At 70.2% G+C, this 41,609-nt stretch carries 39 protein-coding genes; 8 read left to right on the top strand and 31 right to left on the bottom strand.

The features are described 5' to 3' along the window. Window positions 1-1,900: primosomal protein N' (locus tag JHN45_RS22595; RefSeq protein ID WP_236583963.1), on the bottom strand; the 1,900-nt coding region annotated here is incomplete at its 3' end. Between the two features lie 139 nt (window positions 1,901-2,039). Further along, on the bottom strand, window positions 2,040-2,570 hold the full coding sequence (locus JHN45_RS22600; RefSeq protein ID WP_307783164.1) for a TetR/AcrR family transcriptional regulator C-terminal domain-containing protein: 531 nt from the start codon (window positions 2,568-2,570) through the stop codon (window positions 2,040-2,042). Between the two features lie 68 nt (window positions 2,571-2,638). Between JHN45_RS22600 and JHN45_RS22605 the strand changes: the two genes are divergently transcribed. Both JHN45_RS22605 and JHN45_RS22610 read left to right on the top strand, forming a co-directional pair. Further along, the gene (locus JHN45_RS22605; RefSeq protein WP_201050349.1) at window positions 2,639-3,553 is read left to right on the top strand and encodes an ABC transporter ATP-binding protein; all 915 of its coding nucleotides are present in this window, start codon (window positions 2,639-2,641) and stop codon (window positions 3,551-3,553) included. Next, on the top strand, window positions 3,543-4,295 hold the full coding sequence (locus JHN45_RS22610) for an ABC transporter permease (RefSeq protein WP_201050351.1): 753 nt from the start codon (window positions 3,543-3,545) through the stop codon (window positions 4,293-4,295). Before JHN45_RS22605 ends, JHN45_RS22610 begins: the two co-directional genes overlap by 11 nt. Window positions 4,296-4,364: 69 nt before the next feature. Here the strand turns inward: JHN45_RS22610 and metK are convergent, their stop codons facing one another. From metK to pyrR, 13 genes are all read right to left on the bottom strand, one after another. Further along, on the bottom strand, window positions 4,365-5,588 hold the full coding sequence (metK, locus tag JHN45_RS22615) for a methionine adenosyltransferase (RefSeq protein WP_201050352.1): 1,224 nt from the start codon (window positions 5,586-5,588) through the stop codon (window positions 4,365-4,367). Window positions 5,589-5,827: 239 nt separating this feature from the next. Beyond that, on the bottom strand, window positions 5,828-7,030 hold the full coding sequence (gene coaBC, locus JHN45_RS22620; RefSeq protein ID WP_200712606.1) for a bifunctional phosphopantothenoylcysteine decarboxylase/phosphopantothenate--cysteine ligase CoaBC: 1,203 nt from the start codon (window positions 7,028-7,030) through the stop codon (window positions 5,828-5,830). Between the two features lie 134 nt (window positions 7,031-7,164). Further along, window positions 7,165-7,437: a DNA-directed RNA polymerase subunit omega gene (rpoZ, locus tag JHN45_RS22625; RefSeq protein WP_019059732.1), complete on the bottom strand. Its 273-nt coding sequence runs from the start codon at window positions 7,435-7,437 to the stop codon at window positions 7,165-7,167. A 40-nt stretch (window positions 7,438-7,477) separates the two neighbouring features. Then, window positions 7,478-8,035 carry a guanylate kinase gene (gene gmk / locus JHN45_RS22630; RefSeq protein ID WP_200712607.1) on the bottom strand — a complete coding sequence of 186 codons (558 nt, stop codon included), beginning with the start codon at window positions 8,033-8,035 and terminating at the stop codon, window positions 7,478-7,480. A 37-nt stretch (window positions 8,036-8,072) separates the two neighbouring features. Further along, entirely contained in the window at window positions 8,073-8,396 is a 324-nt protein-coding gene (locus JHN45_RS22635) for an integration host factor (protein WP_019059734.1), read from the bottom strand. Between the two features lie 289 nt (window positions 8,397-8,685). Then, a complete protein-coding gene (gene pyrF / locus JHN45_RS22640) occupies window positions 8,686-9,531 on the bottom strand; it encodes an orotidine-5'-phosphate decarboxylase (protein WP_200712608.1) in 846 nt (281 codons plus the stop codon). Further along, window positions 9,528-10,634 (bottom strand): quinone-dependent dihydroorotate dehydrogenase, encoded by a 1,107-nt coding sequence (locus JHN45_RS22645; protein WP_200712609.1) that lies wholly within the window; start codon window positions 10,632-10,634, stop codon window positions 9,528-9,530. Before JHN45_RS22645 ends, pyrF begins: the two co-directional genes overlap by 4 nt. 51 nt (window positions 10,635-10,685) lie before the next feature. Further along, complete coding sequence (gene carB / locus JHN45_RS22650) at window positions 10,686-13,994, bottom strand: carbamoyl-phosphate synthase large subunit (RefSeq protein ID WP_200712610.1); 3,309 nt, start codon at window positions 13,992-13,994, stop codon at window positions 10,686-10,688. Then, a complete protein-coding gene (carA, locus tag JHN45_RS22655) occupies window positions 13,987-15,129 on the bottom strand; it encodes a glutamine-hydrolyzing carbamoyl-phosphate synthase small subunit (protein WP_200712611.1) in 1,143 nt (380 codons plus the stop codon). The genes carB and carA overlap by 8 nt, the downstream gene beginning before the upstream one ends. Continuing rightward, window positions 15,126-15,710, bottom strand: a complete 585-nt coding sequence (locus tag JHN45_RS22660; RefSeq protein ID WP_200712612.1) for a hypothetical protein — start codon at window positions 15,708-15,710, stop codon at window positions 15,126-15,128. Before JHN45_RS22660 ends, carA begins: the two co-directional genes overlap by 4 nt. Beyond that, complete coding sequence (locus JHN45_RS22665) at window positions 15,707-16,993, bottom strand: dihydroorotase (protein WP_201050353.1); 1,287 nt, start codon at window positions 16,991-16,993, stop codon at window positions 15,707-15,709. Before JHN45_RS22665 ends, JHN45_RS22660 begins: the two co-directional genes overlap by 4 nt. A gap of 5 nt (window positions 16,994-16,998) precedes the next feature. Further along, window positions 16,999-17,976 (bottom strand): aspartate carbamoyltransferase catalytic subunit, encoded by a 978-nt coding sequence (locus tag JHN45_RS22670; RefSeq protein WP_200712614.1) that lies wholly within the window; start codon window positions 17,974-17,976, stop codon window positions 16,999-17,001. An 86-nt stretch (window positions 17,977-18,062) separates the two neighbouring features. Beyond that, on the bottom strand, window positions 18,063-18,626 hold the full coding sequence (gene pyrR, locus JHN45_RS22675; protein WP_200712615.1) for a bifunctional pyr operon transcriptional regulator/uracil phosphoribosyltransferase PyrR: 564 nt from the start codon (window positions 18,624-18,626) through the stop codon (window positions 18,063-18,065). 253 nt (window positions 18,627-18,879) lie between these two features. Between pyrR and bldD the strand changes: the two genes are divergently transcribed. Further along, entirely contained in the window at window positions 18,880-19,380 is a 501-nt protein-coding gene (bldD, locus tag JHN45_RS22680) for a transcriptional regulator BldD (protein ID WP_019059743.1), read from the top strand. A gap of 163 nt (window positions 19,381-19,543) precedes the next feature. Here bldD and nusB read toward each other — a convergent pair whose 3' ends face one another. The 13 genes from nusB to JHN45_RS22745 form a co-directional block, all read right to left on the bottom strand. Then, on the bottom strand, window positions 19,544-19,978 hold the full coding sequence (nusB, locus tag JHN45_RS22685) for a transcription antitermination factor NusB (protein ID WP_200712616.1): 435 nt from the start codon (window positions 19,976-19,978) through the stop codon (window positions 19,544-19,546). 2 nt (window positions 19,979-19,980) lie between these two features. Next, window positions 19,981-20,547: an elongation factor P gene (efp, locus tag JHN45_RS22690; protein WP_043683951.1), complete on the bottom strand. Its 567-nt coding sequence runs from the start codon at window positions 20,545-20,547 to the stop codon at window positions 19,981-19,983. 60 nt (window positions 20,548-20,607) lie between these two features. Further along, the gene (locus JHN45_RS22695) at window positions 20,608-21,720 is read right to left on the bottom strand and encodes an aminopeptidase P family protein (RefSeq protein ID WP_201050355.1); all 1,113 of its coding nucleotides are present in this window, start codon (window positions 21,718-21,720) and stop codon (window positions 20,608-20,610) included. A gap of 165 nt (window positions 21,721-21,885) precedes the next feature. Then, window positions 21,886-22,695 carry a Pro-rich N-terminal domain-containing protein gene (locus tag JHN45_RS22700; protein WP_200712618.1) on the bottom strand — a complete coding sequence of 270 codons (810 nt, stop codon included), beginning with the start codon at window positions 22,693-22,695 and terminating at the stop codon, window positions 21,886-21,888. Window positions 22,696-22,860: 165 nt separating this feature from the next. Further along, on the bottom strand, window positions 22,861-23,952 hold the full coding sequence (aroB, locus tag JHN45_RS22705; protein ID WP_200712619.1) for a 3-dehydroquinate synthase: 1,092 nt from the start codon (window positions 23,950-23,952) through the stop codon (window positions 22,861-22,863). Beyond that, window positions 23,949-24,467, bottom strand: coding sequence for a shikimate kinase (locus JHN45_RS22710; RefSeq protein ID WP_200712620.1), 519 nt, complete (start codon window positions 24,465-24,467; stop codon window positions 23,949-23,951). Before JHN45_RS22710 ends, aroB begins: the two co-directional genes overlap by 4 nt. Continuing rightward, window positions 24,464-25,648, bottom strand: coding sequence for a chorismate synthase (gene aroC / locus JHN45_RS22715; protein ID WP_200712621.1), 1,185 nt, complete (start codon window positions 25,646-25,648; stop codon window positions 24,464-24,466). The genes JHN45_RS22710 and aroC overlap by 4 nt, the downstream gene beginning before the upstream one ends. A gap of 249 nt (window positions 25,649-25,897) precedes the next feature. Further along, a complete protein-coding gene (locus tag JHN45_RS22720; RefSeq protein WP_201050357.1) occupies window positions 25,898-26,737 on the bottom strand; it encodes a shikimate dehydrogenase in 840 nt (279 codons plus the stop codon). Next, window positions 26,718-28,484 (bottom strand): endolytic transglycosylase MltG, encoded by a 1,767-nt coding sequence (gene mltG, locus JHN45_RS22725; protein ID WP_200712623.1) that lies wholly within the window; start codon window positions 28,482-28,484, stop codon window positions 26,718-26,720. The genes JHN45_RS22720 and mltG overlap by 20 nt, the downstream gene beginning before the upstream one ends. A 122-nt stretch (window positions 28,485-28,606) precedes the next feature. Further along, a complete protein-coding gene (ruvX, locus tag JHN45_RS22730; protein ID WP_200712624.1) occupies window positions 28,607-29,071 on the bottom strand; it encodes a Holliday junction resolvase RuvX in 465 nt (154 codons plus the stop codon). 15 nt (window positions 29,072-29,086) lie between these two features. Continuing rightward, on the bottom strand, window positions 29,087-31,759 hold the full coding sequence (gene alaS / locus JHN45_RS22735; protein WP_200712625.1) for an alanine--tRNA ligase: 2,673 nt from the start codon (window positions 31,757-31,759) through the stop codon (window positions 29,087-29,089). Then, the gene (locus tag JHN45_RS22740) at window positions 31,759-32,118 is read right to left on the bottom strand and encodes a hypothetical protein (RefSeq protein ID WP_200712626.1); all 360 of its coding nucleotides are present in this window, start codon (window positions 32,116-32,118) and stop codon (window positions 31,759-31,761) included. The genes alaS and JHN45_RS22740 overlap by 1 nt, the downstream gene beginning before the upstream one ends. A gap of 7 nt (window positions 32,119-32,125) precedes the next feature. Beyond that, window positions 32,126-32,572, bottom strand: coding sequence for a DUF948 domain-containing protein (locus JHN45_RS22745; protein ID WP_063744453.1), 447 nt, complete (start codon window positions 32,570-32,572; stop codon window positions 32,126-32,128). 152 nt (window positions 32,573-32,724) lie between these two features. Here JHN45_RS22745 and JHN45_RS22750 point away from each other — a divergent pair, with 152 nt between their 5' ends. Continuing rightward, the gene (locus JHN45_RS22750) at window positions 32,725-34,887 is read left to right on the top strand and encodes an AAA family ATPase (protein ID WP_201050359.1); all 2,163 of its coding nucleotides are present in this window, start codon (window positions 32,725-32,727) and stop codon (window positions 34,885-34,887) included. Between the two features lie 33 nt (window positions 34,888-34,920). Here JHN45_RS22750 and rpsD read toward each other — a convergent pair whose 3' ends face one another. The 3 genes from rpsD to JHN45_RS22765 all read right to left on the bottom strand — a co-directional run bounded on the left by rpsD (window position 34,921) and on the right by JHN45_RS22765 (window position 37,900). Then, a complete protein-coding gene (gene rpsD, locus JHN45_RS22755; protein ID WP_019066381.1) occupies window positions 34,921-35,535 on the bottom strand; it encodes a 30S ribosomal protein S4 in 615 nt (204 codons plus the stop codon). A 305-nt stretch (window positions 35,536-35,840) separates the two neighbouring features. Then, entirely contained in the window at window positions 35,841-37,196 is a 1,356-nt protein-coding gene (locus tag JHN45_RS22760; protein WP_200712628.1) for a replication-associated recombination protein A, read from the bottom strand. Window positions 37,197-37,243: 47 nt separating this feature from the next. After that, on the bottom strand, window positions 37,244-37,900 hold the full coding sequence (locus tag JHN45_RS22765; protein WP_201050361.1) for a vitamin K epoxide reductase family protein: 657 nt from the start codon (window positions 37,898-37,900) through the stop codon (window positions 37,244-37,246). A gap of 142 nt (window positions 37,901-38,042) precedes the next feature. Between JHN45_RS22765 and JHN45_RS22770 the strand changes: the two genes are divergently transcribed. The 4 genes from JHN45_RS22770 to JHN45_RS22785 are packed head-to-tail and all read left to right on the top strand — an operon-like array spanning window position 38,043 to window position 41,585. Continuing rightward, entirely contained in the window at window positions 38,043-38,909 is an 867-nt protein-coding gene (locus tag JHN45_RS22770) for an ABC transporter ATP-binding protein (protein ID WP_201050363.1), read from the top strand. Beyond that, on the top strand, window positions 38,906-39,751 hold the full coding sequence (locus JHN45_RS22775; RefSeq protein ID WP_200712631.1) for an ABC transporter permease: 846 nt from the start codon (window positions 38,906-38,908) through the stop codon (window positions 39,749-39,751). The genes JHN45_RS22770 and JHN45_RS22775 overlap by 4 nt, the downstream gene beginning before the upstream one ends. After that, window positions 39,748-40,965: a sensor histidine kinase gene (locus JHN45_RS22780; protein WP_201050365.1), complete on the top strand. Its 1,218-nt coding sequence runs from the start codon at window positions 39,748-39,750 to the stop codon at window positions 40,963-40,965. The genes JHN45_RS22775 and JHN45_RS22780 overlap by 4 nt, the downstream gene beginning before the upstream one ends. Then, window positions 40,962-41,585, top strand: a complete 624-nt coding sequence (locus JHN45_RS22785; RefSeq protein WP_200712633.1) for a response regulator transcription factor — start codon at window positions 40,962-40,964, stop codon at window positions 41,583-41,585. Before JHN45_RS22780 ends, JHN45_RS22785 begins: the two co-directional genes overlap by 4 nt. Window positions 41,586-41,609 lie beyond the last annotated feature (24 nt).

Raw genomic sequence — 41,609 nt, forward strand, 5'->3', positions numbered from 1 at the left:
GCCGAGGCCCTCCCGCCATCACGACCGGCACGGGCACCGGCCCCAACACCTCCGCATCCGTGGGCAGTTCGACAGCCGCGAGGAACTCCGCGACCGCCTCCCCCACCCCCGCCACCGCAGCCATCCGCGACACCGGCGGAAACCCCAACTCCGCCCGCTCGGCAAGCTCCCGCACCGCATGCCCCACGGGATCCCATCGCACCAGCGCCTGCACAGGCCGCAAGGTGGGTTCGGCCACGACGACCACCGTCCCCCCAGCCCCCTGCGGCCGTACCAGCGAACTCGCCGCGATCCACCGCCGCAACGCGTCCTCCCCGGCGCGCAGATCGGGCCGCCCGAGCATCGCCCAGCCGTCCAGCAGCAGAGCCGCCGCATACCCGCCCTCGGCGACCGGCTCGGCTCCGGGCGTACTGACGACCAGTGCGGGAGTCCCCGGCACGGTGTCGAGCACCTGCTCCCGCCCGGACGTCCGCACCGGCACCGCCGGAAACGCCCGCCCCAACTCCTCCGCGGTCCGCCGCGCCCCCACGACCTGGGCCCGCAACCGGAACCCCCCGCACTCGGGACAGTGCCAGGAGTTCTCCTCGACCCCGCACCACGCGCACCGCAGCACGCCCGCGTCCTGCGCCTCCAACGGCCCGGCGCAGTGCCGACAGCGCGCCGCGGCACGGCACTGCGCGCACGCCATCCGCGGCACGTACCCCCGCCGGGGCACCTGCACCAGCACAGGCCCGTGCTTCAACCCCTCCCGCACCGCCTGCCAGGCGAGCGTCGGCAACCGGGCGGCCCGCGCGGCCTCGTCCCGCGCGAGGTCCCCGTCCCCCACGGTCCGTACCAGCGGAGCGGCCACCCGCACCTGATCGCGCGAGGCGACCAACGGCCGCGCCCACCCGCTCTCCACCAGCTGCGCGGCCTCCACCGTGCAGCTCCAACTCCCCAACAGGAACCCGCACTTGTCGAGCGCGGCGCGCAGCAGCAGCACCTCCCGCGCATGCGGCTGCGGCGCGTGCAGCTCGCTGTGGCTGTCGTCCCCGTCGTCCCAGATCACGACGAGCCCCAGGTCCTGAACCGGCGCGAACATGGCGGCCCGGGTCCCGACGACAGCCCGTACAGCCCCCCGTCGCACGGCCAGCCACTGCCGGTACCGCTTCTCCGGCCCGGCGTCCGCGGTGAGCAGCGCATGCCGCCCCTCACCCAGCAGAGCCGTCAACGCGGCGTCGACCCGCCCGGCGGCCCGCCCGTCCGGTACGACGACGAGCGCCCCGCGCCCGGAGGCGAGCGTAGCGGCGACGGCCCGCGCGATCTCGTCGCTCCATTCGGGCCCCGGCAAGGCGTTCCACACCGCGCGCGGCGCACCCCCCGAGGCCAGCGCCTCCAGAAACCCGGCCCCGCGCTCGTACCGCCCCCAGGACCCCACACCCGGAACCCCCGGCGGCGGCAACGGCGCGGGCGACGGCTTCTGTTCGGCCCGCGCGCTGCGCGGCGGCACGGCCAGCTGCAGCACATCGGCGAGACTCCCCGCGTACCGGTCGGCGACGGCCCGTGCCAGCCCGAGCAGTTCCTCGCTCAGCACCGGCTCCGGCGAGACGACCTGCGCCAGCGCGGCGAGCGGCCCGGAGTAGTCGGACTCGGCGAGCCGCTCGACGAGGAACCCGTCGATGAGCCCCCCGCCTTCTCTCCGCCCGTCCCGCACCCGGTGCCGCCCGGCCCCGAACCGCACCCGCACCCGCACCCCGGGCTGCGCGTCGGCGTCGAGCTCGGCAGGCACGGCGTAGTCGAAGTACCGGTCGAGATGCAGCACTCCCTTGTCGACCAGCACCCGCGCGACGGGCAGCTCCCCGGCCAGCGCGGCCCCCCGCCATGTCCGCGGCTTCGCCTTGGGCCCCTTCGCCTGCCGCATACTCTCCCGAATCAGCGCAAGCTGCTCGGGCGGCGCACCCTCCGCCCCGCCGTCCCGTTCCCCGTCCGCGCTGCTCACGCCTGCATTCTTACCAAACGCGACTGACAACGGCCGCCGACCGCCGTCCACACCAGGCCGTCTAGACCTCGGCGAGAAGCCGCACGACGAGCCGCTCGGCGTAGGCCATGTCCTCGTCGGGATCGCCGTCCCGGAAGCGTCCGCCCGCCTCCGAGGCGGCGAACCCGAGCATGAACGTCGACAGCAGCCGCTCGGTCCGCGGAATCCGCTCCTCCTGGAGACCGGCGGCGCGCAGGGCGCCGTAGACCGCGTTGCGCGGCCCGACGGCCGCCGGGGTCACGGCCGGGCGCTGGAAGAGGAGCAGGAACAGGTCGGGGTGACGTCGGGCGGTGGCCCGCATGCTGTGGCCGAGCAGCCGCAGTTGCTCGCGCCAGTCGAGTCCGGGACCCGGCACCTCGATCTCCAGCAGCAGCCGCTCGACCAGGCCGTCGAGGAGTCCCTGTTTGTCGCCGACGTGCCGGTAGAGCGTCATCGGATTGACGTCGAGTTCCTGCGCGACGGCCCGCATGGTGACGGCCGGCAGTCCCTTCCGGGTCGCCAACTCCCATGTCACGTCGAGCACTTGATCACGACTGATCCGCCGTGGCGTCACTTGACATCCTCCCTCGAAGCTACGTATACACAGTATACGTATACGTTGTATATATCGAGGGAGTGACCATGCTGACCGTCAGCGGCCTGCGCAAACGGTGGGGTCCCGTCCAGGCCCTGGACGGCTTCGACCTGGATATCGAGCCCGGCGAGATCTGCGGCCTGATCGGCCACAACGGCGCGGGCAAGACGACCTTCGCCCGCGTCGTTGCCGGCCTGGAACGCCCCGACGCGGGCTCGGTCCTCGTAGCGGGAACAGACCTCGCCACGGCCCCACGCGCCGCCCGAAGTCTGATCGGCCTGGCACCCCAGGAGTTGGCCCTCTACCCCACCGCGACCCTGCGCCAGAACCTCCGCCTCTACGGCGGCCTGGCCGGCCTGCGCCGGACCGAACTCCGCGCCGAACTGGCCGCCGTAGCAGAGGAGTTGGCCCTCACCGACGTACTCGACCGACCGATCGCGACGCTCTCCGGCGGCCAGCAGCGCCGCGCCCAGGCGGCCACGGTCCTGCTGCCCCGCCCCCGCGTGCTGCTCCTCGACGAACCCACCGTCGGCGCCGACCCCACCACCCGCGAAGCGCTGCTACGACTCGTCAGGACCCGCGCCGACGAAGGCGCCGCCATCTGCTACACCACGCACTACCTACCGGAGTTGGAGCAGCTCGGCGCCACGCTCGCGGTCGCCGCGGCCGGCCGGGTGATCGCCCGCGGCGACCGCGCCGACCTCCTGGACGGCCTGCCCGGCGAGGTGACGGTGACCTTCACCGGCCCCGTACCCGAACACCTCGCCCAGACCTCAACCACCCCTGGGGAACTGCGTTTCAGCACCACGGACCCGGCCCGGTCCCTGGCCCGTCTCCTCCGCGACCTCGGCCCCGACACCACCCGGGTCCGCTCGGCCGCGGTCCGCGAACCCTCCCTCGACGACCTCTACCGAAGCCTGGCCGCCGACCGACTCCCCACGGAGACCCACCATGCGGCCTGAACCCGCCCCGACCACGGCCCGCCGCACCTGGGCCATGACCCGCCACACCCTCGTCCTGCTGGTCCGCGACCCGGGAACCCCGCTCGCCTACACGGTCATGTCCCTGGTCCTCCTGAGCGTGCTCCACCCGGTGTACGACCGCCTGGCCACCCCCGGCACACCGGGCGTCGTACAGGCCGCTCCCGGCATCGCGGTGATGTTCACCCTGCTCGCCCTGGACGTGGCCGGCCAACTCCTGCTCTCCGAACGCACCTGGCGCACCTGGGACCGCCTGCGCTCAAGCCCTGCGACCCCCACGACGATCCTGACCGGCAAGGCCCTGCCGCCGCTGGCGCTGTTCCTCGCCCAACAGGCCGTGCTCTTCCTCTTCGCGACCGCGACCTTCGGCTTCCCTCTCACCGCCGGCACCTGGCGCCTGCCGCTGCTGGCCCTCCTCTGGGCGGCCTGCGTGACCGCCTGCGGCCTCGCGCTCGGCGTCCACGCCCGCAGCCAGGGCCAGTTGGCCGCCGCCTCCGACATCGGCGCCCTCACGATCACCTGCCTCAGCGGCTGCCTGGTCCCCCTCACGGTCCTCCCCCACTGGGTCTCCACGGTGGCCCCGGCAACCCCGGGCTACTGGGCCCTCCACGGTTTCCAGGCCGCGGTCACCGGCGACTCCCGGGCCTACGCACACGCGGCAGCGGTGATCGCGGCGATCACGACGGCAGCCCTTTTGGTGGCCGTCCGGGGGACCCGGCGCTGACCCCGTCGTCGGGAAACGCCGAGGCCCGGCTCCCCAAAGGAAACCGGGCCCCGCAACAGCCATCGGGAACTACAGCCCCGCAGCCTTCCGCAGCGCGTCCACGCGGTCCGTGCGCTCCCACGTGAAGTCGGGGATCTCGCGGCCGAAGTGGCCGTACGCGGCGGTCTGGGCGTAGATCGGGCGGAGCAGGTCGAGGTCGCGGATGATGGCGGCCGGGCGGAGGTCGAAGACCTCGTCGATCGCCTTCTCGATGCGGTCGGTCTCGACCTTGGCGGTGCCGAAGGTCTCGACGAAGAGGCCCACGGGCTCGGCCTTGCCGATCGCGTACGCGACCTGGACCTCGCAGCGCGAGGCGAGGCCCGCGGCGACGACGTTCTTCGCGACCCAGCGCATCGCGTACGCGGCGGAGCGGTCGACCTTGGACGGGTCCTTGCCGGAGAAGGCACCGCCGCCGTGGCGGGCCATGCCGCCGTACGTGTCGATGATGATCTTGCGACCGGTCAGGCCGGCGTCGCCCATCGGGCCGCCGATCTCGAAGCGGCCGGTGGGGTTCACGAGCAGGCGGTAGCCGTCGGTGTCGAGCTTGATGCCCTCGTCCAGGAGCGCCTTCAGCTCGGCCTCGACCACGAACTCGCGGATGTCGGGGGCGAGCAGCGACTCCAGGTCGATGTCGGAGGCGTGCTGCGAGGAGACGACTACCGTGTCGAGGCGGACGGCCTTGTCGCCGTCGTACTCGATGGTGACCTGGGTCTTGCCGTCGGGGCGCAGGTACGGGATGGTCCCGTTCTTGCGGACCTCCGAGAGGCGCTTGGCGAGGCGGTGCGCCAGGAAGATCGGGAGCGGCATCAGCGTCGGCGTCTCGTCCGTCGCGTAGCCGAACATCAGGCCCTGGTCGCCCGCGCCCTGCTTGTCGAGCTCGTCCCCTTCTCCACCTGCGGCGGCACCCTCGACACGGTTCTCGTACGCCGTGTCGACACCCTGCGCGATGTCCGGGGACTGCGCGCCGATGGACACCGAGACACCGCAGGAGGCGCCGTCGAAGCCCTTCTTGGAGGAGTCGTAGCCGATCTCCAGGATCTTGTCGCGGACGAGCTGCGCGATGGGCGCGTAGGTCTTGGTGGTGACCTCACCGGCCACGTGCACCAGGCCGGTCGTGATCAGCGTCTCGACGGCGACCCGGGAGGTCGGGTCCTCCCGCAGAAGCGCATCGAGAATGGTGTCGCTGATCTGGTCAGCGATCTTGTCGGGGTGACCTTCGGTCACGGACTCCGAGGTGAAAAGACGACGGGACACAACGCTCCCTGAGGTTGCAGCGGCTGCTGGCTGATCATTGGCGGACGGGACGGGAGCTGCGCCCGACGTCGTCCGAGAACAGTTTATCGGTCGCGGTCGACAGACGGTCCCCCTGTCTCGACTCTCGGGAAGCGCTGTGACCTGCGGCACGCGCATTTTGCCGAATGCCGAGTGCCGTTGGCCAGAGTCGCCACGCACGAATGTCAGGTTTCGGCGAACTGTCAGACGGCTGAAACAAATCAGGAGAGACGGTGTGCGACCAGGTCCCACACGGTCTCGGCCAGGGCTTCCTTGGGACCGTACGGCACCGCGGTCTCGCTGCCGTCGGCACCCAGCACGACCGCCTCGTTCTCCTCGGAACCGAAGGTCTTGCGCTCCCCCACCTCGTTCACCACCAGCAAATCGCAGCCCTTGCGCACCAGTTTGGTACGTCCGTTGGCGAGGACGTCGTCCGTCTCGGCGGCGAACCCGACGACCACCTGTCCCGGTCGGGCCCGGTCGGCGGAGATCTCCGCGAGGATGTCCGGATTTCGCACCAGGACGACGGGCTCGGGGTCCTTGTCGTCCTTCTTCTTGATCTTCCCGGTCGCGTACTCGGCGGGCCGGAAGTCGGCGACCGCTGCGGCCATGACGACCGCGTCCGCGTCCGCGGCGGCCTTCAGCACCGCCTCCCGCAGCTGTACGGCGGTCCCGACCTGGACGACGTCGACGCCGGCCGGGTCCGGCAGTCCCGTGTTCGCCGCGAGCAGGGTGACCCGGGCGCCCCGGGCGGCGGCGGTGCGGGCGAGGGCGTAGCCCTGCTTGCCGGAGGAGCGGTTGCCGAGGAAGCGGACGGGGTCGAGGGGCTCGCGGGTGCCGCCGGCGCTGACGACGACGTGCCGGCCCTTGAGGTCGGGTTCGGTGACGCCCCGCGCGAGCACTCGGCGGCAGACCTCGAAGATCTCGGTGGGGTCGGGCAGCCGGCCCTTGCCGGTGTCGACGCCGGTGAGCCGGCCGACGGCCGGTTCGATGACGACGGCGCCTCGGCGGCGCAGTGTCGCCACGTTCTCCTGGGTGGCCGGGTGTTCCCACATCTCCGTGTGCATCGCGGGCGCGAAGACGACCGGACAGCGGGCGGTGAGGAGGGTGTTGGTGAGGAGGTCGTCGGCCAGGCCGTGGGCCGCCTTCGCGAGCATGTCCGCCGTGGCGGGGGCTACGACCACCAGGTCGGCGCTCTGGCCGATGCGCACGTGCGGGACCTCGTGGACGTCGTCCCACACCTCGGTGGAGACGGGGTGCCCGGAGAGCGCGGACCAGGTGGCGGCGCCGACGAAGTGCAGGGCGGAGGCGGTCGGGACGACCCGGACGTCATGCCCGGACTCCGTCAGTCTGCGCAGCAGCTCGCACGCCTTGTACGCGGCGATACCACCACTGACTCCCAGAACGACCTTGGGCTTGTCCACGTCTCTCCCCGAGTTCGGCACCGTGCGACCCGTACGACTCCATGCTGCGTCACAGCGGGGGACGACCCCCGCACCCCCGAGCAGACCACAGGCCCGACAGTCGCTGCCGGGCCTGTGGACAAAGCTGCTGCGACTCAGGTCGCGGGGCCCTCGACGGCCTCGGAGGTGAGCAGACCCGCGTTGATCTCGCGCAGGGCGATGGAGAGCGGCTTCTCGTGGACGTGGGTGTCGACGAGCGGACCGACGTACTCCAGCAGGCCCTCGCCGAGCTGCGAGTAGTACGCGTTGATCTGACGGGCACGCTTGGCGGCGTAGATCACGAGGCTGTACTTCGAGTCGGTGGCCTCGAGGAGCTCGTCGATCGGAGGGTTGATGATGCCCTCGGGAGCGGTGATGGAAGAGGACACGCTCTGCCTTCCGAAAGATGGGATGAGATCGGAAAAACGATCACACAACTTCCATCAAGGCTAGCAGCTCGCGCGCTACGTCCTCGACGGAGGTGTTGACCAGGGTCGCGTCGAACTCGGGTTCCGCCGCCAGTTCGATCTTCGCCGCGTCCAGGCGGCGCTCGATCACCTCGGGCGGTTCGGTGCCCCGTCCGGTGAGCCTGCGCACCAGCTCCTCCCAGGAGGGAGGAGCGAGGAACACCGAGTGGGCCTCGGACATGGAGTCGCGGACCTGCCGGGCGCCCTGGAGGTCGATCTCCAGCAGCACCGGCACACCGGACTCCAGGTGCTCCAGCACGGCCGTACGCGGTGTGCCGTAGCGGTTGCCGGCGAACTCCGCCCACTCCAGCAGCTCGCCGTTGGCGATCAGCTTGTCCATCTCATCGTCACTGACGAAGAAGTAGTGGACCCCGTGCTTCTCACCGGGGCGGGGCTTGCGGGTCGTCGCCGACACCGAGAGCCAGACCTCGGGGTGTTCCTTGCGCATATGGGCGACGACCGTGCTCTTGCCGACCCCTGAGGGGCCGGAGAGCACGGTCAGCCGCGGACGTTCACTCATGCAGCGATTATTCCAGCAATCCCGGGGTGCCCGGGACTCACGAGCCGGTGCTGCCGAACTCACGCTCCAGGGACGCGATCTGGTTGGAGCCGAGGCCACGTACTCGGCGGCTCTCGGAGATGCCGAGTCGCTCCATGATCTGCTTGGCGCGGACCTTGCCCACGCCAGGCAGGGACTCAAGCAGCGCGGAGACCTTCATCTTGCCGATGACGTCGTTCTCCTGGCCCTGCTTGATGACGTCATGCAGGGAGGCGCCGGAGTGCTTGAGTCGATTCTTGACCTCGGCCCGCTCCCGGCGAGCCGCGGCGGCCTTTTCGAGCGCGGCTGCGCGCTGTTCAGGGGTAAGGGGCGGAAGAGCCACGCCTACGTCACCTCGGATGTCGAACTGTCGGATACGGACCGGTGAGGAACCTAGTCGCCCCACACCTGGGGAGCTACGAGCAACACGCTTGCCCGTTGACTCTGCTCGGAGACTAGCGGCCAAGGGCGCCAGAGTCAGCGAGAACAGAGGAAAAGTCCTGGTCAGCCTGCGCCAGGCCGGACATTTCCGACATAACGCCCCGGATTTGAGGATGTATTCAGACTCAAGTCACTCCGGAGCCGGCCGTCGAGCCACTCATCGGAGGACTCGATCGACCCGTTCGAACACCTCAGACGGTCGCAAAGGCGACGCGGATCTCCTCCGCGAAGCGATCCGAGGCCGCTCGAAGCACTCCGACATCGGGACCGTGACGTAGAACACCTCGGCTCACGTTCGGAACCACGTTGCGCAGCACCGACCCGAAAACCCCGGGAAGGTCGGCCGGAGTCGCCCCCTGCGCCCCGATGCCGGGCGCGAGAATCGGACCGTTGACGGCGAGGTCGTACGACGACAGATCGCCCAGGGTGGCGCCGACGACGGCCCCGAAGGAACCCAGGGGCTCCTCCCCCGCGTTCTCGGCGGCCAGGTGGGCCAGCATGGTCGCTCCGACATTCCGCCCGTCCGCGCGGACCGCGTGCTGCACCTCTCCGCCCTCCGGGTTGGAGGTCAGCGCGAGCACGAAGAGCCCGGCGCCGCTCTCACGGGCCAGTTCGACCGCCGGGGCGAGCGAGCCGTAGCCGAGATACGGCGAGACGGTCAGCGCGTCGGAGAACAGCGGGGAGTCCTTGCGGAGGAAGGACTCGGCGTACGCGGCCATGGTCGAGCCGATGTCGCCGCGCTTCGCGTCCATGACGACCAGCGCGCCGGCCGCCCGCGCCTCCTCGACGGACTTCTCCAGGACGGCGATCCCGCGCGAGCCGAAGCGTTCGAAGAAGGCGCTCTGCGGCTTGAGGACGGCGACCCGGTCGGCGAGCGCCTCGACGACCGTGCGGCTGAACCGCTCAAGCCCTGCGATGTCGTCGTTCAGGCCCCAGTCCGCGAGCAGCGAGGCGTGCGGGTCGATGCCGACGCAGAGCGGGCCGCGTTCGTCCATGGCTCGGCGCAGACGTGCGCCGAAGGGTTCGAGAGGGCTCATACCGGCTTCCTTACGTCGGCGCCGACCGCGTCGGCCAGGGTGGCGTACGGGCTCGTGCGCAGGCGCGCGGCGAGGCCCTTGTGGATGGCACGGCCCCAGAAGGGCCCTTCGTAGACGAAGGCGCTGTAGCCCTGCACGAGCGTGGCACCGGCGAGGATCCGCTGCCAGACGTCCTCGGCGTCCTCGATACCGCCGACGCCCACAAGGGTGATGTCGTCGCCCACGCGCGCGTAGAGGCGGCGCAGTACCTCCAGCGAGCGAGCCTTCAGGGGTGCCCCGGACAGCCCGCCGGTCTCCTTGACGAGCGAGGGTTCGGATTTCAGACCGAGGCCCTCGCGCGCGATGGTCGTGTTCGTGGCGATGATCCCGTCCAGGCCGAGTTCGACCGCGAGGTCGGCGACCGCGTCCACGTCCTCGTCCGCGAGGTCCGGCGCGATCTTCACCAGGAGCGGGACGCGCCGGTCGGTCACCGCGCGGTCGGCCGCCTCACGGACTGCGCTCAGCAGCGGGCGCAGCGCCTCGGTCGCCTGGAGGTTGCGCAGCCCGGGCGTGTTGGGCGACGACACGTTGACGACGAGATAGTCGGCGTGCCGGGCGAGCCGCTCGGTCGACTTCACGTAGTCGCCGACGGCCTCCTCCTCGGGGACGACCTTGGTCTTGCCGATGTTGACGCCGACGACGGTCCTGAAGACCGCCTCACGCGCCTCCAAGCGGGCCGCCACGGCCGCGGAGCCCTCGTTGTTGAAGCCCATGCGGTTGATCAGCGCCCGGTCCGGCACAAGGCGGAACAGCCGCTTCTTGGGGTTGCCGGGCTGCGGCTCCCCGGTGACCGTGCCGATCTCGACGTGGTCGAAGCCGAGCATCGACATGCCGTCGATCGCGACCGCGTTCTTGTCGAAGCCGGCCGCGAGCCCGAAGGGGCCGTGCATCCGCAGCCCGAAGGCCTCCGTCCGCAGCTCCTCGAACCTGGGCGCGAGAGCGGCGGCGACGAACGTGCGCAGTACGGGGATGCGGACGGCCAGCCGGATCCAGCGGAAGGCGAGGTGGTGGGCCTGCTCGGGGTCCATCCGTTTGAAGACGAGATTGAAGAAGATCTTGTACATGGTGTCCTCATGAAGAGGGGGACACCGTTTCCGGTGTCCCCCTCTTCGGCGCTAGTCGCGGGCCGCGGTCAGGTGTTCTGCGTGTTCCTGGAGTGAACGCACGCCCACGTCACCGCGGTTGAGGGCGTCGATGCCCTGGACGGCGGCGGCGAGCGCCTGCACCGTCGTGAGGCACGGGACCGACCGGGCCACGGCCGCCGTACGGATCTCGTAGCCGTCGAGGCGGCCGCCGGTGCCGTACGGGGTGTTGACGATGAGGTCGACCTCGCCGTCGTGGATGAGCTGGACGATGGTCTTCTCGCCGTTCGGGCCGACGCCCTCGGACTGCTTGCGGACGACCGTCGCGTTCAGGCCGTTGCGCTTGAGGACCTCGGCGGTGCCGGACGTGGCGAGCAACTCGAAGCCGTGGGCGACCAGTTCGCGGGCCGGGAAGATCATCGAGCGCTTGTCGCGGTTGGCGACCGAGATGAACGCGCGGCCCTTGGTGGGCAGCGGGCCGTAGGCGCCCGCCTGGGACTTGGCGTACGCCGTGCCGAAGACGGAGTCGATGCCCATGACCTCGCCGGTGGAGCGCATCTCCGGGCCGAGGACGGTGTCGACGCCACGCCCGTGGATGTCGCGGAAGCGCGACCACGGCATGACGGCCTCCTTGACGGAGATCGGCGCGTCCAGCGGGAGTTCGCCGCCGTCGCCGTGGGCCGGGAGCAGCCCCTCGGCGCGGAGTTCGGCGACGGTCGCGCCCAGGGAGATGCGGGCGGCGGCCTTCGCGAGCGGCACCGCGGTCGCCTTCGAGGTGAAGGGGACCGTACGGGACGCGCGCGGGTTGGCCTCCAGGACGTAGAGGATGTCGCCGGCCAGCGCGAACTGGATGTTGATCAGGCCTCGGACGCCGACACCCTTGGCGATGGCTTCCGTCGACGTCCGCAGGCGCTTGATGTCGAAGCCGCCCAGGGTGATCGGCGGCAGGGCGCACGCCGAGTCGCCGGAGTGGATGCCGGCCTCCTCGATGTGCTCCATGACACCGCCGAGGTAGAGCTCCTGGCCGTCGTAGAGCGCGTCCACGTCGATCTCGATCGCGTCGTCCAGGAAGCGGTCGACCAGGACGGGCCGCGAGGGGCTGATCTCGGTCGACTCGGCGATGTACGACTCCAGGCGGGTCTCGTCGTAGACGATCTCCATGCCGCGTCCGCCGAGGACGTAGGACGGGCGGACGAGGACCGGGTAGCCGATCTCGTCGGCGATGGCCTTGGCGCCCACGAAGGTGGTCGCCGTGCCGTGCTTCGGCGCCGGGAGGCCCGCCTCCGCGAGGACCTGGCCGAAGGCGCCGCGGTCCTCGGCGGCGTGGATCGCCTCGGGGGGCGTGCCGACGATCGGGACGCCGTTGTCCTTGAGCGCCTGGGCGAGGCCGAGCGGGGTCTGGCCGCCGAGCTGCACGATCACGCCCGCGACCGGGCCCGCCTGCTGCTCCGCGTGGACGATCTCCAGCACGTCCTCGAGCGTGAGCGGCTCGAAGTACAGGCGGTCGGAGGTGTCGTAGTCCGTGGAGACGGTCTCGGGGTTGCAGTTGACCATCACGGTCTCGTAGCCGGCGTCGCTGAGCGCGAAGGAGGCGTGGACGCAGGAGTAGTCGAACTCGATGCCCTGGCCGATGCGGTTGGGGCCCGACCCCAGGATGATGACGGCGGGCTTCTCGCGCGGGGCGACCTCGTTCTCCTCGTCGTAGGACGAGTAGAAGTACGGGGTCTTCGCGGCGAACTCGGCGGCGCAGGTGTCGACCGTCTTGTAGACCGGGCGGATGCCGAGCGCGTGCCGGACCTCGCGGACGACGTCCTCGCGCAGCTCGCGGATCTCGCCGATCTGCTGGTCGGAGAAGCCGTGCCGCTTGGCCTCGGCGAGCAGTTCGGGGTCGAGCTTGGGGGCGGCGGCCAGCTCGTCCGCGATCTCCTTGATGAGGAAGAGCTGGTCGACGAACCAGGGGTCGATCTTCGTGTACTCGAAGACCTCCTCCTGGGTGGCGCCCGCGCGGATGGCCTGCATGACGGTGTTGATCCGGCCGTCGGTGGGCCGTACGGCCTCTTCGAGGAGTTGGGTCTTGTCGCCGGGCTCGCCGACGAACGTGAACTGGCTGCCCTTCTTCTCCAGGGAGCGCAGCGCCTTCTGGAAGGCCTCGGTGAAGTTGCGCCCGATGGCCATGGCCTCGCCGACCGACTTCATCGTGGTGGTGAGGGTCGAGTCGGCGCTCGGGAACTTCTCGAAGGCGAAACGCGGGGCCTTCACGACCACGTAGTCGAGGGTCGGCTCGAAGGAGGCCGGGGTCTCGCGCGTGATGTCGTTCGGGATCTCGTCGAGGGTGTAGCCGACGGCCAGCTTGGCGGCGATCTTGGCGATCGGGAAGCCGGTTGCCTTGGAGGCGAGGGCCGAGGAGCGGGAGACACGCGGGTTCATCTCGATGACGATGACGCGGCCGTCGACCGGGTCGATCGCGAACTGGATGTTGCAGCCGCCGGTGTCGACGCCGACCTCGCGGATGATCGCGATGCCGATGTCCCGCAGGTTCTGGTACTCGCGGTCGGTCAGCGTCATCGCCGGGGCGACGGTGATCGAGTCGCCGGTGTGCACGCCCATGGGGTCGAAGTTCTCGATGGAGCAGACGACCACGACGTTGTCGTTCTTGTCGCGCATCAGCTCCAGCTCGTACTCCTTCCAGCCGAGGATGGACTCCTCCAGGAGAACCTCGGTGGTCGGCGAGAGCGTGAGGCCCTGGCCGGCGATGCGGCGCAGTTCCTCCTCGTCGTGCGCGAAGCCGGAGCCCGCGCCGCCCATGGTGAAGGAGGGGCGGACGACGACCGGGTAGCCGCCGAGCGTCTCGACGCCCCCGATGACGTCGTCCATGGAGTGGCAGATCACCGAGCGGGCGGACTCGCCGTGCCCGATCTTCTGACGGACGGCTTCGACGACGCCCTTGAAGAGGTCGCGGTCCTCGCCCTTGTTGATGGCCTCGACGTTGGCGCCGATCAGCTCGACGCCGTACTTCTCCAGGGTGCCCGCCTCGTGCAGCGAGATCGCGGTGTTGAGGGCCGTCTGACCACCGAGGGTGGGCAGAAGAGCATCCGGCCGCTCCTTGGCGATGATCTTCTCGACGAAGTCCGGGGTGATCGGCTCGACGTAGGTGGCGTCGGCGATCTCCGGGTCGGTCATGATCGTCGCCGGGTTGGAGTTGACCAGGATGACGCGCAGCCCCTCGGCGCGCAGGATGCGGCAGGCCTGGGTGCCGGAGTAGTCGAACTCGGCGGCCTGGCCGATGACGATCGGGCCGGAGCCGATGACCAGGACGGACTGGATATCGGAGCGCTTAGGCACGCTGGCCCTCCATGAGAGATACGAAGCGGTCGAACAGGTAGGCGGCGTCGTGCGGGCCCGCTGCCGCTTCGGGGTGGTACTGGACGCTGAAGGCCGGCCGGTCCAGGAGCTGGAGCCCCTCGACGACCTGGTCGTTCAGGCAGACGTGGGAGACCTCGGCGCGGCCGTAGGGGGTCTCGGAGACCTTGTCGAGGGGCGCGTCGACGGCGAAGCCGTGGTTGTGCGCGGTGACCTCGACCTTGCCCGTCGTACGGTCCTGCACGGGCTGGTTGATGCCCCGGTGGCCGTACTTCAGCTTGTAGGTGCCGAAGCCGAGCGCGCGGCCGAGGATCTGGTTGCCGAAGCAGATGCCGAAGAGCGGGGTGCCGCGCTCCAGGACGGCCTGCATGACGGCGACCGGGTGGTCGGCGGTGGCCGGGTCGCCCGGGCCGTTGGAGAAGAACACGCCGTCGGGCTGGACCGCGTAGATGTCCTCGGCCGTCGCTGTGGCCGGGAGGACGTGCACCTCGATGCCGCGCTCGGCCATGCGGTGCGGGGTCATGCCCTTGATGCCGAGGTCGACGGCGGCGACGGTGAACTTCTTCGTGCCGATCGCGGGGACGATGTACGTCTCCTTGGTGGCGACCTCCGCGGACAGGTTCGCGCCCGTCATCTCGGGGGCCTGGCGCACCTCGGCGAGCATGGTCCCGTCGTCGGGCAGCGCGTTGCCGGAGAAGATGCCGACGCGCATGGCGCCGCGCTCACGCAGATGGCGGGTCAACGCGCGCGTGTCGATGCCGGAGATCCCGACGACACCCTGGTTGCGCAGCTCCTCGTCCAGCGAGCGGCGGGAGCGCCAGTTGGACGGCACGCGCGCGGGGTCGCGCACCACGTAACCGGCGACCCAGATGCGGGCCGACTCGGGGTCCTCGTCGTTGACCCCGGTGTTGCCGACGTGCGGGGCGGTCATCACGACGACCTGGCGGTGGTAGGACGGGTCGGTCAGGGTCTCCTGGTAGCCGGTCATGCCGGTGGAGAACACGGCCTCGCCGAAGGTCACCCCCACGGACCCGTAGGCACGGCCGCGGAAGATCCGGCCGTCCTCCAGGACGAGTACGGCGGGAACCTTGTCGGCTCCCCTGGTGGAGGTGGTCATCGTGCGCCTTCCGTGTCGGTCGTCTCGAGACTCTTGTTGATCATGCTGTTCAGGGTGTCGACCCACTCGGCGTGCTCGGCCGCGGTGTCGGACCGGAACCCGGAGTCGATCAGCCGGTCGCCGTGCGCCCACGTCACGACCAGGAGACCGCCCTCGCTGAGCACCTTCCCGGCGATGCCCTTGCCGAGCAGGGCCTCGCGCAGCGCCCCGGCCGGGATGAAGAAGTCGGTGGCTCCGGGCCGTACGACATCCAGTCCCGCGTCCGTCAGCGTGAGCTCGACCCGGCTGCGGGTGCCCAGGCCGTGCGCCACGATGCGGTCGAGCCACTGCCCGGCGGTGGTGGAGCCGTGGTAGCGGCCGTTCATCGTCAGTTTCGCCGGACCGGGGTCGGTCGGCGCGGTGGGAAGGTCCGGCAGGTCGCCCTGGAGCGTGCCGCGCCACTTCCAGCCCTCGCGCATCAGCCAGTAGACGAGCGCGATGAACAGGGCGAGCCCGACGAGCCAGCCGATACGCGCGGCCCAGTCGGTCACCGGGGCGGACTTCTCCCCGGCCGCGAGGTGGGTCAGTTGCAGAGGTGTCACGTGAGCTTCCCGTCGACGAGCGTGGCCTTGCCCCGGAGCCAGGTGTGCGTCACACGGCCCGGCAGCTCACGCCCCTCGTACGGGGTGTTGCGACTGCGCGAAGCGAAGCCCGCGGGGTCCACCGACCCACGGTATTCCGTGTCGACGAGCGTGAGGTTGGCGGGCTCACCAGCCGAGACGGGACGGCCGTGCCCCACCGCCCGCCCGATCTCGGCGGGCTTGACGGACATGCGCTCGGCGACCCCGGCCCAGGTGAGGAGCCCGGTGTCCACCATGGTCTCCTGCACCACTGACAACGCGGTCTCCAGGCCGACCATCCCCATCGCGGCGGCGGCCCACTCGCAGTCCTTGTCCTCGTGCGGGTGCGGGGCGTGGTCGGTGGCGACGATGTCGATCGTGCCGTCGGCGAGCGCCTCCCGCAGGGCCAGCACATCGCGCTCGGTGCGCAGCGGCGGGTTGACCTTGAAGACGGGGTTGTAGGAGCGCACCAGTTCATCCGTGAGGAGGAGGTGGTGCGGGGTGACCTCGGCGGTCACGTCGATGCCCCGGGACTTGGCCCAGCGGACGATCTCGACGGACCCGGCGGTCGAGAGGTGGCAGATGTGGACGCGGGAGCCGACGTGCTCGGCGAGCAGGACATCCCGGGCGATGATCGATTCTTCGGCCACCGCCGGCCAGCCCCCGAGCCCGAGTTCGGCGGAGACGACACCCTCGTTCATCTGGGCGCCCTCCGTGAGGCGGGGCTCCTGCGCGTGCTGGGCGACGACTCCCCCGAAGGCCTTCACGTACTCCAGGGCGCGGCGCATGATCACCGCGTCGTCGACGCACTTGCCGTCGTCGGAGAAGACGGTGACCCCGGCGGCCGACTCGTGCATCGCGCCCAGCTCGGCGAGCTTCTTGCCCTCCAGGCCGACGGTGACGGCGCCGATGGGCTGCACATCGCAGTACCCGTGCTCCTGGCCGAGCCGGTAGACCTGCTCGACGACACCGGCGGTGTCGGCGACCGGGAAGGTGTTGGCCATGGCGAACACGGCCGTGTAGCCACCGCTCGCGGCAGCGCGCGTACCGGTCAGGACGGTCTCGGAGTCCTCACGGCCGGGCTCGCGCAGATGGGTGTGCAGGTCGACCAGCCCGGGGAGGAGGATCTTCCCCTGGGCCTCGACGACCTCCGCGCCCTCGGCACTCAGCCCGATGCCCACCTCGGAGATCGTGTCCCCGTCGATCAGCACGTCCTGCGGCTCACCGCCGAGGATCTTCGCACCACGGATCAGGATCTTGCTCATGTGACTTACTTCTCCTCGATGCGGGCGTGGCTGACGGCGGGTTCGTTGCCGCCCAGAAGTAGATAGAGCACGGCCATCCGGATGGACACTCCGTTTGCGACCTGCTCGACGACGGTGCAGCGGTCCGAGTCGGCGACCTCGGCGGTGATCTCCATGCCCCGGACCATCGGCCCGGGGTGCATCACGATCGCGTGCTCGGGCATCTTCGCCATGCGGTCGCCGTCGAGGCCGTAGCGCCGCGAGTACTCGCGCTCGGTCGGGAAGAAGGCCGCGTTCATGCGCTCGCGCTGCACGCGCAGCAGCATCACCGCGTCGGACTTGGAGAGCGTGCTGTCGAGGTCGTAGGAGACCTCGCAGGGCCAGGCCTCGACGCCGACCGGGACCAGGGTGGGCGGGGCGACGAGGGTGACCTCGGCGCCGAGGGTGTGCAGCAGGTCGACGTTCGAGCGGGCGACGCGGCTGTGCAGGATGTCGCCGACGAGCGTGATCCGCTTGCCGGCCAGATCCTGCCCGATCCCGGCGTCCCGGCCGACCAGCCGGCGGCGCATGGTGAACGCGTCCAACAGGGCCTGCGTCGGGTGCTGGTGGGTGCCGTCACCGGCGTTGATGACGGCCGCGTCGATCCACCCGGAGGTGGCGAGCCGGTACGGCGCTCCGGAAGCCCCGTGCCGGATGACGACCGCGTCGACACCCATGGCCTCCAGGGTCTGCGCGGTGTCCTTCAGGGACTCACCCTTGGAGACGCTCGATCCCTTGGCGGTGAAGTTGATGACGTCGGCGGAGAGGCGCTTCTCGGCGGCCTCGAAGGAGATACGCGTGCGCGTGGAGTCCTCGAAGAAGAGGTTGACGACGGTACGGCCGCGCAGGGTCGGCAGTTTCTTGATCGGCCGGTCGGCGACCCGGGCCATCTCCTCGGCGGTGTCGAGGATCAGGACGGCGTCGTCGCGGGAGAGGTCGGCGGCCGAGATGAGATGACGCTGCATCTGTCAGGCTCCGTAAGGCAGTTCGCGAAAGAGGGAGATTCCGGGCGAGCGGGGGCACGCCGAACCGGCGTACGCCCCTTTGCCCGCTACGGGGTCTGCTTGGCGCCGAGCAGCACGGTGTCGCGACCGTCCTCCTCGGCGAGCTGGACCTTGACCGTCTCCCGCAGCGACGTGGGGAGGTTCTTGCCGACGTAGTCGGCGCGGATGGGCAGTTCGCGGTGGCCTCTGTCGACCAGGACCGCGAGCTGCACCGCGCGGGGGCGCCCGATGTCGTTCAGGGCGTCCAGGGCGGCGCGGATGGTGCGGCCGGAGAAGAGCACGTCGTCGACGAGGACGACGAGGCGGCCGTCGATGCCGTCACCGGGGATGTCGGTGCGGGCCAGCGCTCGCGGCGGGTGCATGCGCAGGTCGTCGCGGTACATCGTGATGTCGAGGGAACCGACCGGGATCTTGCGGTCGGTGATCTCCTCGAGCTTGGCGGCGAGCCGCTGGGCGAGGAAGACGCCCCGGGTCGGAATACCGAGGAGCACCACGTCGTCGGCGCCCTTGGCGCGCTCGACGATCTCGTGGGCGATGCGGGTCAGGACCCGCGCGATGTCGGGGGCTTCGAGAACCGGCCGGGCATCGGACTCGTACTGCTGGGTGTCCATAAGAAACGGACCTCCTTCTCCGCCTCACGGGACGGACCTTAAAGGACGTCGGATTTGCGCCATCCACGGTAGCAGGCCGGGGCGACACCCCTGATCACCCCTATGGAGTAATCAGCCACCGCCGGCACGGAAGCCCCGGTGCGGACCATTCGGCTTGACGCGGAAGTGTAACGCTGCGTAACCTCACAGTGAGTTACCAGCCGCGCGGCACGGAAACACTGTTGCCGCGTAGACACAGTGTCCGGGGAGCTATATGTCCAGCGAATACGCCAAACAGCTCGGGGCCAAGCTCCGGGCCATCCGCACCCAGCAGGGCCTTTCCCTCCACGGTGTCGAGGAGAAGTCCCAGGGACGCTGGAAGGCGGTCGTGGTCGGGTCGTACGAGCGCGGCGACCGTGCCGTCACCGTGCAGCGCCTTGCCGAGCTGGCGGACTTCTACGGGGTTCCGGTGCAGGAGCTGCTGCCGGGCACCACGCCGGGCGGGGCCGCCGAGCCGCCGCCGAAGCTGGTGCTGGACCTGGAGCGGCTGGCCCACGTGCCCGCCGAGAAGGCCGGCCCGCTGCAGCGGTACGCGGCGACGATCCAGTCCCAGCGCGGTGACTACAACGGCAAGGTGCTCTCGATCCGCCAGGACGACCTGCGCACACTCGCCGTCATCTACGACCAGTCGCCCTCGGTCCTCACCGAGCAGCTGATCAGCTGGGGCGTGCTGGACGCGGACGCGCGTCGCGCGGTTTCCCACGAGGAGAACTGAGCCGCTCCCCGTCTCAGCAGAAACGTGCCGCCGGGGTGGCCGGAACTTCACGGTTCCGGTCGCCCCGGCGGCTTTCTGCGGCCCTCAGGGGTCACGGACGCAGCGATACGCCAGGGGGCCCGCAGCAGTCACGCTGCGGGCCCCCTGGCGATGCCGTACCTCTTTACGCCTCGTCCCGGCGCAGCGAGGGCTTCAGGTCCTTGAAGCGGCCCAGCAGGCCGTTCACGAACGAGGGCGACTCGTCCGTGGAGAACTCCTTGGCCAGCTGCACCATCTCGTCGAGGACGACGGCGTCCGGGGTCTCGTCGACCCAGATCAGCTCGTAGGCGCCGAGGCGCAGGATGTTGCGGTCCACCACGGGCATGCGGTCCAGCGTCCAGCCGACCGAGTACTGCGCGATCAGCTCGTCGATGCGGCGCGCGTGCTGCGCGTACCCCTCGACCAGCTCCATCGTGTACTCGCTGACCGGCGGCTGCCGGGTGTCGTCCCGGGAGAGCCGGATCCAGTCCGCGAGGACCGTGGTGACGCCGACTCCGCGCTGGTCGCCCTCGAAGAGGATCTGGAAGGCGCGCTTGCGGGCCGTGTTGCGAGCAGCCACGGTTAGCTGTTCACCCGGCCGAGGTAGTCGCTGGAGCGGGTGTCGACCTTGATCTTCTCACCGGTGGTGATGAAGAGCGGGACCTGGATCTGGTAGCCGGTCTCCAGGGTGGCGGGCTTGGTGCCACCGGTGGAACGGTCGCCCTGGACGCCGGGCTCGGTCTCCTGGATGGTCAGCTCGACGGCCGCGGGCAGCTCGACGAAGAGCACCTCGCCCTCGTGCTGGGCGACCGTGGCGGTGAAGCCCTCGATCAGGAAGTTGGCGGCGTCGCCGACGGCCTTGCGGTCGACCATGAGCTGGTCGTAGGTCTCCATGTCCATGAAGACGAAGTACTCGCCGTCCATGTACGAGAACTGCATGTCGCGCTTGTCGACAGTGGCCGTCTCGACCTTGACGCCGGCGTTGAACGTCTTGTCGACGACCTTGCCGGAGAGCACGTTCTTGAGCTTGGTGCGCACGAAGGCAGGGCCCTTGCCGGGCTTGACGTGCTGGAACTCGACGACGGACCAGAGCTGGCCCCCGTCGAGCTTGAGCACCAGGCCGTTCTTGAGGTCGTTCGTGGAAGCCACGGTTGCGGAATCTCCTGGACTGACGTGGACGACCACGGGGCCCGCGCACAGCTCGAAAAGCTAGAGCGCGAGCAGTTCCTTGGTCGTGATGGTGAGTAGCTCGGGTCCGCCGTCCGCCTCAGGGCGTACGACGAGCGTGTCATCGATCCGGACACCGCCCCGGCCCGGGAGGTGGACCCCCGGTTCGACGGTGACCGGCACGCAAGCGTCCAGTTTACCCATGGCCGCGGGGGCCAGCTGCGGGTCCTCGTCGATTTCGAGTCCGACGCCGTGGCCGGTGAGGGGTGCGAGGCCCTCCGAGTAGCCCGCGGAGTCCAGCACCTGACGTGCCGCGCGGTCCACGTCGCGGTAGGCCGCGCCGGGGGTCAGGGACTCCCGTGCGGCGCGCTGGGCGGCGAAGACGAGGTCGTACAGCTCGATCTGCCAGTCCGCGGGAGAGGTGCCGATGACGAACGTACGGCCGATCTCGCAGCGGTATCCGCGATAGGTGGCGCCGAGGCAGACGGAGAGGAAATCTCCTTCCTCGACCCGGCGGTCGGTCGGCCGGTGACCGCGCCGGCCGGAGTGCGGGCCGGTCGCGACGGACGTGGCGAAGGCCGGGCCGTCCGCGCCGTGGTCGACGAGCCGTCGCTCCAGTTCGAGGGCGAGATGGCGTTCGGTACGGCCGACGAGGATCGACTCCAGCAGCTCACCGAGGGCCTGGTCGGCGATCTCGGCGGCGATTCTCAGACAGGAGATCTCCTCCTCGTCCTTGATGACCCGCAGTTGCTCCGCCGCGCCGCCGATGTCGGTGAGTCGGAGCGCGGGGGCGACCGAGCGGAGGGCTCGGTGGCGGGTCACGGTGAGGTGGTGCTCTTCCACGGCCATGGATTCGGCGCCGGTCGCTGACGCGAGGTCGGCGGCGGCTACGGCGGGGTCGCCGCCTGGGCCGGGGAGGGTGTGGATGTGCAGGGTCTCGTCGGGGCGGCCCTCGCCTCCGGCGGGGCGCTCGTCGAGTGGGGCGGTGCAGACCAGCAGATCTTCGCTCTTGCCCAGCAGCAGGACGGTGTCCTGCGGGGCGGGGCCGGCCAAGTAGCGCACGTTGGCCGGGCTGGTCACCAGGGCGGATTGGCTGCCGCCGGCTTGGGCGCGTTCCCTCAGCCTGGCTCTGCGGGCTGCGTAGACCTCTGACATGAGATGAGCGTAGGAGGGGTGGCTGGATTGTGCTGGTTGGGAGAGTGCCGTTCGGGGGACGGCGCGTGAGTTTCGGGTGCGGGCCGGTGGGGGCTGGTCGCGCCCACGCGGCGGAGCCGCACATTGATACAGCCCCGCGCCCCTAAAAGCCACACGTCCCGTTCGTCACCAGCTCGGTGGGCTCGCTATGGAGCGTGCGAGGACGTCATTCAGCACCTGGGCCGTCTGCTGTACGTCCATCTGGGAGTTGTCGATGATCGGGAGGCCCGAGCCGTACCAGCCGGCCATGCGGCCGTGGATGCGGGCGACCTCCTCGTCGGTGAGGCGGCGGTTGCCGGAGCGTTCGGCGTTGCGTTCCAGGACTATTTCCAGGCCCGGGAGGAGGACGACCGGGAGGAGGCCGGGGCCCACGTGGCGTTTCCAGCCGCCGAGGCCCACGACCGGGCGGTCGGGGAAGACCGCGTCGTCGAGGATGCAGGAGATGCCGTTGGCGAGGAAGTTGCGGGCGGCGAAGCCGCAGGTGCGGCGGGCCAGGCGGTACTGGGCCTCGGAGTGGTCGTTCCAGCCGGACTGGGGGTCGGCGAAGCCGGAGCGCACCCATTCGCGGACGTCGTCGAGGCTGATGTGGGCGGTGGGGACCCGGCGGTGGTCCGCCCAGTACTTGGCGACGCTCGTCTTGCCCGCGCCGGCGGGGCCGATGAGCAGCACCGCGAGGGTGGTGGAGGTCGGGTCGGGCGCGGCCTGCGCGGGGGGCGTGCTCGGCATGGCCACGGGGCCGCCGGGCGGCAGTTGGACATGGCCGGTGGTGTCCGGTGCGTGGCGCGGGATCGTGTACGGCATCGGCGGGGCCGGTGGTGGTGGGGGCACGGAGCCCGGATGCGGGCCCGGGTGCTGTCCCGTCGGCATCCAACCGGCGGCCGGTCCCTGCCCCGGCTGGTGGGGCGGCGGCAGCGGAGACCCCACTGCGTGCTGCATCCGGTGCCACTCCAATTTCTTACGGCGATTGGCGCTGGCAGCGGGCCCGAACCCCCGCTCCCTACCGAACGGTACCTTCCCCGGCCGCCATTTGGTGAACGGCCGGGGAGGGGCCGAAGTGCCCGTCCCCGCAAGGCAAATCGGGTGGACGGGACTTGGCGGGACTTAGTCGCCCACTTCGCCGTATGCGGCGAGGAGGACGGCCGGGTCGGGGCCCTCCAGGACCGTGGGTTTGGCGAGGCCGTCGAGGACGATGAAGCGGAGCAGGTCGCCGCGGGACTTCTTGTCGACCTTCATGGTCTCCAGGAGCTTGGGCCACTGGTCGTAGCGGTAGCTGAGCGGGAGGCCGACGGATTCGAGGACCGTGCGGTGGCGGTCGGCCGTCGCGTCGTCCAACCGGCCCGCGAGACGGCCGAGTTCGGCCGCGAAGTGCATGCCTACGGCCACTGCGGCGCCGTGCCGCCACTTGTAGCGCTCGTTCTTCTCGATGGCGTGCGCGAGGGTGTGGCCGTAGTTGAGGATCTCGCGCAGGCCCGACTCCTTGAGGTCGGCGGAGACGACCTCGGCCTTGACCTTGATGGAGCGCTCGATGAGTTCGGCGGTGTGCGGTCCGGCCGGGGTGCGCGCGGACTCCGGGTCGGACTCGATGAGTTCGAGGATCACCGGGTCGGCGATGAAGCCGGCCTTGATGATCTCGGCGAGCCCGGAGACGTAGTCGTTGACCGGGAGGGAGTCCAGCGCGGCGAGGTCGCAGAGCACGCCGGCCGGCGGGTGGAAGGAACCGACCAGGTTCTTGCCCTCGGCGGTGTTGATGCCGGTCTTGCCGCCGACGGCCGCGTCCACCATGGCGAGAACGGTGGTCGGTACGGCGATCCAGCGGACCCCGCGCAGCCAGGTCGCGGCGACGAATCCGGCCAGGTCGGTGGTGGAGCCGCCGCCGACGCCCACGATGACGTCGGAGCGGGTGAACCCGGACTGGCCCAGCGCCTTCCAGCAGTAGGCGGCGACCTCTGCGGTCTTGGCCTCCTCCGCGTTGGGCACCTGGATGGCGACGGCCTCGAAGCCCTGCCCGGCCAGGTCGGCGCGGAGCGCGTCACCGGTCTCGGCGAGCGCCTCGGGGTGGATGACGGCGACCCGCTTGGCCTTGTCACCGACCAACCCGCCCAGTTCGCCCAGGAGTTGACGGCCCACCAGGACCTCGTACGGGTCACTGCCCGCCGTGCCGCCGACCTGGATCCGCGTCACTGACTCGCTCATGCTTCCTTCAACTCCAGTGCGTCCAGGACGGCTTGGGTGACGTCCTCGGGGGTGCGGCCGTCGGTGGGTACGACGGCCTGCGCGACCTCGGCGTACAAGTGGCGCCTGGCTTCCATCAGTTCGCGCCACTGCTTGCGCGGGTTGACGGCGAGCAGCGGGCGGGCCACGTTGAGGCCGGTGCGCTTGACGGCTTCGTCCACGTCCATGGAGAGGTAGACGACCCGGTGCGTCGCGAGCAGCGCGCGCGTGTCCTCGTCGAGGATCGAGCCGCCGCCGAGCGCGAGGACGCCGTCGTGCTCGCCCAGGGCCCCGGCCACCGCGCGCTTCTCGAGGGCGCGGAAGACCGGCTCGCCCTCGTCGACGAAGATCTCGGCGATGGTGCGGCCCTCGGCGGCCACGATGTCGTCGTCGGTGTCCCGGTAGCCGACACCGAGCCGCTCGGCCAGCTGCTGTCCGACCGTCGACTTGCCGACGCCCATCGGGCCGACGAGGACGACCAGTGGTGCTGCGGTCACCGGATGGCCAGGTTCTCGAGGTACGAGCGGACGTTGCGGCGGGTCTCGGGCACGCTGTCGCCGCCGAACTTCTCCGCCACCGCGTCCGCGAGGACGAGGGCGACCATCGCCTCGGCGACGATCCCCGCGGCCGGGACCGCGGAGACGTCGGAGCGCTGGTGGTGGGCCTGTGTGGCCTCACCGGTGACCACGTCGACGGTCTGCAGCGCGCGCGGCACGGTCGCGATCGGCTTCATCGCGGCCCGCACCCGCAGCAGCTCGCCCGTGGACAGCCCGCCCTCGGTGCCGCCGGAACGGCCGGAGACGCGCCGAATGCCCTCGTCGGTCTTCACGATCTCGTCGTGCGCCTTGGAACCGGGCACCCGCGCCAGCTCGAAGCCGTCACCGATCTCGACGCCCTTGATGGCCTGGATGCCCATGAGGGCGGCGGCCAGCCTGGCGTCCAGTTTGCGGTCCCAGTGGACGTGCGAGCCGAGGCCGACGGGGACGCCGTAGGCCAGGATCTCGACCACACCGCCCAGGGTGTCGCCGTCCTTGTGGGCCTGGTCGATCTCGGCGACCATCGCCTTAGACGCGTCCGCGTCCAGGCAGCGCACGGGGTCGGCGTCCAGCCTCTCGACATCGGCCGGCGTGGGCAGCACACCCTGCGGAGCCTTCGCCGAAGCCAGCTCGACGACGTGGGAGACGATCTCGATGCCGGCCGTCTCCTTGATGTACGACCGGGCCACCGCGCCCAGCGCGACCCGCGCCGCGGTCTCCCGCGCGGAGGCGCGCTCCAGGATCGGGCGGGCCTCGTCGAAGCCGTACTTCTGCATGCCCGCGAGGTCGGCGTGGCCGGGGCGCGGGCGGGTCAGCGGGGCGTTGCGGGCCAGTCCGGCGAGGATCTCCGGGTCGATGGGGTCGGCCGCCATGACCTGCTCCCACTTGGGCCACTCGGTGTTGCCGACCATGATGGCGACCGGGGAACCGAGGGTGAGGCCGTGGCGGACGCCGCCGAGGAAGGTGACCTCGTCGCGCTCGAACTTCATGCGGGCGCCGCGTCCATAGCCGAGTCGGCGCCGGGCCAGGTGGTCCGCCACCATCTCCGTGGTGATCGGGACGCCGGCGGGAAGACCCTCCAGCGTCGCCACGAGTGCGGGGCCGTGGGACTCCCCCGCGGTCAGCCAGCGCAACCTGCTCAACGGTGCTCCTCATGCTCGCGCCCTGGGACTGCCCTGCGTACGCGTGTCCTCGCGTACGGCGTCGGCGTGACCGGGTGCGCGGCCCTGGCCCGCCGCCCCCGATCCTCCCACGTCCGGGGCACGGACCCGGCCGACGGTCCAGAGAACGGACGCCGAACGGCCAAGGTCAGCCACCGGGCAGCCTCAGTGGAGCCGGCGTCGGCAGCCGGGCGGCACCTTCTCACCCACCCGCGCGGCCCGCTTCCCCTTTCAGCGGTCGGCCAGGGCCTTCTCGCCCGCTCTGCGCATCGCGTCGACGGGGGCCGGCCGGTGGCCGGTCATCTGTTCCACCTGGAGTACGGCCTGGTGGACCAGGAGGTCGAGGCCGCTGACGACCGCGCCGCCGTAGCCGGACCAGCGGGCCGCGAGGTCGGTGGGCCAGGGGTCGTAGAGGACGTCGAAGAGGGTGGCGGGGCGTTCCGGTACGGCGGAGGAGAGGGCGTCCGTGGTGCCCGCGGGGGTGGTCGCGAAGACCAGGGGGGCGCGCAGGCCTTCCGCCGCGTCGGCCCAGTCCGCAATACGGACCTCCACGTCGAGCCGCTCGCCCCACTGGCGCATCTCGGCGGCGCGGGCCTCGCTGCGGACGTAGGCGACGACCTCGCCGGTGCAGATCCGGGAGAGGGCGGCGAGTGCGGAGGAGGCCGTGGCGCCGGCGCCGAGGATCGCGGCCGAGTCGACCTGTTCGATGCCGTGTTCGCGGAGGGCGGCGACCATGCCGGGGATGTCGGTGTTGTCGCCGACGCTGCGGCCGTCCTCGGTGAACACGACCGTGTTGACCGCGTCCACCGATGCCGCTGTCTCGCTGATCTCGTCGAGCAGCGGTATGACGGCCCGCTTCAGCGGCATCGTCAGGGACAGCCCCGCCCACTCCGGTCCGAGGTCCGCGAAGAATCCCGGCAGACCGGCCTCGTCGACGTCGAAACGGTCGTACGACCAGCCGTCGAGGCCCAGCTCCCGGTATGCCGCGCGATGCAGCACCGGGGAGAGGGAGTGGGCGATGGGTGAACCGAGCACGGCGGCCCGGCGGGCGTCAGTTGCCCGTGGTGGCATTGAACTTGTCCTTGAGTGCCTGGAATTCGGCGTACGTCTTGGCGAATTCCGTCTTGTTCTCGCCGTCGGTCGCCACGAAGTAGATCCAGCCGTCGTGGGTCGGATTCAGCGCCGCGGCCAGAGCCTCGGCACCGGGGTTGTCGATCGGCCCGGGCGGCAGACCCTTCTGAGTGTACGTGTTGTACGGGTCCTTGTTGCTGTTGATCTCGGACTCGCTGATACGGATGTTACTCTGGCCCTTCAGGTAATTGAAGGTCGAGTCGAATTGCAGGTATCGGTTGGTCTCGGTGTTCGTGGTCTTGAGCCGGTTGTAGACGACTTCGGCCATCTTCCGGAAGTCGTCGTGCGTCTTGCCCTCGGCCTGGACGAGGCTCGCGACCGTGATGACCTGCAGCGGACTGTCCAGCTTGAGCGCCTTGGCCTTCGCCGACAGGTCGATCGCGTCGTAACTGTCGTTGGCCTGGGCGACCATCTGCTTGAGGACCGTTTCGGGCTTCATGCCCTTGGCGGCGCCATAGGTACCCGGGTAGAGGAAGCCCTCCAGCGGGTCCTTGATGTTCGAGTTGTCGTTCGCCCAGTCGGGCAGTCCGAAGCTCTTGAATTCCTTCTTGGCGACCGACTTGGTGGTGCCGTTGGAAATCTGGAGTTTCTTGTCGATCGCCTCGTAGACCTGAGAATTTCGCCAGCCTGGAGGGACGATGAGATTGTCTTTGCTCTTGGGGTCGAGCATCAGCTTGACGGCGGCTGCGGCGGACATTTCTTTCTTCAGCAGAAAGACGCCGGCCTGGATCTTCTTCCCGTCGGGATTCTGCGACTGGGCGGCGACGAACGCGTCGACGCTCTTGACGACGCCCGCCTCTTTCAGCTTCTGCCCGATGTCCGAGCCGAAGGCGCCCTTGGGGATGGTGACGCTGACCGAACCCGTGCCGTCACCCGCGTAGTCGGGGGCCGAGCCGAAACGGTTCTGGTAGAAGTGCCAGCCGAAATAGCCGACGCCGCCGAGGCCGCCGCCGAACACCAGGACGACGACCAGGCAGGCGCAGCCGTTGCGGCGCTTCTTCTCCTTGCCGCCTTTGCCCTTGCCTTTGCCGCCCTTGCCGCGCCGACGGCCGTCCTCCGGCTCGTCGTCGGCCTCGTCATCGTCGTCGCCGCCACCCGCGAAGAACGCGTGTTCGCCCTCATCGGGTCCCGGGTCCCAGTCGGTCTTCTCCGGTTCGGGCTCCGTGCGGCGCTTGCCGGGCGGCTCAGGCGGCGGGAACGCGTCGGGCGTGCCGTAGAGATCGGGCTGTTGTTCGCCGTAGGCGGCGGCCTGTTGTCCGTACGGGTCGCCGGGATCGGCGGCGTAGGGGACCTGGGCATGGGTGCCCATGCCGTCCCAGCCGCCCTGCTGGTACTGCTGCTGCTGACCGACGTACTGCTGATGGCTCTGATCGGCGTACTGCTGCTGGTCGTTGTACTGCTGTTGATCGTTGTACTGCTGGTGCTGATCGGGGTACTGCTGCTGGTGGCCCTGCTCGTCGTAGACCTGGTACTGCTGCTGCGCCTGACCGTAGTCGGCCTGCTGGCCGTTGCCCCAGTCGCCGTACTGCTGCGGCTGCTGCGGCTGTTCCGGATAGTGCTGCTGCTGGCCGTCGTACGAAGACTGCTGGCCCACGTGGGCCTGCTGGCCTTCCCATCCGATGTCCCCGAACAACGGGTCCTCCGGATGCCACGGTTCGGAGCCTGGGCCCCGGCCATACTCAGTCATCGATCCCCTAGAGCCGCGAGGCGGCGGTCGCGGCGCTTGGGGCTCCGGCTCCCGTCCCGCCTCTTGCTGTGCCATGGCTGTTCGAACACCATCGCATCGCGCGGAACGTTACCGTATCGCGATCAGATGACCACTTCGACGCCCTCGCCGGGTGGTTTACCTGACACCCGTTCGGATTCCAACGCCTGCTGAAGGATGATGACCGCCGCCGCCTGGTCGATGACCGAGCGGCCCTTCTTGGAGGTGACGCCCGAGGCGCGCAGTCCCTGACTGGCCGTCACTGTGGTCATCCGTTCGTCCAACAGTCTGACCGGTACCGGGGCGATGCCCTTGGCCAGCTCCTGGGCGAAGGCCCGGACCTTCACGGCGGCCGGTCCCTCGCCGCCCTTGAGGGAGCGGGGGAGGCCGACGACGACTTCGACCGGTTCGTACTCCTCGACGAGTTGCCTCAGCCGACGGTGGGCCGCCGGGATGTCGCGGCCGGGGACCGTCTCGACGGGAGTGGCGAGGATCCCGTCGGGGTCGCACGAGGCGACCCCGATGCGGGCGTCCCCGACGTCGAGCGCGAGCCGACGTCCTCTTCTCATACTCTCGACCGCTTCTTACTTCGCCGTGTCGGCGACGAGGCGCTCGACCGCGTCGACGGCCTCGCCGACGGCGGCCGGGTTCTGGCCGCCGCCCTGGGCCACGTCCGGCTTGCCGCCACCGCCGCCGCCGAGGGTCTTGGCGGCGGCGCGCACCAGGTCACCGGCCTTGAGACCGCGCTCGCGGGCGGCTTCGTTGGTGGCGATGACGGTGAGCGGCTTGCCGTTGTTGACCGTGAACAGGGCTACGACGGCGGCCCGTCCGCCCTGGATGCGGCCGCGCACGTCGAGGACCAGCTTGCGCAGGTCGTCGGGGCTGGTGCCGTCCGGGACCTGGCCGGTGACGACCGCGATGCCGTGCACGTCCTTGGCGGACTCGACGAGACCGGCGGCGGCCTGGAGCACCTTCTCGGCGCGGAACTTCTCGATCTCCTTCTCGGCGTCCTTCAGCTTGCCGAGCATGGCGGAGACCTTCTCCGGAAGCTCCTCCGGACGCCCCTTGATCAGCTCCTGGAGCTGGGCGACGACCGTGTGCTCCCGGGCGAGGAAGTTGTAGGCGTCGACACCGACGAGCGCTTCGATACGGCGGACTCCGGAGCCGATCGATGACTCGCCGAGCAGCTTGACCAGGCCGAGCTGGGAGGTGTTGTGGACGTGGGTGCCGCCGCACAGCTCCTTGGAGAAGTCGCCGATGGTGACGACGCGGACCCGCTCGCCGTACTTCTCGCCGAACTCGGCGATGGCGCCCTGCTTCTTGGCCTCGTCGAGGCTGAGGATCTCGGCGTGCACGTCCAGGTCGCGGGCGAGCACCTCGTTGATCTTCTGCTCGACGTCGGTCATCACGGCGGTGGGAACCGCGGACGGCGATCCGAAGTCGAAGCGGAAGCGGCCCGGCTGGTTCTCGGAACCGGCCTGCGCGGCCGTCGGGCCCAGCGCGTCGCGGAGCGCCTGGTGGGTGAGGTGGGTGGCCGAGTGGGCGCGGGCGATGGCGGTACGGCGGCGGATGTCGATCGCGGCCTCGGCCTTGGCGCCGACGGTGACCTCGCCGAACTGGACGACGCCCTTGTGGACGTAAACCCCAGGCACCGGCTTCTGGCAGTCGCGGATCTCGATCACGGCACCGGACTCGACCTTGATCCGGCCGGTGTCGCCGATCTGGCCGCCGCCCTCGGCGTAGAAGGGGGTGCGGTCGAGGACGATCTCGACCTCGTCGCCCTCGGTCGCGGCCGGGGAGGAGACGCCGTCGACGAGGATGCCGACGATCGTGGACTCCCCCTGGGTGTCCGAGTAACCGATGAAGTCGGTCTCGCCGGCCTTGTCCGCGATCTCGCGGTAGGCGCCGACGCCGGCGTGGCCGGTCTTCTTGGCCTGGGCGTCGGCCTTGGCCTGGTCGCGCTGCTGCTTCATCAGGCGCCGGAAGCCGTCCTCGTCCACGGAAAGGCCCTGTTCGGCGGCCATTTCGAGGGTGAGGTCGATCGGGAAGCCCCAGGTGTCGTGGAGCAGGAACGCCTTGTCGCCGGCGAGCACCTTGCCGCCGTTCTCCTTCGTCTCGGAGATGGCGGTGTCGAGGATGTTGGTGCCGGCCTTCAGCGTCTTGACGAAGGCGGCCTCCTCGGCGAGGGCGACGGTCTCGATGCGCTGGCGGTCGGTGACCAGCTCGGGGTACTGCTGGCCCATCATCGCGATGACCGTGTCGATGAGGTCCTTGACGACCAGGCCGGTGGCGCCGAGGAGGCGCATGTTGCGGATGGCGCGGCGCATGATGCGGCGGAGGACGTAACCGCGGCCCTCGTTGCCGGGGGTCACGCCGTCGCCGATGAGCATCACGGACGTACGCATGTGGTCGGTCACCACGCGCAGGGAGACATCGGACTCGTGCGAGTCGCCGTACTCGACACCGGTCAGCTCGGTGGCCTTCTTGATGACGGCCATGGAGGTGTCGATCTCGTACATGTTCTGCACGCCCTGCAGGATCATCGCGAGGCGCTCCAGGCCGAGGCCCGTGTCGATGTTCTTGCTGGGCAGCTCGCCGAGGATCTCGAAGTCCTCCTTGCCGATGCCCTCGCCGCGCTCGTACTGCATGAAGACCAGGTTCCAGATCTCCACGTACCGCTCGTCGTTGACGGCCGGACCGCCCTCGACGCCGAACTCGGGGCCGCGGTCGTAGTTGATCTCGGAGCACGGACCACACGGACCCGGGACGCCCATCGACCAGTAGTTGTCCTTCTTGCCGAGGCGCTGGATGCGCTCGGCCGGGACGCCGATCTTGTCGCGCCAGATGGTCTCGGCCTCGTCGTCGTCGAGGTAGACCGTGATCCACAGCCGCTCGGGGTCGAGACCGTAACCGCCCTTGTCCTGGGGCGAGGTCAGCAGCTCCCAGGCGTAGGTGATGGCGCCTTCCTTGAAGTAGTCGCCGAAGGAGAAGTTGCCGCACATCTGGAAGAACGTGCCGTGCCGGGTGGTCTTGCCGACCTCTTCGATGTCGGGGGTGCGCACGCACTTCTGCACGCTGGTCGCGCGCGGCCACGGCGGCTTGACCTCGCCGAGGAAGTACGGCTTGAAGGGGACCATGCCGGCGGGGACCAGGAGCAGAGTCGGGTCGTCCGCGATGAGCGACGCCGAGGGGACAACGGTGTGGCCGCGCTCCTCGTAGAAGCTCAGCCAGCGGCGGCGGATTTCAGCCGACTCCATCAGTGGTCCTCATTCCGGTTGTACGAGTACGTCGTCCTGTCGTTGGTTTCGACGGACCTTGGGTTGCTGCGGTTCTCGATGGCGATGTGCTGCCTGGGGGCGGGGAGTTCGGGGTCGACCGGGGCGTTGATCCCCAGCGCGTCGCCGAGTTCGGCCTCCCGCTGGGCCATGCCCGCGCGGACGTCGAGCGCGAAGCCCACCGCGCTGTCCTTGAGCCGGTGCCCGGCTTCGAGCGCCTTGTTGGCCGCGACCGCGGCGAGGTGCTCGGGGGTCAGCTGCTTCAGCTTGCGATTGACCTTGGTGGTCGCCCAGACACCGGCGGCCACGCCCGTGCCGAACCAGAACGTACGGCGGAACATCGCTCGGTCAGTCCTTCTTCCGGGTGCGCTTGCCCCGCCGTCCGGCCGGGACGGTACGGCCCACGATCACCGTACGACGGGACGCCCCGGACGGCGCGGGCACGTCCTCGCGGCGGCCGCCCAGGGCCCGGCGGACGCCGTAGCCGAAGGCCGCGACCTTGACGAGGGGACCGCCGAAGGTGGAGGCGACGGTGGTGGACAGGGCGGAGGCGTTCGACGTGACTTCCTGGACGTCGGTCGCGATCGCGTCGACCCGGTCGATCTGGGTCTGCGCCGAGCGCACCGCCGCGGAGGCGTCCGCCAGGAGCGGGACGGCCTGGTCCGTCACGTCCGCGACCAGCTTGGTGGTCGCCTTGAGCGTCTGGGCCAGCCTCACCAGTGCGACGGCGAGGAAGGAGACCAGGATCGCCCAGAAGACGGCCACCAGGATCCCGGCCACCTCTCCACCGGACACCTGACACCCGCTCTCATAAACACCTGTAGATAACTGGTCCCGAGCCTATCGCGCCGAGGATGGCGCTCCGTACCGCATTACCGCCCCGCGCGCGGTGGAGTTGGGCGAAGCGATTGTACGGACTGAACACGGTTCAGTACGCTCCGTGTTCCATGCGAGCTTCCCATGGCGGCGACGCCACCGCGGACGGCAATCTGCCCCTCGAACCCGACCGGTTCGTGGGCCGCTCGGCCGAACTCACCGAACTGGCACGGGCGCTCGACGCGTCGCGTCTGGTCACGGTGACCGGGCCCGGCGGGGTCGGCAAGTCCCGGCTCGCGGCCCACGCGGCGGCCCGGTCCGCTCCCCCGGACGGCGTGTGGCGGGTGGAGCTGGCGTCGGTGCGCGATCCGGAACTCGTGGACTTCGCGGTCGTGGAGGCGCTGGGGCTGACGGATCACACCACGCGGCTGCCGCGGGAGGCACTGCTCACGTATCTGGCGGGTCGTCAACTCCTGTTGCTGCTGGACGGGTTCGAGCATCTGGTGGAGGTGTGCGCCCCTCTGGTGGCCGAGTTGGTGGGGCGGGTGCCGGGGCTGCGGGTGCTGGCGGTGGGGCGGCGGCCGTTGGAGCTGGCGGGCGAGCGGGTGGTGGCGCTGGCGCCGCTGGGCGAGGGCGAGGCGGTCGAGCTGCTGGCTGAGCGGGCCGCGCAGCAGGGGGTCGTCCTCGGCGAAGAGGACGCGGACGTACGGGAGTTGTGCCGGCGCCTTGACGGGATCCCCCTCGCCGTCGAACTGGCGGCGGGGCGGCTGCGGGCCCTGTCGCCCGGGGAGTTGCTGGCGCGGTTCGACGACCGGTTCCGGCTGCTGGCGGGTGGGCGCAGGGACGCGTTGCCCCGGCATCAGACGCTGCGGACGGCGATCGGCTGGAGCCATGAGCTGTGCACGCCCGAGGAGCGGTTGCTGTGGGCGCGGCTGTCGGTGTTCGCCGGGCGCTTCGACCTGGAGGCCGCCGAGTACGTCTGCGGCGGCGACGGACTCCCCTCGGACGGCGTCCTCGACGTGCTGGCCGAACTCCTCGCGCAGTCCGTGGTCGTCCGTGAGTTGACGGCGACGGGTGTGCGCTACCGGATGCTCGACACGATCCGGGCCTACGGCGCCGACTGGCTGGAGGCGACCGGGGACGCGGCCCGGCTGCGGCGCAGGCACCGGGACTGGTATCTGGGGCTTGCCACCTGGTGCGAGCTGGACTGGTTCTCGCCGCGTCAGGGCGAGGTCGCCGCGCGGGTCGAGGCGGAGCTGCCGAATCTGCGCGGCGCCCTGGAGTACTGCCTGACCGAGCCGGACGAGACACATCTGGGCCAGTACCTGGCGGGCTCCCTGTGGTTCTACTGGGCGGGCTGCGGACGGCTCTCGGAGGGCCGGCACTGGCTGGAGCAGGCCGTACAGCTCGACTCCGACAACGACCAGTCGCGGCTGAAGGCCCTTTGGGTGCTCGGCTATGTGGCGATCCTCCAGGGCGACACCGTGCCCGCGCTCGCCGCGCTCCAGGAGTGCCGCGAGGAGGCCGACCACGCGGCGAACCCCACGGCGGTGGCGTACGCCGAACACCGCACCGGCTGCCTGGCGTTGGTCACGGACGACATGCCCCGCGCGGAGACCCTGCTGCGCTCGGCGCTCGACCGCTACCAGCAGATCGGCGAGCTGAACAGCAACGTCCTGATGGGCCAGGTCGAGCTGGCGATGGCCCGGGCCTTCCAGGGCGATCTCGCGGACGCGGTGAAGCTGTGCGAGGACGTACGGCGGGTCTGTGAGGACCACGGCGAGCGGTGGACCCGGGCGTACGCGCTGTACGTCCTGGCCTACGTCGCCTGGAGCGAGGGCGAACTCCCGCACGCGCGGGACCTGTTGGCGGACTGCCTGGGCAGCGCGCACGGCTTCCGGGATCTGCTGGGGTCGGTGCTGGCGGTCGAACTGCTGGCCCTCGTCACGGCGGCGGAGGGCGATGCCGCCGAGGCCGCGCTGCTGCAGGGCGCGGCGGGCGTGATGTGGCCGTCGGTGGGTCTGCCGCTGTTCGGTTCGGCGTACTACAACGCGCCGCACGAGCTGTGCGAGGCGATGGCCCGCGAGCGGCTGGGCGACGGGCCGTACGAGGAGCGCGTACGCGAGGGCGCGCGGCTCGGCCGGGAGGCCGCCGTGGCACGGGCGTTGGGGCAGCGACGGCCCCTCGACGCGGTACCGGTGCCGCGTGGGCCCGTACGGCCTGCGCCGGTCGGCGTGGACATGCGAAAGCCCGCCGCCTCGCCCACCCGGAAGGGCGGGGAGACGGCGGGCTGACGTGGTGCAGGTGGTGCTACGTCCGTGAGGTGATCAGCGGGCGTAGTACTCGACGACGAGCTGCTCGTCGCAGATCACCGGGATCTCCTTGCGGTTCGGCTCGCGGTCCAGGCGGAACGCCAGGGCACCGAGGTTCACCTGGAGGTAGCGCGGGGTCTCGCCGTCGGGGGCGAAGCCACCGGCGCGGGAGACCTCGAACAGGGTCTTGCTGCGGCTGCGCTCGCGGACCATGACGACGTCGTCCGGCTTGACGCGGAAGGACGGCTTGTCGACCTTCTGGCCGTTGACCTCGATGTGGCCGTGCACGACCATCTGGCGGGCCTGGTAGATCGTACGGGCGATGCCCGAACGAAGGACCAGCGCGTCGAGACGACGCTCCAGCTCGATGATCAGGGCCTCACCGGTCTTGCCCTGGACCTTGGAGGCACGCTCGTAGGCGCGGACGAGCTGGCGCTCGGACACGTCGTACTGCGCGCGCAGACGCTGCTTCTCCAGCAGACGGACCTTGTAGTCCGAGTTCTGCTTGCGGCCACGACCGTGCTCACCCGGCGGGTAGGGACGGGCCTCGAAGTACTTGACGGCCTTCGGGGTCAGCGCGATGCCGAGGGCACGCGACTTCTTGACCTTGGGGCGGGACTGATTCGCCACGATGTCTCTTTCCTGGTTATCGGCTTGTCAGGGTGGTGAGAGAGGTCGCATCCGCAGCCGGGGAGACCCGCCGAATCCCTTGCGGGACGTGGTGGGCAGCCGCTCCCCTGATCTGGGCACTACGTGCAGCACGCGAGTGGCCCACCGACCGGTCCCGCCCTGCGGCGGATGGTGGTGGGCTGCCCGCGACACCATTCGAACGGTGCGCGACGCTCCTGGAGTCGGTCCTCACGGACCGGGTCTCCGGCTGGCCGTCCCGTTCTGACAGCACGGGACACAGCACTTCGGGGGATTCTACAGGGTGCTCAGGACCGCTTACGACCAAGGTGTTTCCTGGTCCACTCCACGGCGTCCGCGTACCGCGCCTCGGCCCCGTGCCGGGTCGGCTCGTAGTACTCGCGGTCCTTCAGCTCCTCCGGGGCGTACTGCTGCTCGGCGATCCCCTCGGGCAGATCGTGCGGGTAGACGTACCCCTGGGCGTGCCCCAGCTTGGCCGCGCCCTTGTAGTGCCCGTCCCGCAGATGCATGGGCACCGGGCCCGCATGCCCCTTCCGCACGTCCTCCATGGCGGCGCCGATCGCCGTGGTCGCCGCGTTCGACTTGGGGGCCAGGGCCAGCGCGATGGTGGCGTGGCTGAGGGTGAGCGCGGCCTCGGGGAAGCCGATCATCGCTACGGCCTGTGCGGCGGCGACCGCGATGGGCAGCGCGTTGGGATCGGCCAGGCCGATGTCCTCACTGGCGGAGATCATCAGCCGGCGGGCGATGAAGCGGGGATCCTCACCGGCCTCGATCATGCGGGCCAGGTAGTGCAGGGCCGCGTCGACGTCCGAGCCGCGGATGGACTTGATGAGGGCGCTGGCCACGTCGTAGTGCTGGTCGCCGTCCCGGTCGTACTTCACGGCCGCGCGGTCGACCGTCTCCTCCAGGGTCTGGAGGGTGATGTCCGGCTCGCCCTTGTCGAGGGCGGCCCCGGCGGCGGCCTCCAGGGCGGTCAGCGCGCGGCGGGCGTCGCCGCCGGCGATGCGCAGCAGGTGGTTCTCGCTGTCCTCGGGGAGGGTGATCGCGTCCTTGAGCCCGCGCTCGTCGGACAGGGCCCGGCGCAGCAGCGCGCGCAGGTCGTCGTCCGTGAGGGGTTCGAGGGTGAGGAGCAGGGAGCGGGACAGCAGCGGGGAGATCACCGAGAAGTACGGGTTCTCCGTGGTCGCCGCGATCAGGGTGATCCAGCGGTTCTCCACGGCCGGGAGGAGGGAGTCCTGCTGGGCCTTGCTGAAGCGGTGGATCTCGTCGAGGAAGAGAACGGTCTCCTTGCCGAAGCCCCCGGTGGCACGGCGGGCGCCGTCGATGACCGCGCGGACCTCTTTCACGCCCGCGGTGATCGCGGACAGCTCCACGAACCGCTTGTTGGTGGCCTTGGAGACGACGTACGCGAGGGTCGTCTTCCCGGTGCCGGGTGGCCCCCAGAGGATCACCGAGGACGCTCCGGCCGGGCCGCCCGCGCCCTCGCCGACCAGTCGGCGCAGGGGCGAGCCCGGCTTCAGCAGATGCTGCTGGCCCACCACCTCGTCGAGGGTGCGCGGGCGCATCCGTACCGCCAGAGGACTGCTGGACGGGTCCTTCTCCTGGCGTTCTTCGGCTGCGGCGGTGAAAAGGTCGGGCTCCACGTCCAAAACCCTATGTCACCGCACTGACAATCCGGTCGGGGCCGGAATCACGCCCAGAGCTGCGTGCCCCAGCGGGTCAGGATCAGCATCGCGATGATGCCCACGTGGGTGACCGGGAGGACCCAGGTGAACTCGCCCAGGAAGTTCTTGACCGGGCGCGGGACCTTCAGGAAGTCGTTGCGCATGTTGAACGAGGTGACGTACCAGAACATGGTGATCGTGGCGACCCAGGCCAGCGAGCACCACAGGCACAGCGCGTTGATCCGGTACAGCGACTGGAACTGCAGCCAGGTGCAGAAGCCCACCCCGAAGAGCGTGCCGAAGTTGAAGGTCAGCCAGTACCAGCGGGGGAACTTCACCCGGGTCAGCAGGCTGATGCCGACGCAGATCACGATGCCGTAGGCGACCAGGCCGAGCATCGGGTTCGGGAAGCCGAAGGCCGCGGCCTGCTTGCTCTCCATGACGCTGCCGCAGGACACGATCGGGTTGATGCTGCAGCTCGGGGTGAACGTCTTGCCCGCGAGCTTGCCCTCGAGGATCTTGAACTTGTCGATCGTGATGACCCACGCGGCGAGCAGTCCGGCCGCACCGGTGATCACCAGCAGCACGGCGAAGGCCCGGCTGCTGCCGACCGTGCGCGGCTCCTCCGCCGTGTGCTCCGGCTCGGAGTCGGTGGAGACGTCCTTCACTGTCGTCTTGCTCATCACGCCGATCCGTCACTTGAGAGTTGGACCATCTTCGGGCAGGGCCATTGTGCCGCACGCACGGGCCTGTCCACCGTTCGGTGGACATAAGGAAGTACGCACGGTCGTCCCTGAGCACTCGATTCCGGACGATGCTCATGGCATGACAACACAGGCGAACGAACTCGCAGTGGATGTGCGGGGGCTGCGCAAGCGGTACGGGGACGTGACCGCCGTCGACGGAATCGACCTGGAGATACGCACCGGGGAGGTGTTCGGCCTGCTCGGACCCAATGGCGCGGGCAAGAGCACCACGGTGGAGATCCTCCAGGGCAATCGCGGCCGGGACGCGGGCGAGGTCCTCGTCCTCGGGTCGGACCCGGCGACGGGCACGCGCGCGTGGCGTTCGCGGGTCGGCATCGTCTGGCAGGACGAATCGGCACCCGCGGAGTTGACGGTCGGCGAGACCGTACGGCATTTCGCCCGCTACTACCCGCGTCCGCGGGACCCCGAGGAGGTCATCGGCCTGGTGGGTCTTGAGGCCAAGGTGGACAGCCGGATCAAGGCGCTGTCGGGCGGCCAACGCAGACGGCTCGACGTGGCCCTCGGAGTGATCGGCGACCCGGAACTCCTGCTCCTGGACGAGCCGACGACCGGTTTCGACCCGGCGGCCCGACGCCAGTTCTGGGACCTGATCCGCAAGCTCGCCGGCGAGGGCACCACCATCCTCCTCACCACCCACTACCTGGAGGAGGCGGAGAACCTCGCCGACCGCCTCGCCATCGTCGCCAAGGGCCGGGTGGTCGCCGAGGGCGAACCGGCCGCCCTGCGCGAGGCCCACGGCACCGGAGCCACCGTCGAGTGGACGGAGCCCGACGGCACCCCGCGCGCGGAGCACACCGACACTCCTACCAAGGTCGTGGCGGAGCTCATGCACCGCTTCGACGGCGAGATCCCCGGGCTGCTGGTGACGCGCCCCACCCTGGAGGACGTCTACCTCCGGCTGACCGGACAGGAGGACGTGCGATGACTGCGACGGTGGTGCAGGCCCGGCCCCAGACCTCCGACGAACGGCTGCCCGGAGCCTGGGGGCTCGGGCTGCGGCGCGGGGTGCTGGAGCTCAAACAGTTCTTCCGCCAGCGCGACCAGGTGGTCTTCACCTTCGCCTTCCCGGTCGTGTTCCTCTTCCTCTTCGCATCGATCTTCAAGGACGACGTCCGGGGCGCGGGCGTCACCGCCTCCCAGCTCTACGTCCCGGCCATGATGGCCGCCGGCATCATGTCGACGAGCTTCCAGTCCCTCGGCATCTCGATCGCGATCGAACGCGACGAGAAGGTACTGCGCCGCCTGCGCGGCACCCCGATGCCACCGGCCGCGTACTTCCTCGGCAAGATCTGGCTCGTTCTGGTCACGGGCCTGATGGAGACGGCGATCCTGCTGCTCGTCGGGACCGGCTTCTACGGCGTCGACCTGCCCTCGTCGGCCACCAAGTGGCTGGACTTCGGGTGGATCTTCGTGCTCGGGCTGACGGCGTGCGCGCTGCTCGGCATCGCGGTCAGCTCGGTGCCCAAGTCCGGGAAGAGCGCGACCTCCGTGGTCGTACTGCCCTTCCTGGTCCTGCAGTTCATCTCCGGGGTGTACATCTCGATCGACACCATTCCGGACTGGATGCTCAACATCGGTGCCCTGTTCCCGCTGAAGTGGATGTGCCAGGGGCTGCGCGGGGTGTTCCTGCCCTCGTCGGCGCAGGTGCTGGAGCAGGCCGGGAGCTGGGAGTTCGGGAAGGTCGCGCTGGTGCTCGGGGCGTGGTGCGTCGGAGGATTGCTGCTGTGTCTGCTGACCTTCCGGTGGAAGAACCGGCGCGACGGATGACCGTTCCCGCCCCGGTCAAGGGCTCGTACACCTGGGACCGCTCCTTCCGGCTCTGGGACACGTACTTCGCCCTGATCTGGCTGGCCACCCTGGTGTTCGTGCTCGGCACGGACCGGCCGGGGTGGCCGGTTCGCGTCACGGCGGCGGCTCTGCTCCTCCCCCTCGTGCCGCTCTACGTCTGGATCGGGCGCCCGGTCCTCCAGGGCGATCCGCCCGACGAGCGGCGGGCCGTCGGCTACCTCGTGGCGCAGATGGCGCTGTTCCTGCCGTCGGCGGTGCTGGTCGGCGAGACCCGGCTGATGTGCTTCGCGCTCGTCCCGCCCTGCTTCATGGTGCTGCGGCTGCGGTGGGCGCTGATCGCGGTGACCGTGATCAACATCGCGCCGGTGATCGGCTGGACGCTGCTGTGGTGGCCCGGCGCCCAGGACGTGTTCTTCAACTCGGTGTTCGCCGTGGTCACCCTGGTCTTCTCGATGGCCCTCGGCACGTGGATCATCCGGGTCATCGAACAGAGCCAGGAGCGCGCCGAGTTGATCGCCGAACTGGACGCGAGCCGCCACGAGGTGTCCCGGCTGTCGTCGGCGCACGGCGCGCTCGCCGAACGCGAGCGCATGGCCCGCGAGATCCACGACACCCTCGCCCAGGGCTTCACCAGTCTGCTGATGCTGATCCAGGCCGTGGAGGCCGAGTTGCACGACGACCCGGCCCAGGCCCGCCGCCATCTCGCTCTGATGGACGAGACCGCCCGGCAGAACCTCGCCGAGGCCCGTGCCCTGGTCGCCGGCGGCACACCGGCCGACCTCGCCGACGCCTCGCTGCCGGACGCCCTGCGCCGGCTCGCCGCCCGCCATGACGCGGCGCTGGCGGTGACCGGCCCCGTGCGCGCGCTGCCCGCCGCGCCCGAGGTGGTCGCCCTGCGCTCCTGCCAGGAGGCCCTTGCCAACGCCCGCAAGCACGCCGGGAGTTCGGCGACGGTGAGCCTCACGCTGGCGTACGCCGACGAGACGCTGACCGTGTCCGTGCGGGACGACGGCTGCGGTTTCGAGCCGGACGCGGTATCCGGCGGCTACGGCCTGGCGGGGCTCCGCACCCGGGCCGCCGAGGCGGGCGGGACGGCGCTGGTGCGCAGCGCGCCGGGCGGGGGCACGACGGTGACGGTCCGGCTGCCGGTGTCCCCTGCCTCGCCCGCATCGCCCTTGAGGAGTCCCCGATGATCCGGATCGTGCTGGCCGACGACCATCCCGTCGTACGGGAGGGTCTGCGCGCCATGCTCAGCGCCGAACCGGACCTCGACGTGGTCGCCGACGCGTCCAGCGGGCCGCAGGCCGAGGCGCTGGCGGCCGAACTCCGGCCCGACATCGTGCTGATGGACCTGCGGATGCCGGGCGGCGGAGGCGTCGACTCCATCGTGCGGATGAGCGCGGCGGGGCTGCCGTGCCGGGTGATCGTCCTCACGACGTACGAGACGGACCGGGACATCCTGCGCGCGGTGGAAGCGGGGGCGGCGGGCTATCTGCTGAAGGATCTGCCGCGAGGTGAACTGGCCGACGCCGTACGGGCCGCCGCGCGGGGCGAGACGGTGCTGGCGCCCTCTGTGGCGGCGCGGTTGGTGGACCAGTTGCGGACGAAGCCGGAGCGGCCGCGGTTGTCCGAGCGGGAGACCTCGGTGCTGCGGTTGGTGGCGGAGGGGTGCACCAACGCGGAGATCGGGCGGCGGTTGTACATCGGGGAGTCGACCGTGAAGACGCATCTGCTGCGGGTCTTCGGGAAGTTGGGGGTGGACGACCGGACGGCGGCGGTGACGAGTGCGATGCGGCACGGGTTGCTGGACTAGGGATTCTCGCCCCCGCCGCCCCTA

The organism is Streptomyces sp. MBT53, from assembly GCF_016654115.1.
Classification (GTDB): domain Bacteria; phylum Actinomycetota; class Actinomycetes; order Streptomycetales; family Streptomycetaceae; genus Streptomyces.

Coding starts and splice junctions, on each gene's coding strand:
- ruvX (WP_200712624.1), bottom strand. CDS start 29,071: ATGAGAAGAGGACGTCGGCTCGCGCTCGACGTCGGGGACGCCCGCATC.
- gmk (WP_200712607.1), bottom strand. CDS start 8,035: ATGAGTGAACGTCCGCGGCTGACCGTGCTCTCCGGCCCCTCAGGGGTC.
- alaS (WP_200712625.1), bottom strand. CDS start 31,759: ATGGAGTCGGCTGAAATCCGCCGCCGCTGGCTGAGCTTCTACGAGGAG.
- JHN45_RS22780 (WP_201050365.1), top strand. CDS start 39,748: ATGACCGTTCCCGCCCCGGTCAAGGGCTCGTACACCTGGGACCGCTCC.
- JHN45_RS22670 (WP_200712614.1), bottom strand. CDS start 17,976: ATGCAGCGTCATCTCATCTCGGCCGCCGACCTCTCCCGCGACGACGCC.
- bldD (WP_019059743.1), top strand. CDS start 18,880: ATGTCCAGCGAATACGCCAAACAGCTCGGGGCCAAGCTCCGGGCCATC.
- mltG (WP_200712623.1), bottom strand. CDS start 28,484: ATGACTGAGTATGGCCGGGGCCCAGGCTCCGAACCGTGGCATCCGGAG.
- JHN45_RS22775 (WP_200712631.1), top strand. CDS start 38,906: ATGACTGCGACGGTGGTGCAGGCCCGGCCCCAGACCTCCGACGAACGG.
- JHN45_RS22610 (WP_201050351.1), top strand. CDS start 3,543: ATGCGGCCTGAACCCGCCCCGACCACGGCCCGCCGCACCTGGGCCATG.
- JHN45_RS22700 (WP_200712618.1), bottom strand. CDS start 22,695: ATGCAGCACGCAGTGGGGTCTCCGCTGCCGCCGCCCCACCAGCCGGGG.
- JHN45_RS22770 (WP_201050363.1), top strand. CDS start 38,043: ATGACAACACAGGCGAACGAACTCGCAGTGGATGTGCGGGGGCTGCGC.
- JHN45_RS22695 (WP_201050355.1), bottom strand. CDS start 21,720: ATGTCAGAGGTCTACGCAGCCCGCAGAGCCAGGCTGAGGGAACGCGCC.
- JHN45_RS22720 (WP_201050357.1), bottom strand. CDS start 26,737: ATGCCACCACGGGCAACTGACGCCCGCCGGGCCGCCGTGCTCGGTTCA.
- carA (WP_200712611.1), bottom strand. CDS start 15,129: ATGACCACCTCCACCAGGGGAGCCGACAAGGTTCCCGCCGTACTCGTC.
- pyrR (WP_200712615.1), bottom strand. CDS start 18,626: ATGGACACCCAGCAGTACGAGTCCGATGCCCGGCCGGTTCTCGAAGCC.
- JHN45_RS22665 (WP_201050353.1), bottom strand. CDS start 16,993: ATGAGCAAGATCCTGATCCGTGGTGCGAAGATCCTCGGCGGTGAGCCG.
- JHN45_RS22645 (WP_200712609.1), bottom strand. CDS start 10,634: ATGTACAAGATCTTCTTCAATCTCGTCTTCAAACGGATGGACCCCGAG.
- JHN45_RS22605 (WP_201050349.1), top strand. CDS start 2,639: ATGCTGACCGTCAGCGGCCTGCGCAAACGGTGGGGTCCCGTCCAGGCC.
- JHN45_RS22785 (WP_200712633.1), top strand. CDS start 40,962: ATGATCCGGATCGTGCTGGCCGACGACCATCCCGTCGTACGGGAGGGT.
- pyrF (WP_200712608.1), bottom strand. CDS start 9,531: ATGAGCCCTCTCGAACCCTTCGGCGCACGTCTGCGCCGAGCCATGGAC.
- JHN45_RS22765 (WP_201050361.1), bottom strand. CDS start 37,900: ATGAGCAAGACGACAGTGAAGGACGTCTCCACCGACTCCGAGCCGGAG.
- JHN45_RS22740 (WP_200712626.1), bottom strand. CDS start 32,118: ATGTTCCGCCGTACGTTCTGGTTCGGCACGGGCGTGGCCGCCGGTGTC.
- JHN45_RS22750 (WP_201050359.1), top strand. CDS start 32,725: ATGCGAGCTTCCCATGGCGGCGACGCCACCGCGGACGGCAATCTGCCC.
- aroB (WP_200712619.1), bottom strand. CDS start 23,952: ATGAGCGAGTCAGTGACGCGGATCCAGGTCGGCGGCACGGCGGGCAGT.